Origin of the sequence: Nocardioides sp. Soil774, assembly GCF_001428125.1 — a bacterium.
GTDB lineage: Bacteria > Actinomycetota > Actinomycetes > Propionibacteriales > Nocardioidaceae > Nocardioides.
In genome coordinates this window covers 114,117-171,787 of sequence record NZ_LMSM01000005.1, presented here as the reverse complement: position 1 = coordinate 171,787, position 57,671 = coordinate 114,117, and the positions used below count along the sequence as shown (strand labels likewise).

Annotated in this window: 51 protein-coding genes and 1 pseudogene (2 of these 52 cut by a window edge); 42 read left to right on the top strand and 10 right to left on the bottom strand. The window is 72.1% G+C overall.

Annotation, left to right across the window (positions count from 1 at the left end; genetic code table 11):
- Both glpK (ASG76_RS03725) and ASG76_RS03720 read right to left on the bottom strand, forming a co-directional pair.
- Positions 1-624, bottom strand: the 5' end (the start) of a protein-coding gene (gene glpK, locus ASG76_RS03725) for a glycerol kinase GlpK (RefSeq protein ID WP_056600280.1). The gene continues 894 nt to the left of window position 1, outside the view; 624 of the gene's 1,518 nt are visible here — the first part of the coding sequence; its start codon is at positions 622-624; its stop codon lies off the left edge, out of view.
- 53 nt (positions 625-677) lie between these two features.
- On the bottom strand, positions 678-1,529 hold the full coding sequence (locus tag ASG76_RS03720; RefSeq protein WP_056600278.1) for an MIP/aquaporin family protein: 852 nt from the start codon (positions 1,527-1,529) through the stop codon (positions 678-680).
- A gap of 164 nt (positions 1,530-1,693) precedes the next feature.
- On the opposite strand from ASG76_RS03720, the gene ASG76_RS03715 reads away from it, so the two are divergent.
- From ASG76_RS03715 to ASG76_RS03605, 23 genes are all read left to right on the top strand, one after another.
- Positions 1,694-2,464 carry an IclR family transcriptional regulator gene (locus ASG76_RS03715; protein ID WP_056600275.1) on the top strand — a complete coding sequence of 257 codons (771 nt, stop codon included), beginning with the start codon at positions 1,694-1,696 and terminating at the stop codon, positions 2,462-2,464.
- Positions 2,461-4,011 (top strand): glycerol kinase GlpK, encoded by a 1,551-nt coding sequence (gene glpK / locus ASG76_RS03710; protein ID WP_056600272.1) that lies wholly within the window; start codon positions 2,461-2,463, stop codon positions 4,009-4,011. Before ASG76_RS03715 ends, glpK (ASG76_RS03710) begins: the two co-directional genes overlap by 4 nt.
- A gap of 65 nt (positions 4,012-4,076) precedes the next feature.
- A complete protein-coding gene (gene carA, locus ASG76_RS03705) occupies positions 4,077-5,219 on the top strand; it encodes a glutamine-hydrolyzing carbamoyl-phosphate synthase small subunit (protein WP_056600269.1) in 1,143 nt (380 codons plus the stop codon).
- 1 nt (position 5,220) lies between these two features.
- The gene (carB, locus tag ASG76_RS03700) at positions 5,221-8,562 is read left to right on the top strand and encodes a carbamoyl-phosphate synthase large subunit (RefSeq protein ID WP_056600266.1); all 3,342 of its coding nucleotides are present in this window, start codon (positions 5,221-5,223) and stop codon (positions 8,560-8,562) included.
- A gap of 3 nt (positions 8,563-8,565) precedes the next feature.
- Entirely contained in the window at positions 8,566-9,606 is a 1,041-nt protein-coding gene (locus tag ASG76_RS03695; protein WP_056600263.1) for a quinone-dependent dihydroorotate dehydrogenase, read from the top strand.
- Positions 9,607-9,615: 9 nt separating this feature from the next.
- The gene (locus tag ASG76_RS03690; RefSeq protein ID WP_056600260.1) at positions 9,616-10,425 is read left to right on the top strand and encodes a hypothetical protein; all 810 of its coding nucleotides are present in this window, start codon (positions 9,616-9,618) and stop codon (positions 10,423-10,425) included.
- Complete coding sequence (locus ASG76_RS03685; RefSeq protein WP_162254072.1) at positions 10,422-11,264, top strand: tRNA-dihydrouridine synthase; 843 nt, start codon at positions 10,422-10,424, stop codon at positions 11,262-11,264. The genes ASG76_RS03690 and ASG76_RS03685 overlap by 4 nt, the downstream gene beginning before the upstream one ends.
- Positions 11,261-12,085: an orotidine-5'-phosphate decarboxylase gene (gene pyrF, locus ASG76_RS03680; RefSeq protein WP_056600254.1), complete on the top strand. Its 825-nt coding sequence runs from the start codon at positions 11,261-11,263 to the stop codon at positions 12,083-12,085. Before ASG76_RS03685 ends, pyrF begins: the two co-directional genes overlap by 4 nt.
- The gene (locus tag ASG76_RS03675) at positions 12,082-12,522 is read left to right on the top strand and encodes a hypothetical protein (RefSeq protein ID WP_056600251.1); all 441 of its coding nucleotides are present in this window, start codon (positions 12,082-12,084) and stop codon (positions 12,520-12,522) included. The genes pyrF and ASG76_RS03675 overlap by 4 nt, the downstream gene beginning before the upstream one ends.
- Positions 12,523-12,627: 105 nt before the next feature.
- Positions 12,628-12,951: an integration host factor, actinobacterial type gene (mihF, locus tag ASG76_RS03670; protein ID WP_056600248.1), complete on the top strand. Its 324-nt coding sequence runs from the start codon at positions 12,628-12,630 to the stop codon at positions 12,949-12,951.
- A 62-nt stretch (positions 12,952-13,013) separates the two neighbouring features.
- Entirely contained in the window at positions 13,014-13,580 is a 567-nt protein-coding gene (gene gmk, locus ASG76_RS03665) for a guanylate kinase (protein WP_056600994.1), read from the top strand.
- A 19-nt stretch (positions 13,581-13,599) separates the two neighbouring features.
- Positions 13,600-13,911, top strand: a complete 312-nt coding sequence (gene rpoZ / locus ASG76_RS03660; RefSeq protein WP_056600245.1) for a DNA-directed RNA polymerase subunit omega — start codon at positions 13,600-13,602, stop codon at positions 13,909-13,911.
- A gap of 13 nt (positions 13,912-13,924) precedes the next feature.
- Complete coding sequence (gene coaBC / locus ASG76_RS03655) at positions 13,925-15,142, top strand: bifunctional phosphopantothenoylcysteine decarboxylase/phosphopantothenate--cysteine ligase CoaBC (protein WP_056600242.1); 1,218 nt, start codon at positions 13,925-13,927, stop codon at positions 15,140-15,142.
- Between the two features lie 70 nt (positions 15,143-15,212).
- Positions 15,213-16,415 (top strand): methionine adenosyltransferase, encoded by a 1,203-nt coding sequence (gene metK / locus ASG76_RS03650; protein ID WP_056600240.1) that lies wholly within the window; start codon positions 15,213-15,215, stop codon positions 16,413-16,415.
- 43 nt (positions 16,416-16,458) lie between these two features.
- Positions 16,459-18,468 (top strand): primosomal protein N', encoded by a 2,010-nt coding sequence (locus tag ASG76_RS03645; RefSeq protein ID WP_162254071.1) that lies wholly within the window; start codon positions 16,459-16,461, stop codon positions 18,466-18,468.
- A 102-nt stretch (positions 18,469-18,570) separates the two neighbouring features.
- Positions 18,571-19,116: a peptide deformylase gene (def, locus tag ASG76_RS03640; protein ID WP_056600237.1), complete on the top strand. Its 546-nt coding sequence runs from the start codon at positions 18,571-18,573 to the stop codon at positions 19,114-19,116.
- A gap of 13 nt (positions 19,117-19,129) precedes the next feature.
- Entirely contained in the window at positions 19,130-20,071 is a 942-nt protein-coding gene (gene fmt / locus ASG76_RS03635) for a methionyl-tRNA formyltransferase (RefSeq protein ID WP_056600234.1), read from the top strand.
- Positions 20,068-20,481 (top strand): MmcQ/YjbR family DNA-binding protein, encoded by a 414-nt coding sequence (locus ASG76_RS03630; RefSeq protein ID WP_056600231.1) that lies wholly within the window; start codon positions 20,068-20,070, stop codon positions 20,479-20,481. The genes fmt and ASG76_RS03630 overlap by 4 nt, the downstream gene beginning before the upstream one ends.
- A complete protein-coding gene (locus tag ASG76_RS03625; protein ID WP_235529396.1) occupies positions 20,474-21,799 on the top strand; it encodes an RsmB/NOP family class I SAM-dependent RNA methyltransferase in 1,326 nt (441 codons plus the stop codon). Before ASG76_RS03630 ends, ASG76_RS03625 begins: the two co-directional genes overlap by 8 nt.
- Positions 21,800-21,952: 153 nt before the next feature.
- Positions 21,953-22,957 (top strand): hypothetical protein, encoded by a 1,005-nt coding sequence (locus tag ASG76_RS03620; protein WP_157558928.1) that lies wholly within the window; start codon positions 21,953-21,955, stop codon positions 22,955-22,957.
- Between the two features lie 22 nt (positions 22,958-22,979).
- Positions 22,980-23,951 (top strand): non-homologous end-joining DNA ligase, encoded by a 972-nt coding sequence (gene ligD / locus ASG76_RS03615; protein ID WP_056600990.1) that lies wholly within the window; start codon positions 22,980-22,982, stop codon positions 23,949-23,951.
- 17 nt (positions 23,952-23,968) lie between these two features.
- Positions 23,969-24,631 (top strand): ribulose-phosphate 3-epimerase, encoded by a 663-nt coding sequence (gene rpe / locus ASG76_RS03610; protein ID WP_056600221.1) that lies wholly within the window; start codon positions 23,969-23,971, stop codon positions 24,629-24,631.
- Between the two features lie 36 nt (positions 24,632-24,667).
- A complete protein-coding gene (locus ASG76_RS03605; RefSeq protein ID WP_056600219.1) occupies positions 24,668-25,132 on the top strand; it encodes a DUF427 domain-containing protein in 465 nt (154 codons plus the stop codon).
- A 3-nt stretch (positions 25,133-25,135) separates the two neighbouring features.
- Here the strand turns inward: ASG76_RS03605 and ASG76_RS03600 are convergent, their stop codons facing one another.
- Entirely contained in the window at positions 25,136-25,363 is a 228-nt protein-coding gene (locus ASG76_RS03600; RefSeq protein ID WP_056600214.1) for a DUF5703 family protein, read from the bottom strand.
- Between the two features lie 35 nt (positions 25,364-25,398).
- Positions 25,399-26,346, bottom strand: coding sequence for an aldo/keto reductase (locus ASG76_RS03595; RefSeq protein ID WP_056600211.1), 948 nt, complete (start codon positions 26,344-26,346; stop codon positions 25,399-25,401).
- Between the two features lie 67 nt (positions 26,347-26,413).
- Between ASG76_RS03595 and ASG76_RS03590 the strand changes: the two genes are divergently transcribed.
- Positions 26,414-27,235, top strand: coding sequence for an undecaprenyl-diphosphate phosphatase (locus ASG76_RS03590; protein ID WP_056600988.1), 822 nt, complete (start codon positions 26,414-26,416; stop codon positions 27,233-27,235).
- On the opposite strand, the gene ASG76_RS03585 is transcribed toward ASG76_RS03590, so the two are convergent.
- Positions 27,201-28,451 (bottom strand): MFS transporter, encoded by a 1,251-nt coding sequence (locus ASG76_RS03585; protein WP_056600208.1) that lies wholly within the window; start codon positions 28,449-28,451, stop codon positions 27,201-27,203. The genes ASG76_RS03590 and ASG76_RS03585 overlap by 35 nt on opposite strands.
- Positions 28,442-29,443 (bottom strand): magnesium/cobalt transporter CorA, encoded by a 1,002-nt coding sequence (gene corA / locus ASG76_RS03580; RefSeq protein WP_056600205.1) that lies wholly within the window; start codon positions 29,441-29,443, stop codon positions 28,442-28,444. Before corA ends, ASG76_RS03585 begins: the two co-directional genes overlap by 10 nt.
- Positions 29,444-29,486: 43 nt before the next feature.
- Between corA and ASG76_RS03575 the strand changes: the two genes are divergently transcribed.
- The 4 genes from ASG76_RS03575 to mshC all read left to right on the top strand — a co-directional run bounded on the left by ASG76_RS03575 (position 29,487) and on the right by mshC (position 32,875).
- A complete protein-coding gene (locus tag ASG76_RS03575; protein ID WP_056600202.1) occupies positions 29,487-30,218 on the top strand; it encodes a histidine phosphatase family protein in 732 nt (243 codons plus the stop codon).
- Between the two features lie 10 nt (positions 30,219-30,228).
- Positions 30,229-30,813 (top strand): DUF3090 domain-containing protein, encoded by a 585-nt coding sequence (locus tag ASG76_RS03570; RefSeq protein ID WP_056600986.1) that lies wholly within the window; start codon positions 30,229-30,231, stop codon positions 30,811-30,813.
- Positions 30,803-31,570 carry an SCO1664 family protein gene (locus ASG76_RS03565; protein WP_321164073.1) on the top strand — a complete coding sequence of 256 codons (768 nt, stop codon included), beginning with the start codon at positions 30,803-30,805 and terminating at the stop codon, positions 31,568-31,570. The genes ASG76_RS03570 and ASG76_RS03565 overlap by 11 nt, the downstream gene beginning before the upstream one ends.
- Before the next feature lie 66 nt (positions 31,571-31,636).
- Entirely contained in the window at positions 31,637-32,875 is a 1,239-nt protein-coding gene (gene mshC / locus ASG76_RS03560; RefSeq protein ID WP_056600199.1) for a cysteine--1-D-myo-inosityl 2-amino-2-deoxy-alpha-D-glucopyranoside ligase, read from the top strand.
- A 149-nt stretch (positions 32,876-33,024) separates the two neighbouring features.
- On the opposite strand, the gene ASG76_RS03555 is transcribed toward mshC, so the two are convergent.
- A complete protein-coding gene (locus ASG76_RS03555; protein WP_056600196.1) occupies positions 33,025-33,870 on the bottom strand; it encodes a PAC2 family protein in 846 nt (281 codons plus the stop codon).
- A 199-nt stretch (positions 33,871-34,069) separates the two neighbouring features.
- On the opposite strand from ASG76_RS03555, the gene metH reads away from it, so the two are divergent.
- Entirely contained in the window at positions 34,070-37,798 is a 3,729-nt protein-coding gene (gene metH / locus ASG76_RS03550) for a methionine synthase (protein WP_157558966.1), read from the top strand.
- Positions 37,799-37,813: 15 nt separating this feature from the next.
- On the opposite strand, the gene ASG76_RS03545 is transcribed toward metH, so the two are convergent.
- Complete coding sequence (locus tag ASG76_RS03545; RefSeq protein ID WP_056600193.1) at positions 37,814-39,469, bottom strand: ABC1 kinase family protein; 1,656 nt, start codon at positions 39,467-39,469, stop codon at positions 37,814-37,816.
- A gap of 179 nt (positions 39,470-39,648) precedes the next feature.
- Here ASG76_RS03545 and ASG76_RS03540 point away from each other — a divergent pair, with 179 nt between their 5' ends.
- The 7 genes and pseudogenes from ASG76_RS03540 (at position 39,649) to ASG76_RS03510 (ending at position 48,355) form a co-directional block, all read left to right on the top strand.
- Positions 39,649-41,574, top strand: a complete 1,926-nt coding sequence (locus tag ASG76_RS03540) for a PAS domain S-box protein (protein WP_056600190.1) — start codon at positions 39,649-39,651, stop codon at positions 41,572-41,574.
- A gap of 33 nt (positions 41,575-41,607) precedes the next feature.
- Positions 41,608-42,321 (top strand): HAD family hydrolase, encoded by a 714-nt coding sequence (locus ASG76_RS03535; protein WP_056600187.1) that lies wholly within the window; start codon positions 41,608-41,610, stop codon positions 42,319-42,321.
- Positions 42,260-44,083: pseudogene (locus ASG76_RS19535) on the top strand (ABC transporter substrate-binding protein). The gene ASG76_RS03535 and the pseudogene ASG76_RS19535 overlap by 62 nt, the downstream one beginning before the upstream one ends.
- A gap of 87 nt (positions 44,084-44,170) precedes the next feature.
- Entirely contained in the window at positions 44,171-45,181 is a 1,011-nt protein-coding gene (locus tag ASG76_RS03525; protein ID WP_056600185.1) for an ABC transporter permease, read from the top strand.
- 5 nt (positions 45,182-45,186) lie between these two features.
- Positions 45,187-46,200, top strand: coding sequence for an ABC transporter permease (locus ASG76_RS03520; protein ID WP_235529395.1), 1,014 nt, complete (start codon positions 45,187-45,189; stop codon positions 46,198-46,200).
- A 5-nt stretch (positions 46,201-46,205) separates the two neighbouring features.
- Positions 46,206-47,207 (top strand): ABC transporter ATP-binding protein, encoded by a 1,002-nt coding sequence (locus ASG76_RS03515; RefSeq protein WP_235529394.1) that lies wholly within the window; start codon positions 46,206-46,208, stop codon positions 47,205-47,207.
- Complete coding sequence (locus ASG76_RS03510; RefSeq protein ID WP_157558927.1) at positions 47,204-48,355, top strand: ABC transporter ATP-binding protein; 1,152 nt, start codon at positions 47,204-47,206, stop codon at positions 48,353-48,355. Before ASG76_RS03515 ends, ASG76_RS03510 begins: the two co-directional genes overlap by 4 nt.
- Before the next feature lie 9 nt (positions 48,356-48,364).
- On the opposite strand, the gene ASG76_RS19530 is transcribed toward ASG76_RS03510, so the two are convergent.
- Positions 48,365-50,389 (bottom strand): RecB family exonuclease, encoded by a 2,025-nt coding sequence (locus ASG76_RS19530; protein ID WP_235529393.1) that lies wholly within the window; start codon positions 50,387-50,389, stop codon positions 48,365-48,367.
- An 82-nt stretch (positions 50,390-50,471) separates the two neighbouring features.
- On the opposite strand from ASG76_RS19530, the gene ASG76_RS03500 reads away from it, so the two are divergent.
- The 4 genes from ASG76_RS03500 (at position 50,472) to arc (ending at position 55,100) form a co-directional block, all read left to right on the top strand.
- On the top strand, positions 50,472-51,641 hold the full coding sequence (locus ASG76_RS03500; protein ID WP_235529392.1) for a site-2 protease family protein: 1,170 nt from the start codon (positions 50,472-50,474) through the stop codon (positions 51,639-51,641).
- 91 nt (positions 51,642-51,732) lie between these two features.
- Complete coding sequence (locus tag ASG76_RS03495) at positions 51,733-52,719, top strand: tRNA (adenine-N1)-methyltransferase (RefSeq protein WP_056600183.1); 987 nt, start codon at positions 51,733-51,735, stop codon at positions 52,717-52,719.
- The gene (locus tag ASG76_RS03490; RefSeq protein ID WP_056600180.1) at positions 52,716-53,258 is read left to right on the top strand and encodes a GrpB family protein; all 543 of its coding nucleotides are present in this window, start codon (positions 52,716-52,718) and stop codon (positions 53,256-53,258) included. The genes ASG76_RS03495 and ASG76_RS03490 overlap by 4 nt, the downstream gene beginning before the upstream one ends.
- Before the next feature lie 96 nt (positions 53,259-53,354).
- Positions 53,355-55,100, top strand: a complete 1,746-nt coding sequence (arc, locus tag ASG76_RS03485) for a proteasome ATPase (protein WP_056600177.1) — start codon at positions 53,355-53,357, stop codon at positions 55,098-55,100.
- A gap of 161 nt (positions 55,101-55,261) precedes the next feature.
- Here arc and ASG76_RS03480 read toward each other — a convergent pair whose 3' ends face one another.
- Complete coding sequence (locus ASG76_RS03480; protein ID WP_056600175.1) at positions 55,262-55,885, bottom strand: class I SAM-dependent methyltransferase; 624 nt, start codon at positions 55,883-55,885, stop codon at positions 55,262-55,264.
- Positions 55,886-55,962: 77 nt separating this feature from the next.
- Here ASG76_RS03480 and dop point away from each other — a divergent pair, with 77 nt between their 5' ends.
- Positions 55,963-57,483 carry a depupylase/deamidase Dop gene (dop, locus tag ASG76_RS03475; protein WP_082587227.1) on the top strand — a complete coding sequence of 507 codons (1,521 nt, stop codon included), beginning with the start codon at positions 55,963-55,965 and terminating at the stop codon, positions 57,481-57,483.
- A 77-nt stretch (positions 57,484-57,560) separates the two neighbouring features.
- A protein-coding gene (locus ASG76_RS03470; protein ID WP_056600169.1) for a ubiquitin-like protein Pup crosses the window boundary here: on the top strand, positions 57,561-57,671 show its 5' portion. The gene runs 87 nt beyond the window's last position; the window shows 111 of its 198 coding nt (coding positions 1-111); its start codon is at positions 57,561-57,563; the stop codon falls past the right edge of the window.

Genomic DNA, 57,671 nt, shown 5'->3' with positions numbered 1-57,671 from the left:
GAAGCCGAGCAGCTCGTCGTCCCAGTCGAGGGTCTCGAGGTCCATCAGCATCGTGCGGCTCGCGTTGGTGACGTCGGTGACGTGCACGCCGCCCTCGGTGCCGCCGGTGAGGTTCCACAGGAGCCAGCAGTCGGTCGTGCCGAAGATCGCCTCCCCGGCCTCGGCGGCCTCCCGGACCCCGTCGACGTTCTCGAGGATCCACTGGATCTTGCCGCCGGAGAAGTACGTCGCCGGCGGCAGGCCGGCCTTGCGCCGGATCACGTCGCCGCGACCGTCGCGGTCGAGCGCGCTGGCGATCCGGTCGGTGCGGGTGTCCTGCCACACGATCGCGTTGTAGTAGGGACGGCCCGTCTTCCGGTTCCACACGACCGTGGTCTCGCGCTGGTTGGTGATGCCCAGCGCAGCGAGGTCCGAGCCCTGCATCCCGGCGCGTGCGAGCGTGGTCTTGATGACCGAGCTGGTGCGCTCCCAGATCTCGAAGGGCGAGTGCTCGACCCAGCCGGCCTGCGGCATGATCTGCTCGTGCTCGAGCTGGTGACGGGCGATCTCGTTGCCGCCGTGGTCGAAGACCATGAAGCGGGTGCTGGTGGTGCCCTGGTCGATGGCGCCGACGTAGTCAGCCATGGTGGGTTCCTCCTGGGTGGGGCTGGTGTGGGGGTCGGGCTGGTGCGGGTGGGTCAGGCGTGGGCGTGGGAGTCGAGGTGCTGGTCGCGCGGGGCGTCGGTGGGGATCCTGCCGGTCTCCTGCGCCTCGTCCTCGTCGGGGAGGAATCGGCTGAGGCCACGGTAGGCCGCGGCGCCGATCAGTCCACCGATGAGCGGCGCGACGAGCGGCACCCAGAAGTAGAGCTGGCCGCGCTGGTCCTCGAAGGCCGTGTCGTAGCCGGTGAGGAAGCTGGCCAGGCGCGGGCCGAAGTCGCGGGCCGGGTTGATGGCGTAGCCCGCGTTGGTGCCCCAGGCCATGCCGATGGCCACCACGACGAGGCCGACCACGATGGGGGCGATGGTCGCCACCGGTGCGCTGTTGCGCACGTCGGTCACGGCCATGACCAGGAACAGCAGGATGGCCGTGCCGATCACCTGGTCGAGGAAGGCGGTGCTCGTGGAGATGTCGAGCGAGCCGTTGCCCGGCAGGGTGGAGAAGATCCCCTGCGTGGCGACGGTGAGGTCGGGGTCGACGAGCGCGATGGCGTCGGCGTAGATCCAGCGCACGAGCAGGGCGGCCGCGAAGGCGCCCGCGGTCTGGGCGATCGCGTAGGGCAGCACCTTGCGCCACTCGAAGTCGCCGAACGCCGCGAGGGCCAGGCTCACGGCCGGGTTGAGGTGGGCGCCGCTGATGCGCGCCGCCACGTAGACCCCGAAGGTCACGCCGAGCCCCCAGGCCCAGGCGATGGAGTCGTGGTCACCGAGGGCGCCGTCGCCGGTGACCACCTGGGCCACCACCCCGACGCCCATCAGGATGAGGATCATCGTGCCTGCGAACTCGGCGACCACCTCACCGAGCAAGGTCCTGCGTCCGAAACTGGTCATGCGTGCCAACTCCTCGAGTGTTGTCCGTCATGGGCTGCGCACACTAGGAACGAGGTGACGAGCGCCACAACGCACGGCGTTCGACATCGTCGAACGACCGTCGATTCGACATCGTCGAACGCGACCCCTGTGGTTCTGTCCAAGGTCTGGGTAACGTTCGTCACATGCCGGGACGGGTGCAGTCGGTGGAGCGGGCCGCGGCCATCCTGCAGGTCCTGGCGTCCGAGGCCCAGCCCACGCCGCTGCACCACCTGGCGTCCGCGCTCGGACTGGCGAAGGGCACCGCCCACGGCCTGCTCCAGACCCTCAAGGACGTCGGCTTCGTCGACCAGGACGAGGAGTCCGGGCTCTACGCCGTCGGGGTCGGGCTGCTGCAGCTCGCGGCGCCCGCCCTCGACCACAACGAGCTGCGCTCGCGCGCCATCAACTGGGCCGACGCCCTCGCCTCGCGCACCCACCTCGCGGTGCACGTGGGCACGCTGGAGGGCGCTGGCGTGGTCGTCGTGCACCACGTCTTCCGACCCGACAGCAGGCCGCAGACGCTGGTCACGGGCACGTCCTTCCCGTTGCACGCCAGCGCGCTCGGCAAGGTGCTCCTGGCCCACGACCCCCGGGCCATGCGGGCGGCGATGGCGTCGGGGCTGGAGAGCCACACCTACCGCACGGTGGTCGACTGGCCGGCCCTGCAGCGCCAGCTCGCCGACGTGCGCGACGTCGGGTGGGCCGCCGACGTCGAGGAGCGGGAGCCGGGAGTCGCGGCCCTGGCGGCTCCCGTGCGCGACCGCTCGGGCTACGTCGTGGCGGCGATCGGCGTCGAGGGCGCACCCGACGAGCTGTGCGACGCGCGCTCGCGACCGCTGGTCTCGGTCGCCGGCCACGTCACCGACGCGGCCCGGGCGGTCTCGCGCGAGCTCGGGCACGGGCGTCGCCCGTGAAGCGGTCCTTCGTCGCGGCCATCGACCAGGGCACGACCTCGACGCGGTGCCTGCTGTTCGACCGCAGCGGGCGGATGGTCTCGGTCGCGCAGCGCCCGCACCAGCAGCACTACCCGAGACCGGGCTGGGTCGAGCACGACGCCGCCGAGATCTGGCAGATCACCCGGGAGCTGCTGCCGCAGGCCCTCGAGGACGCCGCGGTCGACGCGAGCGAGGTGGTCTCGCTCGGCGTGACCAACCAGCGCGAGACCACGGTCGTCTGGGACCGCGCCACCGGCGCACCCGTCGGCCCGGCGATCGTGTGGCAGGACGTGCGCACCGCCGATCGCCTCGCCGAGCTCACCGACCACGCCGACCCCGACTGGCTGGCCGAGCGCACGGGTCTCCCGCTGTCCTCCTACCCGTCGGGCCCCACGCTGCGCTGGCTGCTCGACAGCGACCCCGGCCTGCGCGAGCGCGCGGAGGCGGGGGAGCTGCTCTTCGGCACCATGGACACCTGGCTCGTGTGGAACCTGACCGGCGGACTGCACGTGACCGACGTGACCAACGCCAGCCGCACGCTCCTGATGGACCTCCGGACCCTGGCGTGGGACCCCGAGCTCCTGGCGTGCATGCGGATCCCGGCCAGCATGCTCCCCGAGATCCGGCCCTCCATCGGTGTCGTCGGCACCACGCGCCACGGGGTGCCGGGCATCCCGATCGGCGCGCTCGTCGGCGACCAGCAGGCCTCGCTGCTGGGCCAGACGGCCTTCGACAAGGGTGAGGCCAAGTGCACGTTCGGGACCGGGAGCTTCCTGCTTCTCAACACCGGCACCGAGGTCGTGCGCTCCTCGTCGGGCCTCATCACGACCCTCGCCGCGAGCGCGGAGGGCGAGCCGGCGACGTACGCCCTCGAGGGCTCGGTGGCAGCGGCCGGGTCCCTGGTCGAGTGGTGCCGCACCAGCCTGGGCCTGATCCGCACCGCGCCCGAGATCGAGACCCTCGCCGCGACGGTCGAGGACAACGGTGGCTGCGTGATCGTGCCGGCGTTCTCGGGCCTCTACGCACCCCACTGGGAGCCCGACGCGCAGGGGACCGTGCTCGGGCTGACCTCCTACATCGAGAAGGGCCACCTGGCCCGGGCCGTGCTGGAGGCGGTGGCGTGGCAGACGCGCGACGTCGTGGACGCGATGACGAAGGACGCGGGCGCGGCGATGGCCTTCCTCGCCGTCGACGGGGGCATGACGGCCAACAACCTGCTCATGCAGACAGTCGCCGACGTCCTCGACGTGCCGGTGATCCGCCCGATGATGGCCGAGAGCGTCTCGCTCGGGGCGGCGTACGCCGCAGGGCTCGCGGTGGGCTACTGGCCCGACCGCAGCGTGCTGCGCTCGCACTGGCACCGTGCCGCCGAGTGGCGCTCGCAGGTGGGCGCCGCAGCCCGCGACGAGGCCCACGCCGCGTGGCGCGACGCGGTGGCGCTGTCCATCGCGTGGGGGCACCGGCAGGGGGCGCGACGCCACGGTCCACCCGGTGTCGCCGACGACGGCAGGGCACCGATCCACTGATAGGGTCGGCGTCGCTCGAACATCCTTTAACGATCCGTCCCGTGAGGCGGAGAAGGAGGTACGGCGTGGCACCGCCTGCCCGAAATCTGCCCATCCCCGCGCTCCTGGTCCTCGAGGACGGGCGCACCTTCCGCGGCGAGTCCTTCGGCGCCGAGGGCGAGACCTTCGGCGAAGCGGTCTTCTCCACCGGCATGACCGGCTACCAGGAGACGCTCACCGATCCCAGCTACCACCACCAGGTGGTCGTGATGACGGCACCGCACGTCGGCAACACCGGGATGAACGACGAGGACGAGGAGTCCTCGCGCATCTGGGTCGCCGGCTACGTCGTGCGCGACCCCGCACGGGTCCCGAGCAGCTGGCGCAGCACGCGCAGCCTCGTCGACGACCTCCGCGCACAGGGTGTCGTCGGCATCAGCGGCGTCGACACCCGCGCGCTGACCCGCCACCTGCGCGAGCGCGGGGCGATGCGGGTGGGGATCTCCACGACCGAGACCGACCCCGAGCGCCTGCTGGCGCGCGTGCTCGACTCGGGCGAGATGAGCGGCGCCAACCTCAGCGGGTCGGTGTCGACGCAGGAGGCCTACGTCGTCCCGGCCGAGGGCGACAAGCGCTTCACCGTCGCCGCCGTGGACCTCGGCATCAAGGGCAACACGCCCCGCATGATGAGCCAGCGCGGCATCGAGGTGCACGTGCTGCCCGCGACCGCGACCCTCGCCGACGTGCAGGCCGTCGCACCCGACGGGCTGTTCTTCAGCAACGGCCCCGGCGACCCGGCCGCGACCACCGACCAGGTCGAGCTCCTCCAGCAGGCGCTCGGCGCCGGCATCCCCTATTTCGGCATCTGCTTCGGCAACCAGCTCTTCGGCCGCGCACTGGGCTTCGGCACCTACAAGCTGAAGTACGGCCACCGCGGCATCAACCAGCCGGTCATGGACCGCACGACCGGCAAGGTCGAGGTCACCGCCCACAACCACGGCTTCGCGGTCGACGCCCCGCTCGAGGGCTCCACCGCCACCGAGTTCGGCGAGGTCACCGTCAGCCACGTGTGCCTCAACGACGACGTGGTCGAGGGCCTCGAGCTGCGCGACCCCGAGGGCCGGCTGCGCTCGTTCTCCGTGCAGTACCACCCCGAGGCCGCGGCCGGCCCGCACGACGCGGCGTACCTCTTCGACCGGTTCTGCGAGCTCATGGACGGGAAGGCCTGACATGCCCAAGCGCACCGACATCACGAGCGTCCTGGTCATCGGCTCCGGGCCGATCATCATCGGCCAGGCCTGCGAGTTCGACTACTCCGGCACCCAGGCGTGCCGGGTGCTGCGCGAGGAGGGCCTGCGGGTCGTCCTGGTCAACTCCAACCCGGCCACGATCATGACCGACCCCGAGTTCGCCGACGCGACCTACGTCGAGCCGATCACGCCGGAGTTCGTCGAGAAGGTCATCGCCCAGGAGCGGCCCGACGCGCTGCTCGCCACGCTCGGCGGCCAGACCGCGCTCAACTGCGCGATGGCGCTCGACAAGGCCGGGATCCTGGAGAAGTACGGCGTCGAGCTGATCGGCGCCTCGATCGACGCGATCGAGCGCGGGGAGAACCGGCAGCAGTTCAAGAAGATCGTCGAGAAGCTCGGCGGGGAGTCCGCCCGCAGCGTCATCTGCCACTCGATGGACGACCTGCTCACGGCCGCCGACGAGCTGGGCTACCCGATGGTGGTCCGTCCCTCCTTCACCATGGGCGGCACCGGGTCGGGGATGGCCTACGACGAGACCGACCTGCGCCGCATCGGTGGCGCCGGCCTGGCCGCCAGCCCGACCACCGAGGTGCTGCTCGAGGAGTCCATCCTCGGCTGGAAGGAGTACGAGCTCGAGGTCATGCGCGACCGCGCCGACAACACGGTCATCGTGTGCTCCATCGAGAACCTCGACCCCATGGGCGTGCACACCGGCGACTCGATCACCGTCGCGCCGGCCATGACGCTCACCGACCGCGAGTACCAGAAGATGCGCGACCTCGCGATCGCGATCATCCGCGAGGTCGGCGTCGACACCGGTGGCTGCAACATCCAGTACGCCGTCAACCCCGCCGACGGCCGCCTCATCGTCATCGAGATGAACCCCCGCGTCTCGCGCTCGTCGGCCCTGGCCTCCAAGGCGACCGGGTTCCCGATCGCCAAGATCGCGGCCAAGGTCGCCATCGGCTACACCCTCGACGAGATCCGCAACGACATCACCGCGCGTGAGGATGGCCAGAGCACCCCGGCGTCGTTCGAGCCCGCGCTGGACTACGTCGTGGTCAAGGTGCCGCGCTTCGCCTTCGAGAAGTTCCCCGAGGCCGACCCGACGCTGACGACGCACATGAAGTCGGTCGGCGAGGCGATGGCGATCGGGCGCAACTTCACCGAGGCGCTGCAGAAGGCGCTGCGCTCCCTGGAGAGCAAGCACGCGCCCTTCGACTGGCACAAGGAGTTCGTCGAGCTCGACAAAGACTCGCTCCTCGCGGAGGTCAGCGTCCCGCACGACGGCCGCCTCAAGAAGGTCATGGACGCGATCCGCGCCGGCGCGACGCCGGAGGAGATCTTCGAGGCCACCAAGATCGACCCGTGGTTCGTCGACCAGCTCGCGCTGATCAACGAGGTGGCGGTCGAGCTGATCGGCGCCACCGAGCTCACTCCCGAGCTGCTGCGCCTGGCCAAGCGCCACGGCTTCTCCGACGAGCAGGTCGGCAAGATCCGTGGCCTGTCCGCCGACGTGGTCCGCGGCGTGCGCCACGCGCTGGGCATCCGCCCGGTCTTCAAGACCGTCGACACCTGCGCGGCCGAGTTCGCCGCCCGCACGCCCTACCACTACTCGTCCTACGACGAGGAGACCGAGGTGGAGCCGCGCGCGGAGGGCAAGGAGGCCGTGATCATCCTGGGCTCCGGGCCGAACCGCATCGGCCAGGGCATCGAGTTCGACTACAGCTGCGTGCACGCCTCGCTCGCCCTCGCCGAGGCCGGCTACGAGACGATCATGGTCAACTGCAACCCCGAGACGGTGAGCACCGACTACGACACCTCCGACCGGCTCTACTTCGAGCCGCTCACGCTGGAGGACGTCCTCGAGATCGTCCACGCCGAGCAGCAGGCCGGGCCCGTCGCGGGCGTGGTCTGCCAGCTCGGCGGCCAGACGCCGCTGGGCCTGGCGCAGGGTCTCGCCGACGCGGGCGTGCCCATCGTCGGCACCTCCCCGGAGTCGATCCACCTCGCCGAGGAGCGCGGCGCCTTCGGCCGCGTGCTCGCCGACGCCGGCCTGCCGGCGCCCAAGCACGGCACCGCGACGTCGTACCCCCAGGCGCAGCGGATCGCCCACGAGATCGGCTACCCCGTCCTGGTGCGGCCGTCCTACGTCCTGGGCGGACGCGGCATGGAGATCGTCTACGACGACGCCGCGCTGGAGGCCTACCTCGAGAAGTACGTCGCCAACGGGCTGATCAACGAGCGCCAGCCGGTGCTGGTCGACCGGTTCCTCGACGACGCGGTCGAGATCGACGTCGACGCGATCTTCGACGGTGAGGAGCTCTTCCTCGGCGGCGTCATGGAGCACATCGAGGAGGCCGGCATCCACTCCGGCGACTCCTCGTGCGCGCTGCCGCCGATCACCCTCGGCCGTGAGGAGATCGACCGGATCCGCCGCTCCACCGAGGCGATCGCCCGCGGACTCGACGTGCGCGGCCTGCTCAACATCCAGTTCGCCCTGGCCTCCGACGTGCTCTACGTGCTCGAGGCCAACCCGCGTGCCTCCCGGACGGTGCCGTTCGTCTCCAAGGCGACCGCGACACCGCTGGCGAAGGCGGCGGCGCGGGTCATGCTGGGGGAGACGATCGCCGAGCTGCGCACCGCCGGCGTGCTGCCCGCGCGCGGCGACGGCGGGCACCTGGCCGACGGCTCGCCGATCGCGGTCAAGGAGGCGGTCATGCCCTTCGACCGCTTCAAGACCGCCGACGGCCGCACGGTCGACGCGCTGCTCGGCCCGGAGATGCGCTCGACCGGCGAGGTGATGGGCTTCGACGCCTTCTTCGGCACGGCGTTCGCCAAGGCGCAGGCCGCGGCCTACGGCTCGCTGCCGCTGTCGGGCAAGGTCTTCGTCTCCGTCGCCAACCGCGACAAGCGGCACATGATCTTCCCGGTCAAGCAGATCGCCGACATGGGCTTCGAGGTGCTCGCGACCGCCGGCACCGCCGAGGTGCTGCGCCGCAACGGCGTGCAGGCCACGGTCGTGCGCAAGCAGTCCGAGGGCGAGGGGCCCGACGGCGAGCCGACGATCGTGGGCCGCATCCTGGCCCGCGAGGTCGACCTGGTCATCAACACCCCGCACGGCGCCACCAGCGGTGGCTCGCCCCGCGCGGACGGCTACGAGATCCGCACCGCCGCGGTGCTGACCGACATCCCCTGCATCACCACGATCCAGGGTCTCGGCGCCGCGGTGCAGGGGCTGGAGGCGATGCGGCGCGGCGACATCGGCGTGCGGTCCCTGCAGGACTGGGCCCGGCTCACCGCCGAGCGCCGGGGTGCCTGAGCGGTGAAGCCCTACGACGTCCTCTTCGAGCACGCCCTGACCCGGATCGACGCCGAGCGCATCCACCACGCCGCGTTCCGCGCGATCCGCGGGGCGGAGCCGGTGACCAGCCGGGCCGTGCGGGTGCCGTCGAGGCCGGTGCACGCGATGGGTCTGACGTTCCCGCACCCCCTCGGCCTGGCGGCCGGCTTCGACAAGAACGCGGTGGGCATCGACGGCCTGGCCGCGCTCGGCTTCGGCCACGTCGAGGTCGGCACCGTCACCGGCGAGGCGCAGCCCGGCAACCCACAGCCGCGGTTGTTCCGGCTGAAGGCCGACCACGCGATCGTGAACCGCATGGGCTTCAACAACGACGGCGCCGAGGTCGTCGCCCGCCGGCTCGCCGGGTGGCGCGCCGGGGGCGGGTCGACGCTCCTCGGCGTCAACATCGGCAAGACCAAGGTCGTGCCGGAGGAGGACGCAGCCCGCGACTACGAGAAGTCGGCCGGGCTCCTGGCCCCCTACGCCGACTACCTCGTCGTCAACGTCTCCTCGCCCAACACCCCGGGCCTGCGCGACCTGCAGGCGGTCGAGAAGCTCGAGCCGCTGCTCGCCGCCGTACGCCGCCGTGCCGACGAGGTGAGCCCGGAGCGGCGGGTGCCGCTGCTGGTCAAGATCGCGCCCGACCTCAGCGACGACGACGTGCTCGCGGTCGCCGACCTCGCCCTGGCCAGCGGACTCGACGGCATCATCGCCACCAACACCACGACCAGCCGCGAGGGCCTCGCCAGCGACGCCGCGGACGTCGGGCGCATCGGTGCGGGCGGGCTGAGCGGTCGCCCGCTCACGCAGCGCTCGGAGGACGTCGTACGCCTGCTGCGCTCGCGCGTCGGGTCCGATCTCACGCTGGTCGGCGTCGGCGGCATCACGACCGTCGACGACGCGCGCCGGCGCCTCGAGGCGGGCGCCGACCTGCTGCAGGGCTACACCGCGTTCGTCTACGAGGGACCTCTCTGGCCGCGGCGCATCGTGCGCGGGCTCGAGTCGGCCGACGGTCGCCGGTGAGCGAGCGCCATGCCTGAGCCCACCGGTCCGGTCCACGTCGAGGGCGAGGTGGTCGCCACCAAGCGCGTCGGCGCCTACCGCCACCTCACGCTGACCGCGCCGGGGGTGCCCGAGCGCTTCCGCGCGGGCAACTTCGTGGCCGTGAGCGTCGCGGGCCACGTCGCCCGGCGCGCGCTGTGGATCCACCGGGTGCGGGCGTCGAGCGCGTTCGGTCCGACGCTCGACGTGGTGCTCGAGGCCCGCGGCAGCGGCACGCAGTGGCTCGCCGCGCAGCCGGTGGGCGCCCGCGTGGCGATCACCGGCCCGCTCGGTCGCCCGTTCGCGCTGCCGAAGGAGGCCGTGTCGTGCCTCCTGGTCGGCGAGGGATACGCGGCCGCGCCGCTCTTCCCGCTCGCCGAGCGCCTGCGCGAGCGCGGCTGCGCGGTGTCGCTGGTCGTCTCCGCCCCCGACGAGTCACGCCTGCTGTCCGCCCTCGAGGCACGTCGCTCCGCCCGCTCCGTCACGGTCCTGACCGCCGACGGCTCCGTCGGGCAGCGCGGGTCGGTCGCCGACCACGTCGACGACCTGGTGCGCCGCAGCGACGCGGACGTCGTCTACGCCGCCGGGCCCACCGACACGCTGCGCGCCGCGGCCGGCGCCGCCGAGCGCGCCGGTGCGTGGAGCCAGGTGGCGGTCGAGACGGCCGTGCCGTGCGGCACCGGGCTGTGCCACGGTTGCCCGCTGCCGGTCGTGGGCGAGGACGGCGTGGACCGCGTCGTCCGCGCCTGTGCCGAGGGTCCGGTCGTCCGCGGCGACCGCGTGCGATGGGACGCGGTGTGAGCGCCGCGCTCCCGGGGCCGGTGATGGTCGCCGCCGGCTGCGGCGGCACGGGTCGTGAGCTGGAGCCCTTCTGCGGGCCCGACGGGCTCGCCGGCCTCGACCTCGCCACCCGCTCGATCACCCTCGATGCCCGCGCCGGCGGCCCCGGCCCGCGCGTCGTCGAGGCGCCGGGCGGGCTGGTCAACGCCGTCGGGCTGCCCAACCCGGGGCTCGAGCACTTCCTCGCCACCGAGCTGCCGTGGCTGGTCCGGGCCGGCGCACGCGTGTTCGTCTCGATCGCCGGGGCGACGATGGGGGAGTACGCAGACCTCGCGCGCCGGCTGAGCCGCGCGCCCGGCGTCGCCGGCCTCGAGGTCAACGTCGGCGCCCCCGACGAGGTGGGCGGCGGGCTGTTCGAGGTGCGCGAGCCGTTCCACGCCGCCAGCGTCATCGCGGCCGTGCGGCGCGAGTTCCCCGCGGACCGGCCGGTCCTGGCCAAGCTGCGCCCCGACGTCTCCCGGGTCGTCGAGTCCGCGCGGGCCTGCCACGACGCCGGCGCCACCGCGGTCGTGATCGGCAACTCCGTGCCGGCCGCCTTCCCCGACGGCCGCGCCGGCGGGCTCAGCGGCCCGGCGCTGGCCCCGATCACGCTGCGCTGCGTGGGCGTCGTACGCCGCTCGGTGCCGGCGGTGCCCGTGATCGCCTGCGGCGGCGTGCACGACGTCGCCTCCGCCCGCACCTACCTGGCCGCCGGTGCCGTCGCGGTCCAGGTCGGCACCGCGCTGCTCCACGACCCGACGACGGTGGCCCGCCTGCGGGTCGCCCTCGACCCGTCCCACGACCTCCAGGAGGACGCATGACCCCCTTCGGCACCCGGCTGGCCCGCGCGATCGAGGAGCGCGGCCGCTTCTGCGTCGGCATCGACCCCCACGCCGCCCTGATGCAGGAGTGGGGGCTGTCGGACGACGTGGCGTCGCTCGAGCGCTTCGCGCTCACGGTCGTGGAGGCCGTCGCCCCGGTGGTCGGCGTGGTGAAGCCGCAGAGCGCCTTCTACGAGCGCTTCGGCAGCCGCGGGGTCGCGGTGCTCGAGCGCGTGATCGCGGAGTCGCGGGCCGCGGGCGCGCTCGTGCTGCTCGACGTCAAGCGTGGCGACATCGGCTCCACCAGCCAGGCCTACGCCGACGCCTACCTCGACCCGTCCTCGCCGCTCGGCTCCGACGCCGTCACCGCCAGCCCCTACCTCGGCTTCGGCTCCCTGGACCCGATGATCGAGGCATGCCGGCGCCACGGCGGCGGCCTGTTCGTGCTGGCGCTGACCTCCAACAAGGAGGGCCCCGAGGTCCAGCACGCCCGCAACGGCGAGGCCACCGTCGCCGGCACGGTCCTGGAGCACCTGCGCCGGCTCAACGCGGGAGCCGAGCCGGTCGGGTCCTTCGGGGCGGTGGTGGGGGCCACCATCGGCGAGACCGACGAGGACCTCGACATCGGCGGCCCCCTCCTGGTGCCCGGCTACGGCGCCCAGGGCGGCACCACCGCCGACCTGGAGCGGATCTTCGGCTCCGCCGCACGGTGGGCGCTCCCGAGCTCCTCGCGCGAGGTGCTGCGCGCCGGGCCCGACGTCGCCGCGCTGCGCGAGGCCGCGCTCCGCGGCAACGACGCGGTGCGGGGCCTGGGCGCGTGAGGCTGCCCACGCTGGTCGTCAGCGTGCTCCTCGTGACCCTCACGGCCGGCTGCTCGGGGGACCCGCAGGCGGACTACTGCGAGGCCGTCGAGTCGCACCAGGTCGCCCTGAGCGACGTCGCCGCCTCCGACGACCCGGGCGCCCTCTTCGACGCGCTCGACGCCTACGACGACCTGGCCGAGCAGGCGCCGTCCGACATCGCCGACGACTGGGCGGCGGTCGTCGGCCCGCTGCACCACCTGCAGGACGTGCTCGACGAGCACGACGTCGACGCATCGACGTACTCCGCCGAGAAGCCGCCCGCGGGCCTCGACGCCGACGCCCGCCGCGACATCGAGGCGGCGGCGCGCGAGGTGGGCTCCGAGCGCACCGTCACGGCCATGGCGGCCGTCGAGCAGCACGCGCTCGACGTGTGCGGGACACCGCTGTCGCGCTGAGGCGGCAGCACGGGGCCGCTCGATTGCCCCCCGCGTCGCGACGTGACTAGATTGATCCGCACCTCCGCCGAACCATCTTCCTCGCGACCCTGAAGGACAGCTTTCGTGGCCTTGCCCCCTCTGACGCCCGAGCAGCGCCAGGCAGCCCTGGACAAGGCTGCGGCCTCCCGACGCGAGCGTGCGGAGGTGAAGAACCGCCTGAAGAACTCCGGTGGCTCCATCCTCGACGTGCTCAAGGAGGGCCAGACCAACGAGGTCATCGGCAAGATGCGCGTCGTCGAGCTGCTCCAGTCGGTGCCGGGCCTGGGCCGGGTGCGCGCGCGCCAGGTGATGGAGCGCCTCGGCATCGCCGAGAGCCGCCGCGTGCGAGGCCTGGGCGTCAAGCAGGTCGCCGCGCTCGAGCGCGAGTTCGGCCCCGACGCCCCGTGAGCGCACGCAGCCCCGAAGCAGCCCCCGACGCAGCACCCAGCACCGCCCCCCACCGCTCGCGGCTGATCGTCCTGGCCGGCCCCACCGCCGTCGGGAAGGGCACGGTCGCGGCCGCCGTGCGCGAGACGCACCCGGAGGTGTGGATCTCGGTCTCCGCCACGACGCGTGCGCCGCGCCCGGGGGAGGAGAACGGCGTCCACTACTGGTTCGTCTCCGACGACGAGTTCGACGCCATGATCGACAAGGGCGACCTGCTCGAGTGGGCGGTCGTGCACAAGGCCGCGCGCTACGGCACCCCCCGCGGCCCCGTCGACCTCGCCCTCGCCTCCGGCCACCCGGCGATGCTCGAGATCGACCTCCAGGGCGCGCGCCAGGTGCGCGAGACGATGCCCGAGGCGCTGTTCGTCTTCCTCAAGCCGCCGTCGTGGGACGAGCTCGTACGTCGCCTCGTCGGCCGCGGCACCGAGACCGAGGCCGAGCGCGAGCGCCGCCTCGAGACCGCGCGCGAGGAGCTGGCCGCCGAGCCCGAGTTCGACGTGACCATCGTCAACCACGAAGTTCACGCTGCAGCCGACGAGTTGGTAGCCTTGATGGTTGGACCTTCGTCCGATCTCGACCCGCCCAACTGACTAGCGAGGCAACCACACCGTGGCTTCTCCCACCATCGCCGCCGAGGGCGTCACCAACCCCTCGATCGACGACCTGCTCAGCAAGACCGACAGCAAGTACAAGCTGGTCCTCTACAGCGCCCAGCGCGCTCGCCAGATCAACGCCTACTACTCCCAGCTCGGCGAGGGCCTGCTGGAGTACGTCGGCCCGCTCGTCGACACCCACGTGCAGGAGAAGCCGCTCTCGATCGCGCTCCGCGAGATCAACGACGACCTCCTGACCTGCGAGGACATCGACCCCGCCGCCGAGGCCGCTGCTGCCGAGGCCGCCGCCGGCGACGCGACGGAGTGACGCGAGCCGCACGATGACCACCAGGGTCGTGCTGGGCGTCTCCGGCGGGATCGCGGCCTACAAGGCCTGCGAGCTGCTGCGCCGGTTCACCGAGTCGGGGCACGACGTCACCGTCGTGCCCACGGCTGCGGCACTCGAGTTTGTCGGCGCCCCCACGTGGGCGGCGCTGTCGGGCAAGCCGGTCGCCACCGACGTGTGGACCGGCGTCCACGCCGTGCCGCACGTGCAGATCGGCCAGCAGGCCGACGTGGTGGTCGTGGCCCCGGCCACGGCCGACCTCCTGGCGCGCGCTGCCCACGGCCTGGCCGACGACCTGCTCACCAACACCCTGCTCACCGCACGCTGCCCGGTGGTGTTCGCACCCGCGATGCACACCGAGATGTGGGAGCACCCCGCCACCCAGGCCAACGTCGCCACGCTGCGCCAGCGGGGCGCGGTCGTGATCGAGCCCGCCGAGGGGCGCCTCACCGGCGCCGACACGGGCAAGGGCCGCCTGCCCGAGCCGGCGGAGATCTTCGAGCTCGTCCGCGGCGTGCTCGAGCGCGGCGCGCAGACGCACGCGGACCTCGCCGGCCTCAAGGTCGTCGTGTCCGCAGGGGGCACCCGTGAATACCTCGACCCGGTGCGCTTCCTCGGCAACCGCTCCTCGGGCCTCCAGGGCTACGCCCTCGCCCGGGCGGCCGCCTCGCGGGGCGCGCACGTCACGCTGGTGAGCGCCAACGTCTCGCTGCCCGACCCGGCCGGCGTCGGCGTCGTACGGGTGGAGACCACCGCGCAGCTGCGCGAGGCGGTCGTGTCGGCGACGGCCAACGCCGACGCGGTGGTCATGGCCGCCGCGCCCGCCGACTTCCGTCCGACGGCCGTCAGCGACGCCAAGATCAAGAAGGCCGACGACGGCTCCGCGCCGCCGATCGAGCTGGAGCAGAACCCCGACATCCTCGCCGAGATCTCCCACGACCGCGCCCGTCCCGGTGCCGTGGTGGTGGGCTTCGCCGCCGAGACCGGTGACCACACCGGCTCGGTGCTCGACCTCGGCCGCGCCAAGCTCGCCCGCAAGGGCTGCGACCTGCTCGTCGTCAACGACGTGAGCGGCGGCGCGGTCTTCGGCAGCGACGACAACGAGGCGGTCATCCTGGCCGCCGACGGCGCGGCCGTTGAGGTGCCCCGCGGCAGCAAGACCGTCCTCGCTCACGTCATCTGGGACGAGGTCCTCCGGCGATTCGCCGGGTGAGACGAGCGTCTTGGATGCTGTTCCACAGGTACGTTTGACCCAACCGTTCCACACGAGAATTGAGAGCACTGTGGCTGGACGCCTCTTCACCTCCGAGTCCGTGACCGAGGGTCACCCGGACAAGATCGCCGACCGGATCAGCGACTCGGTCCTCGACCACCTGATGTCCGAGGACCCCGACCGCACCAACCTGCGCGTCGCGGTGGAGACCCTCCTGACCACCGGCCTCGTGGTCGTCGCGGGCGAGGTGCGCACCACCGCCTACGCGCCGGTCGCCGACATCGTTCGCCGCGCGATCCTCGACATCGGCTACGACTCCTCCGACAAGGGCTTCGACGGGCGCACGTGTGGCGTGCAGGTCGCGATCGGCGCGCAGTCCAGCGACATCGCCGCCGGCGTCGACGCCGGCCACGAGTCGCGCGTCGGCTCGAGCGAGGACGAGCTCGACAAGCGCGGCGCCGGCGACCAGGGCCTGATGTTCGGCTACGCGTGCGACGACACCCCCGAGCTGATGCCGCTCCCGATCACGATCGCCCAGCGCCTCGCGCAGCGGCTGACCGAGGTTCGCAAGGACGGCACGCTCGACTACCTGCGTCCCGACGGCAAGACCCAGGTCACCATCGAGTACGACGAGGACGACCGCCCGGTGCGCATCGACACCGTCGTGCTCTCGACCCAGCACGACCCCGACGTCACGCACGAGCAGCTCGAGGCCGACATCAAGCAGCACGTGATCGACCCCGTGCTCGCCGGCTTCGACCTGCCCTCCGACGGCTACCGGATGCTCGTCAACCCGACCGGCACCTTCGTGATCGGCGGCCCGATGGGCGACGCCGGCCTCACCGGTCGCAAGATCATCGTCGACACCTACGGCGGGATGGCCCGCCACGGTGGCGGCGCCTTCTCGGGCAAGGACCCCTCGAAGGTCGACCGCTCGGCCGCCTACGCGATGCGCTGGGTCGCCAAGAACGTCGTGGCCGCCGGCCTCGCCCGCCGCTGCGAGGCGCAGGTGGCGTACGCCATCGGCAAGGCCGCGCCCGTGGGCGTGTTCATCGAGACCTTCGGCACCGGCGTCGTCCCGGACGAGAAGATCCAGGAGGCCGTGCTCGAGGTCTTCGACCTGCGTCCGGCCGCGATCATCCGCGACCTCGACCTGCTGCGCCCGATCTATGCCCAGACCTCGGCCTACGGGCACTTCGGGCGCGAGCTGCCCGACTTCACCTGGGAGAAGACCGACCGCGCCGACAAGCTGAAGGCCGCCGCCGGCGTCTGAGGCACCCCCGGCGCTGTCAGCGCCCGCTGACACAATCCCCCGCATGAGCACCCACGAGGCCCCGGAAGCCGACATGCTTCCGGGGCTTCGTGCTGCCGTGGACGACGCACGGGCCAAGGCTGCTGCCACCCGCAGGCGCAAGGCGGCCTCCTGGCAGCCGGCGGAGCACGACTCGGTCGCCCGGGTGCTGGTCGACATCGCGCTCGCCCACCTCGACCGACCGTTCGACTACGCCGTCCCGCAGGCGATGGCGGCGACCGCTGTGCCGGGCGCACGGGTCAAGGTCCGCTTCGCGGGCCAGGACGTGGACGGCTTCGTCGTCGAGCGGAGCAGCGAGACCGACCACACCGGCACGCTGCAGCCGCTGCGCCGCGTCGTCAGCCCCGAGCCCGTGCTCGCGCCGGAGGTCGCCGAGCTGAGCCGCGTGCTGGCCCAGCGCTACGCCGGCGCCCGCTCCGACGTGCTGCGGCTGGCGGTGCCGCCGCGCCACGCGACCGCGGAGAAGACAGCCTCCGAGCCGGCGCCGCCGCTGCCGGACGACGTCGCACCGACGCGGTGGGCGGGCGTCGAGCACGCCGAGGCGTTCCTGCGCCGTGTCGCGGCGGGGGAGTCGCCGAGGGCGGCCTGGTCGGCGGCGCCCGGCGACGACTGGCCGGCGATGCTGGCCGAGCTGGTCGCGACGACCGCGGCTGCGGGGCGCGGCGCGCTGGTGTGCGTCCCCGACAACCGCGACGTCGTACGCCTCGACGCCGCGCTGCACGAGCTGCTGGGCGAGGGGCACCACGTGTGCCTCACCGCCGAGGACGGCCCGGCTGCCCGATACCGCGACTTCCTCGCGGTCTCGCGCGGCGCCCGACGGATCGCCATCGGCACCCGCTCGGCCGCCTTCGCCCCCGTCCACGACCTCGGCCTGGTGGCGATCTGGGACGACGGCGACGATCTGTTCGCCGAGCCACGCGCCCCTTACCCCCACACCCGCGAGGTGCTCCTGGCCCGCGCCGAGCAGCAGTCGACGGCCGTCCTGCTGGCAGGCGTGGCCCGCACCCCCGAGGTGCAGCAGCTCGTCGACAACGGCTGGGCCCACGAGCTCGCGGCGCCGCGCGAGGTGCTGCGCCGACGGGCGCGCATCGCCGTCGTGCCCGCGGAGGACCGCTCGATCGGCACCCGCATCCCACGCGCCGCCTACGACGCGATCCGCCAGGGACTCACCTCCGGCCCGGTCCTGGTGCAGACGCCCCGGGCGGGCTACGCCGCGTCGCTGGCGTGCGACACCTGCCGGGCCCCGGCGCGCTGCACGGCGTGCACCGGACCGCTCGCCCAGCCCGGACCCACCGTCGCTCCCACCTGCCGCTGGTGCGGCCACGTCGAGACTGCGTGGTCGTGCCCCACGTGCGGCGGCCGCGGGCTGCGCGCGCCCGTGCGCGGCGAGGCCCGCACCGCGGAGGAGCTCGGACGCATGTTCGCCGGCACCACCGTCCGCAGCTCGAGCGGCGACCGGGTGCTCGACCGGGTCGGCGCGTCCGCCGACATCGTCGTCGCCACGGTCGGCGCGGAGCCTGTCGCGCAGGACGGCTACGCCGCCGTGCTGGTGCTCGACACCTGGCTGACCCTGGCCCGCGAGGACATGCGGGCGGGCGAGGAGGCGCTGCGGCGCTGGCTCAACGCCGCGGCCCTGGTGCGACCCGGCGGCCACGTGGTCGCGGTGGGCGACCCCGGACACCCCGCCCTCCAGGCGCTGGTGAGGTGGGACCCGGTCGGGTTCGCGCGGCGCGAGGGGGAGGAGCGCTCCCAGGCGCACCTGCCGCCGGCGGCCCGGCTGGCGACCGTCACCGGGGAGCTGGGCGCGCTCGACGACGTGCTGCACCTGATCGACCTCCCCGAGGGCGCCGAGGTGCTCGGCCCGACGCCCCACGACGACGAGCACCGCGTGCTGCTGCGCGTGCCGCGCGTCCACGGCGGTGCGCTCTCCCAGGCACTGGGCGACCTGCAACGCCTGCGTTCGGCGCGCAAGCTCGACGCCGTACGGATCCAGGTCGACCCCCTCACGCCCTAGGCGTGCCCGTCGCCGATGGGACCTCGCCCGTCCCCGTCCCTAGACTTGGCTGCCTCGTCCGAGCACGCAGCCAGGTCCCACCCAGGTCCCAGAAGGAGTTCCGTGGCCGTCCAGCCCATCCGCCTCTTCGGCGATCCCGTGCTGCGCCAGCGCGCGCTCGAGGTCGACAGCTTCGACCGGGAGCTGCGCCAGCTCGTCACCGACCTCACCGACACGATGCTCGCGGCGCCCGGCGCCGGGCTCGCGGCACCGCAGATCGGCGTGGGCCTGCGCGTGTTCACCTGGAACGTGCACGGCGAGGTCGGCCACCTGGTCAACCCGACGCTGGAGCTGTCCGACGAGACCCAGGACGGCGCCGAGGGGTGCCTGTCGCTCCCGGAGCTCACCTATGACTGCCTGCGTGCGCTCTCGGTGGTCGCGACCGGCTTCGACGTGCACGGCGAGCCCCAGCGCATCGAGGCCTCCGAGCTCCTGGCCCGCGCCATGCAGCACGAGACCGACCACCTCGACGGCATCCTGTTCATCGACAAGCTCGACACCGCCTCGCGCAAGGCGGCGATGAAGGAGATCCGCGAGTCCGACTGGTTCGGCCTCGAGAAGCCGACGGTCCGGGTCAGCCCGCACGCCACACATGGATTCGCCCGATGAGAGAGCAGAGCTGATGCGCGTCGTCTTCGCCGGTACCCCCGAGGTCGCCGTGCCCGCCCTGGAGGCCGTCGCGGCCAGCCGTCACGAGCTCGTCGGCGTCGTCACCCGACCCGATGCGCCGAGCGGCCGGGGTCGCAGGCTGGTCGCCAGCCCGGTCACGCAGCGCGCCGAGGAGCTCGGCGTCCCGGTGCTCAAGCCCGAGCACCCGCGCGACCCCGACTTCCAGGCCGCGCTGGCCGAGCTCCGGCCCGACGCCTGCCCGGTGGTCGCCTACGGCGCGCTGCTGCCCCAGTCGGCGCTCGACCTGGTGCCGCACGGCTGGATCAACCTGCACTTCTCCGTGCTGCCGTCGTGGCGCGGCGCGGCCCCGGTGCAGCACTCGCTCTGGGCGGGCGACGAGGTGACCGGCGCCACCACGTTCCGCATCGTCAAGGCACTCGATGCCGGTCCCGTCTTCGGCGTGATGACGGAGCGGATCCGGCCCACCGACACCGCCGGCGACCTGCTCGGTCGGCTCGCCGAGGGCGGCGCGGGCCTGCTCGTGCAGACCCTCGACGGCATCGAGGACGGCTCCCTCGAGGCGCGCGAGCAGCAGGCCGAGGGCGTGTCGTTCGCGCCCAAGATCACTGTCGACGACGCTCGTGTCGACTGGACCCACCCGGCGGTCGCCGTCGACCGGCAGGTGCGCGCGTGCACCCCGGCGCCCGGCGCGTGGAGCACCTTCGAGGGCGAGCGGATCAAGATCGGCGCCGTCACGCCCACCGACCGTCCGGCCCTCGCGCCCGGGGTCCTGGAGGTCACCAAGAACGCCGTCTTCGTCGGCACCGGCACCACTCCCGTCGAGCTCGGCGAGGTGAAGGCCTTCGGCAAGAAGCTCATGGGGGCCGCCGACTGGGCCCGCGGCGTACGACTCGAGTCGGGCGTGCGGTTCGGCGAGCCGGAGCAGACGGCGTGAGCCGGCCGGTGCGGCCCGAGGACGTCGACGAGATCTGCGCCGCCCTGCCCGAGACCGAGCTCGGCACCTCGTGGGGGGACCGGCCCACCTGGAAGGTCCCGCGCGGTGACAAGGGCAAGGGGTTCGTCCTCTACCGCGCACCCGGCAGGACGGCCGTCGATCCCGTCACGGGGGAGATGTACGACGACCTGGTCGTCATCCACACCCCGACCGAGGTCGAGAAGCACGCGCTCGTCGAGGACGCGTCCAACCCGTTCTTCACCATCGACCACTTCCGCGGCTACAGCGCCGTGCTCGTGCAGCTCTCGCGGCTCGGGGAGATCAGCCGCGACGAGATGGCCGAGGTGATCACCGATGCGTGGGCCGCCAAGGCGCCCAAGAAGCTGGTGCAGGAGCACCTCGGTGGCTGAGCGTCGGCGACCCGTCGACCGGCCGCGGCGAGCCGCTCTCGACGTGCTCACGGCGGTGCGTGTCGACCGCGCCTACGCCAACCTGGTGCTGCCGCAGGTGCTGCGCAAGCACCGCCTCGAGGGGCGCGACGCCGCGCTGGCGACCGAGCTGGCCTCGGGTGCGATCCGGATGCAGGGGCTCTACGACCCCATCATCGACGCGTGCCTGACCAAGCCGCGCCTCCAGCCCGAGGTGCGTGACGTCCTGCGGCTCGGGGCGCACCAGCTGCTGTCGATGCGGGTGCCCGACCACGCAGCCATCTCGACCAGCGTGGACCTCGTGCATGCCACTGTCGGGCGTGGCCCGGCCGGGCTCGTCAACGCGGTGCTGCGTGCCATCAGCAGGCGCGACCTCGCCGGATGGGTGGCAGAGGTGGCCCCCGACCGGGCGCGCGACCTCCACGGGCACCTCGCCGTCGAGCACTCCCACCCGCGGTGGGTGGTCGACGCCCTCGCCGACGCCCTCGGCGACGCCCTCGGTGGCGACGACGAGCTCGATGCGCTGCTCGCGGCCGACAACGCGGCGCCGCGGGTGACCCTGGTCGCGCGCCCGGGTCTGTGCGAGGTCGAGGAGCTCGAGGCCGCGGGTGGCACGCGCACGCCGCTGTCGCCGCACGGCGTCGTGCTCGGCGGGGGTGACCCCTCAGGGATCCCGGCCGTGGCCGAGGGCCGGGCCGGCGTGCAGGACGAGGGCTCGCAGCTCGTGGCGCTCGCGCTCGCCGACGCAGCACTCGACGGTCGCGACGAGCTGTGGCTCGACCTCTGCGCCGGACCCGGCGGGAAGGCAGCACTGCTCGCCGCGCTCGCCGCACGGCGCGGCGCCCACCTGGTCGCCCACGAGCGCCAGCCCCACCGCGCGACCCTGGTGGCCTCCGCCATGCGCGCCCTGCCCGCCGAGGCGGTGCACGTGCTCGCGGGCGATGGCGCGCGTCCGGCCTGGCTGCCGGGCACCTTCGACCGTGTGCTCGTCGACGCACCCTGCACCGGGCTGGGCGCCCTTCGGCGGCGACCCGAGTCGCGCTGGCGACGGGTGCCAGGCGACCTGGAGGTCCTCACCGGCCTGCAGCAGGTGCTTCTCGACGTCGCGCTCGAGTCGGTGCGACCCGGCGGCGTGGTCGTCTACGCCACCTGCTCACCGCTCGTCGCCGAGACCTCGGACGTCGTGGCCGCCGTCCTGGGTCGTCGTGACGACACCGACGAGGTCGACCGCTTCCAGCTCTGGCCGCACCGCGACGGCACCGACGCGATGTTCGCGGTGACCCTGCGCAAACGGCGCTGACAGCCCACCCTGACAGGTGGGGGACACCCGACTTGGGGGATTCACCTGCCCGTCACCCGTTCCCATCGGTGGTTCAGCCGACCATGATGGGGTGCACCAGCAGGCACCGGAGGGGTGCCGGCTGACACGGGGAGCAGGAACACAGGAATGCACGTGCGCACCACAGCGACGGCCACCGTGACGGGACTGGCCGCCACCTGCCTGATGACCGCCCTCAGCGCCGCGCCCGCCCAGGCCGACGGCACCCGGACCGTGGACGGGCCCGCCACCGGCGACGCCGACGTCTTCATGACCTACGTCGGGTGCGAGAGCCTCCTCGGTGCGACCACCGCGCCGCGGTCGCGGCTCAACCTGGGCCCGTACGCCGCCCCGCTGGGGCGCCGCTCCCTCGGCCTCGTGCCGTCCGGCCCCGGCACCGCCTCGGGTCCCTACACCGGCTTCGAGTCCCTCTCCGCGCTCGACACCACCCTGTCGGTCGCCGCGACCGGGGGCACCAGCGGGGTCTCCTACGTCGTGGTGGTCACACCCACCAGCCCGCCCGGCACCGCGTGGAGCGGCCGGGCGAGCACCAGCGTGCCGGCGGGGGCGTGGATGACCGTCTCCGCGGCCGACCTCACCTACGACTGGTCCCTGGTCGACCTGGCCACGCAGTCACCGCTGTCGCCCGCGGGCTCCGCGACGACCACCGCGTTCATCGCGGAGCACGGTGACGGCGCGGGCTTCGCCGTGACCGGCTTCGGCTGCGACGCCCGTGCGTTCAACCTCGACGCCGTCCGCGCCTCGGGCTCGACGTTCGACTTCGAGGGCCTCGCACTGACCACCACCGTCGCGCTCGACCGGTCGCAGGTCGCCGCCGGCGACCAGGTCACCGTCACCGGCCGCGTCACCGACGGCGCCGGGCGCCTCACCGGCGACCCGCTGGTCCTCGAGTCGCGCGCCCCGGGCGGACAGTGGGCGCCGCTCGGCACCGCGGTCCTCGCCGACGCGCAGGGCGTCGCGCGCGTCGTCGTACCCGTCACGGAGACCACCGAGCTCCGCTGGCACCGCCCCGAGGGCCAGTACGCCGACGAGGGTTGGTCGGAGCCGGTGACCGTCACCGTCGAGCAGGCGACACCCGAACCAGCGCCCACGCCGACGCCGGACGCAGCGAAGAAGTAGCCCGCGTCGCTAGGCTCGGGTGATGCCGTCACCGTTCACCGAGGTCGAGGTCGACGACCGCGTCGTCAAGGTGACCAACCCCGACCGGGTCTACTTCCCGGCGCACGCAGGTCGTCCCGAGGCGACGAAGCTCGACCTCGTCCACTACTACCTGGCGGTCGGCGACGGCATCGTCAACGCGCTGTTCGAGCGGCCGTGCATGCTGCACCGGTTCCCCAAGGGCCTGGCCGGCGACAAGGTGCACCAGAAGCGCCTGCCTGCGGGCGCCCCCGACTGGGTGGAGACCGTGCAGCTGTTCTTCCCCCGCTGGAAGCGCACGGCCGACGAGCTGTGCGTCACCGAGCTCGCCAGCGTCGTCTGGGCGGTGCAGATGTCGACCGTGGAGTTCCACCCGTGGAACAGCCGGCGCGCCGACACCGAGAAGCCCGACGAGTGGCGCATCGACCTCGACCCGGGCCCGGAGTGCGACTGGGCCACGGTGCAGCGCGTCGCCCACGTGGCGCACGAGGTGCTCGACGAGCTCGGCGCCGTCGGCTTCCCCAAGACCAGCGGCGGCTCGGGGCTGCACGTCTACGTGCGGATCCCGCCCGACCACGGCTTTGCGGACGTACGCCGTGGTGCGCTGGCGTTCGCGCGCGAGGTCGAGCGCAGGGCCGGGGGAGAGGTGACCACCGCGTGGTGGCGCAAGGACCGCGACCCGGCCCAGCTCTTCGTCGACTACAACCAGAACGCGCGCGACCACACCATCGCCGCGGCCTACTCCGTGCGCGGCGTGCCGGAGGCGCGCGTGTCCGCACCCGTGCGCTGGGACGAGATCGATGACTGCTCGCCCAACGACTTCACGATCTTCACGATGCCGGAGCGCTACGGCGAGGTCGGCGACCTGCACGCCGACATCGACGACCACCCGTTCGACATCGCGCCACTGCTGGAGTGGGCCGCGCGTGACGAGGCGGAGGGCGCGGCGACGCCGCCGGAGCCGGACGAGGCGTAGGTCCTAGGATCGCCCCCGTGGGCATCCAGATCACTCCGAGCATCCTCAACGCCGACCTCTCGCGCCTCGCCGACGAGGTCGCGCGCATCCCGAGCGCCGACTGGGTGCACGTCGACGTGATGGACAACCACTTCGTCCCCAACCTCACCCTCGGGCTGCCGGTGATCGAGGCGCTCAGCAAGCACGCCACCCAGCCGCTCGACGCGCACCTGATGATCGAGGACGCGGACCGGTGGGCACCGGCGTACGCCGAGGCGGGCTGCGGCTCGGTCACCTTCCATGCCGAGGCGGCGAAGGCCCCCGTCCGCCTGGCGCGTGAGATCCGCGCGCAGGGCGCCCGCGCGTCGATGGCCCTCAAGCCTGCGACCCCGATCGAGCCCTACGAGGCGCTGCTGCCCGAGCTCGACATGGTGCTGGTCATGACCGTCGAGCCGGGCTTCGGCGGCCAGAAGTTCCTCGACCTGTGCCTGCCGAAGATCCGCACGGCGCGCGAGCTGATGCGCAAGCACGGCGTCGAGACCTGGCTCCAGGTCGACGGCGGGGTGTCGCTGGAGACCATCGAGCGCTGCGCCGAGGCCGGCGCGGACGTCTTCGTGGCCGGCTCGGCCGTCTACTCGGCCGACGACCCCGATGCGATGGTGCGCGAGCTGAAGGCCCGTGCCGAGGCCGTCGCCGGCTGAGCCCGCGAGGTTGCGCGGCGTCCGTAGGGTCGAGCCATGACCGAGTCCGTGTGGGACTACCCCCGCCCACCCCGCGTCGAGCCGAGCAGCGAGCACGTCGTCGTGACGCACACCGGCGTCGTCGTCGCCGACACCACCGCGAGCCTGCGGGTGCTGGAGACCAGCCACCCGCCGACGTACTACCTGCCCCGCAGCGCCTTCGCCGACGGCGTGCTCCGACCCGGCGAGGGCGCGTCGTGGTGCGAGTGGAAGGGCCAGGCGGCCTACCTCGACCTCGTCGTGGGCGACGAGGTCCTGCCGGCGATCGCGTGGACCTACCCCACGCCGTCGCAGGGCTTCGAGGCGCTGGCCGACCACGTCGCGCTCTACCCCGGTCGGGTGGATCAGTGCACCGTCGACGGCGAGGTCGTGCAGCCGCAGCCGGGCAGCTTCTACGGAGGCTGGATCACCTCGCGGGTGACCGGACCGTTCAAGGGCGCGCCGGGCACGTCGGGCTGGTAGCGCTCAGCCCGCGAAGAGGGTCAGCCGCTGACGGATGATCTTGCGGCGCAGCACCACACGGCGCTTGCCGTCGTTGCCGATGCGCAACCGGTCGAGCTCCCAGCCGCCGTGCTCGGCGCGCTCGACGAGCAGGCGGGTGACGACGTTGCGCGAGAAGTCCTTGGGCAGGACGAGGGTCTCGAACTCCCACTCGATCCCGCGCCCGGGCGGGCGTCGCTGGATCCTGGCCATGTGCGGTCTCCCGTCTCTCGAGGGGCGGTCGGGTGTCAGTCTGCCGAGACGTCGTCGAGGGCTGCCACGATCTCCGGGGGGAGGGTCAGCTCCTCGATGCCCAGCGCGCCGTCGAGCTGGGCCGCGGTGCGGGCGCCGACGATGGGCGCGGTGACGCCCGGCCGGTCGCGCACCCACACGAGCGACACCTCCAGGGGCGACCAGCCCAGGCCGTCGGCGGCGCGGGCCACCGCCTCGACGATCCCGCGGCCGCGCTCGTCGAGGTAGGTGCCGACGAAGCGGGCGAAGTGCTCGGTCGCCGCGCGCGAGTCGGACGGCGTACCGGTGCGGTACTTGCCGGTCAGCACGCCGCGGCCCAACGGCGACCACGGCAGGACGCCGAGGCCGAGGGCCTGGGCAGCGGGGACGACCTCGTGCTCCACCTGGCGGTTGAGCAGGGAGTACTCCACCTGGGTGGACGCCAGGGGAGTGCGACCCGGCACGGCGCGCTGCCAGGTCGCGGCCTGCGCGGTCTGCCAGCCGGTGTAGTTGGAGATGCCGACGTAGGACGCGCGCCCGGACGACACGGCGAGCTCGAGCGCCGAGAGCGTCTCCTCGACCGGGGTCTCGTCGGTCCAGACGTGCACCTGCCACAGGTCGACGTGGTCGACGCCGAGGCGCGCCAGGGAGGCGTCGAGGGTGGACAGCAGGTGGCCGCGCGAGGTGTCGGTGACCCGCTCGCCCGTACGCCGCGAGATGCCGGCCTTGGTCGCCAGGACCACCTCGTCGCGGGCCACGACGTCGCCGATCAGGGTGCCGATCAGCTCCTCGCTGGCACCGTCGCCGTAGCCGGCCGCGGTGTCGAGGAGCGTGCCGCCCGCCTCGGCGAACGCGATCAGCTGGTCGCGGGCCTCGTGCTCGTCGGTGTCGCGGCCCCAGGTCATGGTGCCGAGGCCGAGCCGGGAGACCTTCAGGCCGGTGGCACCGACGCAACGCTGCTGCATGGAGGTGAGAGTAGCCACGGGTCCTGCGCGGACCAGCGGTGACTCGCCCGTAGGCTCCTGACCTGTGATCGATCTCCTCAAGGCCGTGGTCCTCGGTGTCATCCAGGGACTCACCGAGTTCCTGCCGATCTCCAGCAGCGCGCACCTGCGGATCTTCCCCGAGCTGTTCGGCTGGGGAGACCCGGGCGCGGCGTTCACGGCGGTCATCCAGATCGGCACCGAGCTCGCCGTGCTCATCTACTTCCGCAAGGACATCTGGCGCATCGGCAACGCGTGGGTGCGCTCGCTGTTCCGCCCGGAGTACCGCGGCACGCTCGACGCCCGGATGGGGTGGTACGTCATCGTCGGCTCGCTGCCGATCGTGGTGCTCGGGGTGCTGCTCAAGGACGTCATCGAGCGCGACTTCCGCAACCTCTGGATCATCGGCTGCACGCTCATCGTGCTGGGGGTGGTGCTCGGCATCGCCGACCGGGTCGGCCGCACCGACCGCGCGATCAGCAGGCTCACCATGAAGGACGCGGTGCTGATGGGTGCCGCCCAGGCACTCGCGCTGATCCCGGGCGTCTCACGCTCCGGCGCCACGATCTCGATGGGTCGCTTCCTCGGCTTCGACCGGGAGGCCGCGACGCGCTTCGCCTTCCTGCTGGCCATCCCTGCCGTCGTGGGCGCGGGGATCTTCGAGCTCAAGGACATCCCGGACGGCCACAACGACTTCGGCTGGGGGCCGACCCTCGTCGGCACCGTCGTGTCGTTCGTGGTGGGCTACGCCGCGATCGCCTGGCTGCTGCGCTACGTCAGCACCCGGTCCTACACGCCGTTCGTCGTCTACCGGATCGTGCTGGGTGCCGGCACGCTCATCCTGCTCGGCGCCGGAGTCCTGAGCGCCTGAACGTGTCGAGCAGCAGGAGCAGGGCCACGGCCTGCGTGATCGCCACCACGGCCACCAGCGCGGGCAGCGAGCGCTCGTAGAGCCACCCCGCGCCGACGCCGCCGACGATCGCCAGAAGGCCCTGGATCCCCGCGAAGACGCCGTACGCCGTCGCCCGCCGCGGGGCCTCCACCAGCTCGGCGACGACCGCCTTGACGGTGGAGTCCTGGACGCCCTGCGCGAAGCCCCACGCCACGACACCTGCGAGCACGGCCACGAGCGCCGAGCTGAGCGCGAGCGCCGGGACCAGGGCCACCAGCACCGGCACGACGAGCAGGACGCGGGTCCCGGTGCGGTCGTAGATCGTGCCGACGATCAGGGCCGCGACGGCCTCCACGGCCATCGCGCCGGCGTAGACGATCGGCACGGCCGCGACCGGGAGCAGCCCCTCGACGGTGAGGTGGTAGCCGATGATGCCGAAGGTCACCAGCGCGCCGGTGGTGAGCGACGCGGCCACGGCGTAGCGGAAGAAGTCGCCCGACAGGCCTGCGCCGACGGCCTCGGCCCACCAGCCCCGCGGGGCCTCGTCCGTCGGGATCGCGTGCGCCGGCTCGTCGTCGTACACGCTGGGGTCGGGCACACGTCGGCGCAGCGTCAGCAGCAGCACCATCGCGATCGCCCCCGGCACGGCCAGCACGGCCATGCCGGCCCACAGCGAGCTCGCGGCGACGACCGCGGCGACCACGAGCGGGCCGGCGAAGGCCCCCACCTGGTCGAGCGCCTTGTGGACGCCGAACCCGCGCCCGCGACCGACCGCGCTGGCCACGTGGGCGAGCAGGGCCGACTTCGACGGTGAGCGCACCGCCTTGCCGAGCCGCTCGAGGAGGATCATCGTCGCGGCGAACGCGAGGCCCGCCGTGCCGAGCCGCGGCGACAACGCGAGGAGCGGCACGCACACGGCGGTGAGGCCGTAGCCGAGGATCGTCAGCGACCAGTAGCGACCGGTGCGGTCGGCGATCGGGCCGAAGGCCAGGCGCAGCACGAGCGCCACCGCCTCCCCGGCGCCGGTGACCAGGCCGACCACGACGGCGGATGCCCCGAGGGCGGCGAGCAGAGGGCCGTAGACTGAGCGCGCACCCTCGTAGACCATGTCGGCGGAGAGGCTGACGAAGCCGAACCACCACACCACGCGCCAGGCGGTGGGCGCCCGGTCGCGGGAGGACTGCGTCACAGCCACCCCGACTTCTTGAACAGGGCGAAGAGCCCGGCGGCGACCCCCGCCATCAGCAGCAGCGCGAACGGGTATCCGTAGGTCCAGTCGAGCTCGGGCATGTGGGTGAAGTTCATGCCGTAGACACCGGCGATCAGCGTCGGCACCACCACGAGCGCGGCGCCCGCGGAGATCTTGCGCATGTCCTCGTTCTGCTGCACCGAGATCCGGGCCAGGTGGCCGTCGAACGCCGTCGAGAGCAGCACGTCGAGGCTGTCGATGACCTCCGAGACGCGCTGGAGGTGGTCGGCGACGTCGCGGAAGTACGTCGCGGTCTCGGCCGTGATCGGGATGGGGGTGCGGATCGTGGGGACGGTGTCGGAGTGCAGGGAGAACTTCCGCATCGGCTCACGCAACGGCATCACCGCGCGGCGCACCTCGGCGATCTCGCGCTTGAGGACGTAGATGCGGGTGGAGTCGTCGGTGCGGGCGGGGGAGAAGACGGACTCCTCGACCTCGTCGACGTCCTCCTCGAGGGCGGCGCCGACCTTCTCGTACTCGTCGACGACGCGGTCGCAGATGGCGTACATGACGCCCATCGGGCCGTGCTCGAGCACCTGCGCGCGCTGCTCGAGATCGCGGCGCGACTCCGCGAGGTCGATGCCCTGGCCGTGGCGGACCGTGACGACGAAGTCGCGCCCGACGAAGATGTTGATCTCGCCGGTCTCGACCGCGTCCTCCTCGTCGACGTACCAGAGCGTCTTGAGCACCAGGAACAACGTGTCCCCGTAGTGCTCGAGCTTGGGCCGCTGGTGGGAGTCGCCGGCGTCCTCCACCGCGAGGGGGTGCAGGTCGAAGGTGTCGGCGATGAGCCGGAGCTCGTCGGGGCTGGGGTCGTGGATGCCGATCCACTGGAAGTCGCCCGGGTCGCAGGGCACCCGCGCGTGTCCCAGGCTCTGGTCGCCCTCGCCGAGCGGCACCCGCTGGCCGCGGTGGTAGAGGGCGTTGTCCACGATCACCGGGTCAGGCTAGACCCTGTGGACGCCCCGCTAGTGTCGCGACATGGCAACCGTCATCCTCGTCAGGCACGGCCGCTCGACGGCCAACGCGACCGGTGTGCTGGCCGGACGCCTGCCCGGTGTCCACCTCGACGACGCGGGCGTGCAGCAGGCGGCCGCAGTCGGTGCCCGGCTCGCCGACGTACGCCTCTCCGCGGCGGTGACGAGCCCGCTGGAGCGGTGCCGCGAGACGTGCCGCGAGATCACCCGCCCGCAGGCGGGGCCGCTGCGCCCCACCACCGACAAGCAGCTCTCCGAGTGCGACTACGGCGAGTGGCAGGGACGCCCCCTCAAGGACCTGGCCAAGGAGAAGCTCTGGAAGGTGGTGCAGTCACAGCCGTCTGCTGCGACCTTCCCCGGTGGGGAGTCGATGCGCGCCATGCAGGACCGCGCGGTCGCCGCGATCCGGCGTCACGACGCCCGCGTCTCGGCCGAGCACGGCGACGACGCGGTGTGGCTGGCCGTGAGCCACGGCGACGTGATCAAGTCGATCCTCGCCGACGCCCTCGGCACCCACCTCGACCTCTTCCAGCGCATCCACGTCGACCCCGCCTCGGTCTCGGTGGTGCGCTACACCGAGACGCGACCCTTCGTGCTCGGCACCAACACCCACGCCGGCGACCTGTCGTGGCTGACCCCGCCGAAGAAGGCGCGGCGGCGGCGCAGCACGGACGCGGACGTCGGCGGAGGAGCCGGCCCGCAGGGCCGCACCGACACGCAGACAGCGACCTCCTAGGGTGAGTGACATGCCCGTCGTGCACCGCTTCGACCCGCCCGAGCGCTTCGTCGCCGGCACCGTTGGCGAGCCCGGCCAGCGCACCTTCTTCCTGCAGGCCCGCGAGGGCACCAGGCTGATCAGCGTCTCCTTGGAGAAGCAGCAGGTGCAGGCGCTCGCCGAGCGCGTCGACGAGCTGCTCGACGAGCTCATGCGCGCGGCCGGCGACGAGGTGCTGATCCCGGCCATCGCGCCGCGCGACCTCACCGACAACCGGCCTCTCGAGCAGCCGATCGAGGAGGAGTTCCGCGCCGGCACGATGACGCTGTCGTGGGACGCGGCTGACGAGCGCGTCGTCATCGAGGTCTTCCCCTTCACCGAGGCCGCAGTGGTCTCGCCCGAGCAGCTCCAGGAGGACCTGGAGGACCTGCTCGAGCCCGAGCCGGAGGAGATCTTCCTCGTCCGGATCACCGCCGCCGCAGCGCGCTCCTTCGTCGAGCGCTCGCGCACCGTCATCGGCGCGGGGCGACCCGACTGCCCGTTCTGCGGCGAACCGATCGACCCCGACGGACACCTGTGCGTGCGGGCCAACGGCTTCAAGCGCCGTGATCCCTGACGCCTTCCCGACCGGCGAGCTCACGCTCCACGGCCGGGTCCTGCCCGCCTCCAACGCCACCTTCGTCGGCGAGCTCGGCGGGGTGCGCGTGGTCTACAAGCCGATCGCGGGGGAGCGGCCCCTGTGGGACTTCCCCGACCACACGCTCGCGGCGCGCGAGGTGTCGGCGTACGCCGTCTCGGAGGCGCTCGGCTGGGACGTCGTCCCTCCGACCGTCCTCGGCGACGGGCCGCACGGACCGGGCATGGTCCAGCTGTGGCGCGACGAGGTCGGGGACGCCTCACCGGTCGACATCGTCGCCGAGGGGGAGGTGCCCGAGGGCTTCCGCCACGTCTTCGACGGCCTCGACGCCCACGACCAGCCGGTCTCGCTGGTCCACGAGGACTCCGCGCCCCTGCGCCGGATGGCGCTCTTCGACGTCGTCGCCAACAACGCCGACCGCAAGGGCGGCCACGTGCTGCCGATGCCCGACGGGCACCGCCACGGGGTCGACCACGGCCTCACCTTCCACGTCGAGCACAAGCTGCGCACCGTGCTGTGGGGCTTCGTCGGTGAGCCGATCGACGCCGACGAGCGCGCCGGCCTCGAACGGCTCGCGGCGGCGCTCGACGGCGCCCTGGGTGCGACGCTCGCCGACCTCCTCGCCGAGGAGGAGGTCGCCACGACGGTGCGCCGCGTGCAGCGGCTGCTCGCCCGCGGGGAGTTCCCCGGCCCGGCCTCGTCGTCGTACCCCGTCATCCCCTGGCCGCCCTTCTAGCGTGGCTTGCTCAACCTCCTGACCCATGCTGTGCGCTCGTTCCTCGCGCCCCGCTAGGGTCATGACATGCGTGCCTGGTCGTCCCCCGACGTTCCCCGACTGCCCGTGACCGGACCCGCCGTGCGGCTCCACGACACCTCGACCGGCAGCGTCGTCGAGACCCGGCCTGAGGGGCCCGCGCGCTTCTACGTCTGCGGCATCACCCCCTACGACGCCACCCACATGGGCCACGCCGCGACCTACGTCGGCTTCGACCTGCTGCACCGTGCCTGGCGCAACGCCGGGCACGAGGTGACCTATGTCCAGAACGTCACCGACGTCGACGACCCGCTGCTCGAGCGCGCGGACAAGGTCAAGGTCGACTGGCGCGAGCTCGCCGAGCGCGAGACCCAGCTGTTCCGCGACGACATGGAGGCGCTGCGGGTGCTGCCGCCGGCGCACTACATCGGTGCCGTCGAGTCCATCCCGCAGGTCATCGAGCTCATCCAGCGCCTCGACGAGGCGGGCGCGGTCTACCGGGTCGAGGACGACCTCTACTTCTCCGTCACCGCCGACGACGCCTTCGGCTCCGTCTCCGGCTTCGACCGCGAGACCATGCTGCAGATCTTCCCCGAGCGCGGCGGCGACCCCGACCGCGAGGGCAAGAAGGACCCGCTCGACTGCCTGCTCTGGCGCGCCGAGCGCCCGGGCGAGCCCGCCTGGGAGAGCCCGTTCGGCCCCGGGCGGCCCGGCTGGCACGTCGAGTGCACCGCGATCGCGCTCGACCACCTCGGCACCGCCTTCGACGTGCAGGGCGGCGGCAGCGACCTCGTCTTCCCCCACCACGAGATGTCGGCGGGCCACGGACAGGTTGCGCACCCCGGTGAGCGTTTCGCCCGCGTCTACGCCCACGCCGGGATGGTCGCCTACGACGGCGAGAAGATGTCGAAGTCCAAGGGCAACCTGGTCTTCGTCTCCGCGTTGCGCCTCAGCGACGTCGACCCGATGGCGATCCGCCTCGTGCTGCTGCGCCACCACTACCGCACCGACTGGGAGTGGACCGACGACCAGCTCTGGGACGCCGTCGACACCCTCGCCGCCTGGCGCCGCGCCCTCGCGCTCGGAGCCGGGGCCGACTCCGCGGCCCTGGTCGAGCGGGTGCTCGCCGCGCTCGCCGACGACCTCGACGCCCCCACCGCGGTGGCCGCGGTCCAGGAGTGGGTCGACGCCACGCTCGGCACCACGGGCCTGGCCGACACCTCCGACCGCGAGGCCGCCGCGACCGTCCACCGGCTGCTCGACGCCGCGCTCGGCCTGTCGCTCTGACGTACGCCCGGTTGGGCGGTGTGTGAGGCGACTTCTCGAGCGTCGGAGCTCGCCTCACGCACCGCCCCAGGCCGTACGCCGACGGCAGCGGTGGTCCACCCACACTCGAGCAAGCGGAAATGTGGCTGGGCCACCGGCCCAGCAGAGGCTCAGTCGGTGTCGCGGCGCTTGAGGTAGCGCTCGAACTCCCGCGCGATCGCCTCGCCGCTGGCCTCGGGGAGGTCGGCGGTGTCGCGGGTCTCCTCGAGGGCGCGGACGTAGTCGGCGACGTCCTCGTCCTCCGCGGCGAGCTCGTCGACGCCACGCTCCCAGGCCTTGGCGTCCTCGGGGAGGTCGCCCAGTGGCATCGGCGCCTGCAGCAGCTCCTCGAGCTGGCCGAGCAGGGCGAGGGTGGCCTTGGGGCACGGCGGCTGGGCGACGTAGTGGGGGACCGCGGCCCAGTAGGACACGGCGGGGATGTCGAGCTGGCCGCAGGCGTCGGTGAAGACGCCGACGATGCCGGTCGGGCCCTCATAGCTCGACTGCTCGACGTTGAGCCGGTCGACCAGCTCGGGCTCGGTGGCGGTGCCGTTGACCGGGATCGGCCGGGTGTGCGGGCTGTCGGCGAGCAACGCGCCGAGGGTGACGATGAGCTCGGCGCCGAGGTCGTCGCACGCGGCGAGCAGCTCGGCGCAGAACTGGCGCCACTTCATGTTGGGCTCGATGCCGCGCACCAGGATGACGTCGCGCTCGAGCTCGGCCGGACGGGCGACCGCGATGCGGGTCGTGGGCCACGTGAGGCGGCGGTGCCCGTTGACGTCGGTGGAGATGATGGGGCGGTTGACCTGGAAGTCGTAGAACTCCTCGGGGTCGATCGCGCCGATGACCTCGGCGTCCCACTGCTCGATCAGGTGGTCGACCAGGCCGGAGGCGGCGTCGGCCGCGTCGTTCCAGCCCTCGAAGGCGGCGATCACCACGGGGGAGACCAGGTCCTGCACGTCGTCGAACTCGATCACCACCCCAGCCTAGGGCGCGCCGCCCAGCCCGCGGCCATGATTTCGTCGGCCGTGTCGACGGGTGCCACCATGTGGGAACCCGGTCCGCCTGTCGGACCACGTTCCTAGGCTGGTCGTCCCGCACCGCTCCAGCAGGAGGAAGGCCCATCTCGTGAAGCCGCAGCACCGCCCCGACGCCACCGACGCCCTCACGGCGATCATGAGCGAGCGGATCATGGTGCTGGACGGCGCGATGGGCACCGCGATCCAGCGCGACCGCCCCGACGAGGCGGGCTACCGCGGCGAACGCTTCGCCGACCACCCGAGCGACCTGGTCGGCAACAACGACCTCCTGACGATCACGCAGCCGCACATCATCCGCACGATCCACGAGGAATACCTCCGCGCCGGCGCCGACGTCATCGAGACCAACACCTTCAACGCCAACGCGGTCTCGCTCGCCGACTACGGGCTCGAGGACCTGGCCTACGAGCTCAACCACGCGTCCGCCCGGCTCGCCCGCGAGGCCGCGGACGCCGTCGCGACCGCCGATCACCCGCGCTGGGTCGCTGGAGCCCTCGGCCCCACCACGCGTACGGCCTCGATCTCGCCCGACGTCAACGACCCGGGCGCCCGCAACGTGTCCTTCGACCAGCTCGCCGAGGCCTACCTCGTCGCCGCCCGCGGCCTCGTCGACGGCGGTGCCGACCTGCTGATGATCGAGACGATCTTCGACACCCTCAACGCCAAGGCCGCGATCTTCGCCGTCGAGACGCTGTTCGAGGAGCAGGGCCGTCGCTGGCCGGTGATCATCTCCGGCACGATCACCGACGCGTCGGGCCGCACCCTCTCCGGCCAGGTCACGGAGGCCTTCTGGGACTCCGTACGCCACGCGCGTCCGCTCGCGGTCGGCCTCAACTGCGCCCTCGGCGCGCGCGACATGCGCCCCTACGTCGCCGAGCTGTCCCGCCTCGCCGACTCGTTCGTCTCGGTCTACCCCAACGCGGGTCTGCCCAACGCCTTCGGGGAGTACGACGAGACGCCCGACCAGACGGCCGCGGTCCTCGCGGAGTTCGCCGAGGCCGGCTTCCTCAACCTGGTCGGCGGCTGCTGCGGCACCACGCCCGACCACATCGCCGCCATCGCCGGCGCCGTCGAGGGCAAGGCGCGACGCGAGCCGGTGCCGCACCAGCCGGTCATGCGGCTCTCCGGCCTCGAGCCGCTGACGATCAACGACGACAGCCTCTTCGTCAACGTCGGCGAGCGCACCAACATCACTGGCTCCGCGCGCTTCCGCAAGCTGATCAAGGACGGCGACTACGACACCGCCGTCAGCGTCGCGGCCCAGCAGGTCGAGGCGGGCGCGCAGGTCATCGACGTCAACATGGACGAGGGCATGATCGACGGGGTCGCGGCGATGGACCGCTTCCTCAAGCTCGTCGCCGCCGAGCCCGACATCAGCCGCGTGCCCGTGATGGTCGACTCCTCCAAGTGGGAGGTCATCGAGGCGGGCCTCAAGTGCGTGCAGGGCAAGGCGATCGTCAACTCGATCTCGATGAAGGAGGGCGAGCAGGCCTTCCGCGACCAGGCCAGGCTGTGCCGCAAGTACGGCGCCGCTGTCGTGGTCATGGCGTTCGACGAGGACGGCCAGGCCGACAACCTCGAGCGCCGCAAGGCGATCTGCGAGCGCGCCTACCGGATCCTGGTCGACGAGGTCGGTTTCCCGCCCGAGGACATCATCTTCGACCCCAACGTCTTCGCGGTCGCGACGGGCATCGAGGAGCACGCCTCCTACGGCCTCGACTTCATCGAGGCCACCCGCTGGATCAAGGACAACCTCCCGGGCGCCAAGGTCAGCGGCGGCATCTCCAACGTGTCGTTCTCCTTCCGCGGCAACAACCCGGTCCGCGAGGCGATCCACGCCGTCTTCCTGTTCCACGCCATCCGCGCGGGCCTCGACATGGGCATCGTCAACGCCGGCGCGCTCGTCGTCTACGACGAGGTCGACCCCGAGCTCCGGACGCGCATCGAGGACGTCGTGCTCAACCGCAGGCCCGACGCCGCGGAGCGGCTGCTCGAGATCGCCGAGGAGCACAACCGCTCGGCGGAGGCGGTCGAGGTCAGCGAGGACGAGTGGCGCGCGCTGCCGATCGAGGAGCGCATCACCCACGCCCTGGTGAAGGGGATCGACGCCCACGTCGAGGCCGACACCGAGATCCTGCGCCAGGAGATCGCCGCCCGCGGCGGCCGCCCGATCGAGGTCATCGAGGGCCCGCTGATGGACGGCATGAACGTCGTCGGCGACCTCTTCGGGGCCGGCAAGATGTTCCTGCCGCAGGTGGTCAAGAGCGCCCGCGTGATGAAGAAGGCCGTGGCCTACCTCATCCCGTTCATCGAGCAGGAGAAGCTCGACAACCCCGCGCTCGCCACCACCAAGGACACCAACGGCACCATCGTGATGGCCACGGTGAAGGGCGACGTCCACGACATCGGCAAGAACATCGTCGGCGTCGTGCTGCAGTGCAACAACTACGAGGTGATCGACCTCGGTGTGATGGTGCCCGCGCAGAAGATCCTCGACACCGCGGCCGAGGTCGGCGCCGACATCATCGGGCTGTCCGGGCTCATCACGCCCTCGCTCGACGAGATGGTCAACTTCGCCACCGAGATGCAGCGCCAGGGCCTCACCATCCCGCTGCTCGTCGGCGGCGCCACCACCTCGCGGGCCCACACCGCGGTCAAGGTCGACCCGAAGTACGACGGACCGGTGGTGTGGGTCAAGGACGCGTCGCGCTCCGTCCCGACCGCCGCCGCGCTGCTCCACGAGACCGGTCGCGCCAAGCTGATGGCCGACGTGAAGGCCGACTTCGACTCGCTGCGCACCCGCCACTCGGCCAAGAACGACCGGCCGATGATCCCGGTCGAGCACGCCCGCGCCAACGCCACGCCGATCGACTGGACCGACTACCACCCGCCGCGCCCCCGCATGCTCCTGCAGCAGGACCACGCGGTCTCGACGGTGGTCGGCACCCGCGTGTCCCAGCACGTCCGTGTGCTGCGCGACCACGACCTGACGGTGCTGCGCCGCTACATCGACTGGCAGCCGTTCTTCAACGCCTGGGAGATGAAGGGCGCGTTCCCCGACATCCTCAACAACCCCAGCTCCGGACCCGCGGCGCGCAAGCTCTACGACGACGCCCAGGAGATGCTCGACCGGATGGTCGAGGAGAAGTGGATCCGCGCCCACGGCGTGGTCGGGTTCTTCCCGGCCAGCTCGGTCGGCGACGACGTCGAGCTCTACCTCGACCACGAGCGCACCGAGGTCCACGCCCGGCTGCACCACCTGCGCCAGCAGGGCGAGCACCGCGACGGCGTGCCCAACCGCTCGCTGGCCGACTTCGTCGCGCCCAGGCACACCGGGCTGCCCGACCACGTCGGCGCCTTCGCGGTGACGGCCGGCGACGGCGTCCAGGAGCGCGTCGCCGCCTTCCGCGCCGAGCTCGACGACTACAACGCGATCCTGCTGGAGTCGCTCGCCGACCGCCTCGCCGAGGCCTTCGCCGAGCGGCTGCACGAGCAGGTGCGCAAGCAGCTGTGGGGCTACGCGCCCGACGAGCAGCTCGACAACGTCGGGCTCATCAAGGAGCAGTACGACGGCATCCGTCCCGCGCCGGGCTACCCCGCCTGCCCCGAGCACACCGAGAAGCGCACCCTGTGGGAGCTCCTCGACGTCGAGGAGCACACCGGCATCGCGCTGACCGAGTCGATGGCGATGTGGCCGGGCGCCTCGGTGAGCGGGTTCTACTACTCCCACCCGCAGTCGCAGTACTTCGTGGTGGGCCGCCTCGCGCGCGACCAGGTCGCCGACTACGCCGAGCGCAAGGGCTGGACCCTGGCCGAGGCCGAGCGGTGGCTCTCGCCCAACCTCGGCTACGACCCGGAGGACTGAGCAGCTCCTCCCGGGTCAGCCGGCGCGGTCGGTGCGGGCCACCCTGCGGTCGGTCATGAAGATCCAGGCCGCCATGGCGACCCCTGCGCAGACGGCGAAGAGGAAGAACAGGATCGCGAGTCCCGGGTAGCCGAGCATCGTCCACCTCGACGGGACCCGCATGACCATGGCGGCGCCCAGGATGGTGGCGGCGATGATGATGCCCAGCGTCAACCGGTTCGCGACCCGCTGGATCACGGTGTGGAGGCGCTCCTCGTCGAGGGCCTGGACCTGGACCCGGAACTCGCCCTCCGCGAGGGCGTCCATGATCCGGTTGGCCCGCGTGGGCAGCTGCGCCATGAAGGTCTTGGACTCCATGGCCGCTGCGATCAGACCACCGGCGGACACCTTCAGCCCGGCGGCGAAGATCTCGCTCACGTTGGTGCGGATGGCGACGGCCGGAGCGAAGTCGGGGTCGAGGTGGGACGTGGCCCTGTCCAGGTTGAGCAGCGCCTTGCCGACCATCGACATCTCCGCCGGCGGTCGCAGCCCGTGCTGTCCCGACAGCCGGCTGAGGTCCATGAGCACCGTGCCGACCGAGACGTCCGGGCCGCTCGCGAGGGCCTCGGAGACGAGGTGGGACACGTCGTCACGGAAGGCGGCGGCGTCGAAGTCGTCGAGTGGGTGGCCCATGGCCGCCAGGACCGTCGCGGTCTCCTCCCCGTCCCCGTCGCTGATCGAGAGCAGGAGCTTGATGATGTCGTTCTGGATGCGTGGCGGGACCGACGCCGTCATCCCGAGGTCCAGCAGGGCCAGCCGGCCGTCGTCGGTGAGCAGCAGGTTGCCCGGGTGCGGGTCCGCGTGCAGCACACCGGCGTCCAGGATCATGTGCAGGTAGGCGCTGAACAGCTGCTCGACGATCGGACGGGTGTCGAGGTCCACCAGCCCCAGCCGGCCGATGTCGGTGACCTTGCGGCCCTCGACGTGGTCCATCACCAGGACCTTCGAGGTCGTGTACTCCAGCACCGGCTGGGGCACGAGGAGCAGGTCGTAGGGGGCGGTGAGCCTGCCGAAGGTCACCAGGCTCCGCGCCTCGCGGCGGTAGTCGAGCTCGCCGGCCAGCGACCGCCGGAACTGGTCGAGCAGCCGGCCGAAGCCGAACGTACGACCCGCGTCGGTGCGGCTGTCCGCCAAGGACGCGAGCCGCTCGAGCACGTCCATGTCCTCGCGGGCCGTCTCGCGCACGCCGGGACGCTGCACCTTCACCACGACCTCGTGGCCGTTGCGGAGCACCGCCCGGTGGACCTGCCCGATCGAGGCCGCCGCGAGGGGCTCCTCGGCGAACTCGCTGAACCGCTCCTTGAGGGTCGCGCCCAGCTCGGCCTCGACGACCTCGCGGACGGTCTCGAAGGGGATCGGTTCGACTGAGTCCTGCAGCCGTTCCAGGGCGGTCGTGTACGCCGCCGGGAGCAGGTCGTGGCGCGTGGACAGGAGCTGGCCCAGCTTGATGAACGTCGGCCCCATGGCCTCGAGGTCCGCAGCGAAGGCGTCCGCGCGGTCGGCGTCGCCCGTGGGTGCCTCGTCGTCGATGTCGAACTCGTCGAGCCGGGCGCCGGCGAGGAGGTCGGAGCGGCCGTGGCGGCGGACGAGCCGGGCGAGGGCGACGTACCTGTTGTCCAGCAGTCCAGTCATGGCGCAAGCATGCCGGGTGCGGCTCGTCCTCGCCCGCACGAGGGCCGCGTGCCGTGCCGAGAACGCTCGTCCACGCATCGGAGGGGTCGATTCGGGGCACAGGGTCCCCAACGGACAGTGCGCCACGCTCGGCGGCTCGTCGACGACGTGTGATGACCAGGTGAGTGAGGGATGTCGAGGTGGGCACCGACAAGGTCTCGGTGGCGCTGGTCGACGACTCGACGGACGTGCGCACGCTGGTGCGGATGCGGCTCGAGGCGTCGGGGCTCTACGACGTCGTCGGCGAGGGCGCGGACGGCGAGGAAGCCATCGATCTCGTCCTGCGCCACGAGCCCGAGCTGGTGGTCCTCGACGTGTCGATGCCCGCCATGGACGGGCTGGAGACCCTGCCCGCGATCCTCGCCGTGCGACCCGGCACGGCTGTCGTGGTCTTCAGCGGGTTCGGCGGGTCGGACCTCGAGCAGCGCGTGCGCGACCTCGGCGCGGCCGACCTCGTCGAGAAGTCGATCCCGCTGGAGGACCTGCCCGACCGGCTGCTCCGCAGCGTGCGCGGTGACGGGGGCGCACCTCCGGACGACCAGCCCCGGACGCCGGACCTGCGGGTCGTCCCGGACGACGCGCCCGGCGACGTGGCGCAGCTCGAGCAGTCGATCATGGACGAGCACGTCGAGGGCTTCCGCGCCCTCTTCGACCGGGCCGCGACCGGCATGGCGACGCTGACGGTCCACGCCTCGATCGTGCGGGCCAACCACGCCCTGGCCGAGCTCATGTCGTGCGAGCCGATCGACCTCGTCGGGGTCGACTACGGCCGGCTCACCGGCGGACGGGGTGACGTCCTGGACCGCCACCTCGACACCCTGCGCTCCTCCCAGGCCGCGACCGCCACGTTCGAGCACCCGCTGCCCGCCCCGCCGGGGGCGGCGCCAGCCCGCACTGCCCAGGTCACCCTCGTGCCCATCCGCGACTCGACCGGTCAGACGCTCTACGTCTTCGCGCAGGTGCAGGACATCAGCGCCCAGCGCCACGCCGAGGACGAGCTGCGTCGCTCCGAGGCGACCTTCCGACTCCTGGTGGCCGCGGTCGAGGACTACGCGATCTTCATGCTCGACACCGACGGCCGGGTGGCCAGCTGGAACGCGGGGGCTCGCCGGATCAAGGGCTACGACACCGGCGAGATCGTCGGGCAGCACTTCCGGGTCTTCTACCCCGACGACGAGCAGCGCTCCGCCCATCCCGAGCACAACCTCGAGACAGCCGCGCGCGAGGGGTCGTACGCCGAGGAGGGCTGGCGGGTGCGCCGTGACGGCAGCCGGTTCTGGGCCAGCGTCGTCATCACCGCCGTCCACGACGACCGGGGCCGCCACATCGGGTTCGCCAAGGTCACGCGCGACCAGACCGAGCAGCGGGAGAACGCCGAGCACCGCTCCGAGGCCCTGGCCGAGCAGGTGCGCCTGCTCGCGGTCACCGCCCACGAGCTCAGGAACCCGGTCGCCGTCATCGACGGCAGCGCGCACGCACTGGAGACCTCCGCGCTCCAGATGCCGTCCCACGAGCGCGAGCAGTACGTCCGCGCGATCCGCGACAGCGCCCTCCGCCTCAAGCGCCTGGCCACGGACCTGTCCGAAGCCTCGCAGCTGCAGGGCACCGGACTCCGCTACAGCATGGGCGAGGTGCCGATCGCCGGACTGGTGGCGGACGCGACCCTGCGTCGGGCGACCGCGGGCGGCGAGGTCCACGTCGACGTCGACGTCCCGGAGGGGAGCGCGGTCCACGGGGACGGGGGGCGCCTCGGGCAGGCTCTCGACAACCTGCTCGACAACGCGGTGCGTCACGGTGCACCGCCGTTCGCGGTCGAGGCCCGGCTGCGCGACGACCAGGTCGAGCTCCGGGTCACCGATGGCGGCCCCGGGGTGCCCCAGGACGTGGCGCCGCGACTGTTCGAGCGTTTCGTCGCAGGCGGGGCCTCGCGGGGGACCGGTCTGGGCCTGCACCTCGTCCGTGAGATCGCCAGGGGCCACGGCGGCTCCCTCGCCTACGAGCCCCCGCACAGCGACAGCGCGACGGCGTTCGTGATCCGTCTCCCGTCCGGCCCCGCGAATCCGTGACCTGCGCCCGCCACCTCTAGGCTGGGCGACCTGATGAGTGGTCACCACCTGGATCCGCGCCCGCGCACCGAGCTCCCCGCCGCCGTCCTGTGGGACATGGACGGGACGCTGGTCGACACCGAGCCCTACTGGGTCGAGACCGAGTTCGCCATGGCCGAGAAGTACGGCGGCACGTGGTCGCACGAGCACGCGATGAACCTCGTCGGCAACGCACTGCTCGACTCCGGCGACTACATCCGTGAGCACATGGGCATCGACCGCACCACGACCCAGATCGTCGAGGAGCTCCTCGACGGCGTGGTGGCCCGGGTGGAGCACTCGGTCCCGTGGCGCCCCGGCGCCCGCGAGCTGCTGCACGACCTCGCCGAGCAGGGCGTGCCCTGCGCGCTGGTGACGATGTCGTGGCAACGCTTCGTCGACCCGATCCTGGCGCAGCTGCCGTCCGGGCTGTTCGCCAGCGTGGTCACGGGGGACCGGGTGACCTACGGCAAGCCGCACCCGGAGCCCTACCTCACTGCCGCCGCCGAGCTCGGCGTCGCGCCAGAGGACTGCCTGGCCATCGAGGACTCCAACACCGGTGCGACCTCCGCCGCGGCAGCCGGGTGCACGGTGCTCTGCGTGCCCAACCACGTGCCGATGCACGAGGGGGAGCGGCGCGTGTTCGCCGAGAGCCTGAGCGGGCTCGATGCGCGCGGGCTGGCACGGATCGTGTCCCTGCCCGCCGAGGAGCCGGCGCTCGAGGCGTGAGGCTCGCTGGGGTCGGAAGGATGTGGCCTGGGTCACTCCGGTGCGTCTAGGGTGCAGGCCACACCCTCTCGGATCCTCTCGGAAAGGTTCTCGGATGACCCCGAAACGCACCCTGGCGTCCATCACCGCCGCGCTCCTCGCAGCCGCCACCCTCGCGAGCTGCGCGCAGAGCCAGCGCGACGACGAGGGCGGAGGTGGCGCCGACGACGGCACCTTCGTGTTCGGCGCAGCCGGAGCCCCGGAGATGTTCGACCCCTTCTACGCCACCGACGGCGAGACGTTCCGCGTCACCCGCCAGATGTTCGAGGGCCTGGTCGGCATCAAGCCCGGCACGGCCGAGGTGGTCCCGGAGCTCGCCACCGAGTGGACGCCCAACGACGACGGCACCGAGTGGACCTTCAAGCTGCGCGACGACGTCACCTTCCACGACGGCGAGCCGTTCAACGCCGACGCGGTCTGCTACAACTTCGACCGCATGTTCGACCAGAACGAGGCCGGCCAGACCGCCGGCGAGTACTGGGGCTACGTGATGGGCTCGTTCAAGAACGACGCCGCCAACTCGCTCTACCAGGGGTGCGAGGCCACCGACGACTACGAGGCCGTCATCACGATCAGCGGCCCCACGTCCGGCTTCCCGACGATGCTGTCGCTCGAGGCACTGTCGATGCAGTCGCCGAAGGCACTCGAGGAGGGTGACGCCAACGGCATCGCCGCCGAGGGCGAGGGCTTCAGCTTCCCGGCGTACGCCGACGCGCCCGTCGGCACCGGGCCGTTCACGTTCGGCGAGTACGACGAGGCCAACGGCACGATCACGCTCGAGCGCAACGACGACTACTGGGGAGAGCCGGCGAAGGTCAGCGAGCTGGTCTTCCGCGTCATCCCCGACGAGAGCACCCGGCGCCAGGAGCTCGAGGCCGGCAGCATCAACGGCTACGACCTCCCCAACCCCGTCGACTGGGCCGGGCTCGAGGACGACGGCAACAGCGTCGAGGTCCGCGACCCGTTCAACATCCTCTACCTCGGCCTCAACCCCGAGGCCAACCCGCAGCTCAAGGACCTCAAGGTCCGCCAGGCGCTCTACCACGCGCTCAACCGCGAGCAGCTGGTGCAGACCCAGCTGCCCGAGGGGGCCGCGGTCGCGACGCAGTTCATGCCCGACACCGTCGGCGGCTACAACACCGAGCTCGAGCCCTACGCCTACGACCCCGAGGAGGCGAAGAAGCTCCTCGCCGAGGCGGGCGCCGAGGGCATGACGCTCAACTTCGCCTACCCGACCGAGGTCAGCCGTCCCTAGATGCCGGACCCGGAGAAGATCTACGAGGCGCTGCGCACCGACCTCGAGGCCGTCGGCATCAAGGTGAAGGTCTCCACCGCCTCCTGGAACGGTGGCTACCTCGACAACGTCACCGCAGGCAAGTACGACGCCTACATCCTCGGGTGGACCGGTGACTACGACTCGCCCTACAACTTCATCGGCACCTTCTTCGGCAACCTGAAGGAGAACGACTTCGGCACCGAGGCCATGCCGTGGGGCAAGCAGCTCGCCGACGACCTCAAGGCGGCCGACGCCATCGTCGACGACGGCGAGCGCGAGGCGGCGTTCGAGAAGATCAACGCCCAGATCATGGAGGACTACCTGCCGGGTCTGCCGATCAGCCACTCCCCGCCTGCCCTCGTGGTCGGTCCCGGCGTGGACGGCGTGGTCGCCAGCCCGCTCACCGCGGAGGAGTTCGACACGGTCACGGTCGAGGGAGGGAAGTGACTCCCGCCCGCTGACAGATCCATCTGCGTGCCTCCGGGGGCGGCCGAGCGGCCGTCCCCGGAGCGCGCAGGCGTGTGAGGAGCTCCCGTGATCAGATTCGTCATCCGACGACTGCTGCAGATGTGCGTGGTCGTCCTCGTCCTCTCGATGCTGGTCTTCGCCTGGCTGCGCTCGCTGCCCGGCGGGCCGGTGTCGGCGATCCTGGGCGAGCGCCAGACCCCCGAGCGTCGCGCAGCGCTCGAGGCAGCGCTCGGCCTCGACCAGCCGCTGCCGGTGCAGTACCTGAGGTTCCTCGAGCGCGCGGTGCAGGGGAACTTCGGGGTGTCCACCAGGGTCCTGCCGGGCGAGGACGCCCTCCAGGTCTTCCTCGACCGGCTGCCCGCAACCGTCGAGCTGTCGTTCCTCGCGCTCCTCCTCGCGGTGGCGCTCGGCATCCCCTTGGGCTACCTCGCCGCCCGCCGTCGCGGCTCGGCCACCGACACGGGCGCCGTCATCTTCTCCCTCGTCGGCATCGCCGTGCCGGTCTTCTTCACCGCGTTCCTGCTCAAGTACTTCTTCGCCGTCGAGTGGAACCTGCTCCCGGTGTCGGGGCGCCAGAGCACCGGCCTCGACGCCACCCGTGTGACCGGGATGTTCGTCCTCGACGGCATCCTGACCCGCGAGTGGGACGCCGCGTGGGACGCGCTCGAGCACCTGATCCTGCCGGCCGTCGCGCTGGCCACCATCCCGTTCGCGGTGATCTTCCGCATCACCCGTGCCTCGGTGCTCGACGTGCTCGACGAGGACTACGTCCGCACCGCCGAGGCCAAGGGCCTCACCACCCGCGTCATCCGCGCCCGGCACGTCCTGCGCAACGCGATGCTCCCGGTCGTCACCACCATCGGCCTGCAGGTCGGCGGCCTGCTGTCCGGCGCGGTGCTGACGGAGTCGGTCTTCTCCTTCCGCGGCGTCGGCGACGCGCTCGCCACCGCGTTCCGGGAGAAGGACTACCCCGTCCTGCAGGTGCTGATCATGGCCGCCGCCGTCATCTACGTCGTGGTCAACCTGCTGGTCGACATCGCCTACGCCGTCATCGACCCCCGGATCAGGACGAGGTGAGCCGCGTGCCCGACCCGCACCCCACCCCCGAGCACCCCAGGCCCGACCGCCCCAGCGACGCCCCGGACCACCCCACGCGGACGACGTACGGCAGCGTCCGCAAGGCCCGCATCGACTCGCTCGCCGCGGCGGGCGTCGACGACCGGCCCGGTGTCTCCCTGATCCGCGGCGCCTGGCAGCGGCTGCGCCGCAACCCGGTCTTCCTCATCGGCCTCACGATCACCGTCGCGTTCGTGATGCTGGCGATCATCGCCCCGTGGATCGCCCCCTGGGACGTCACGGCCCGACCGCTGCTCGACAAGGTCCGGCCGCAGACCAACCCCGTGCCCGGCCCTGAGGCAGGACACCTCCTGGGCGGCGACGACCGCGGACGTGACCTGTTGTCCCGGCTGATCGTCGGCAGCCGCCAGACCCTGGTGGTCGGCGTCTTCGCCACGCTGTTCGGCCTGCTCGGGGGCGTCACCCTCGGCACCATCGCGGGCGCCGTCGGCGGCTGGGTCGACTCGCTGGTCATGCGCATCGTCGACGTGATGCTCTCCATCCCGTCGCTGCTGCTGGCGTTCACGATCGCCTCGCTGGCGCGCAGCCCGAGCCAGTGGACGCTGATCGTGGCCATCGCGGTGATCCAGGTGCCCGTCTTCGCCCGGCTGCTGCGCGGCTCGATGCTCGCCCAGCGCTCCAGCGACCACGTGCTGGCCGCGCGGTCCCTCGGCGTACGCCCCAGGGCGATCGTGTTCCGGCACATGCTGCCCAACTCGCTCGGCCCCGTGATCGTGCAGGCGACGCTCTCACTCGCCGTCGCCATCATCGACGCCGCGGCGCTGTCGTTCCTGGGGCTCGGCAACCCCGACCAGAGACAACCCGAGTGGGGGCAGATGCTCGGCCTCGCCCAGAAGTACATCTCCGAGGCACCGCACCTCGCGTTCTACCCTGCCGGCTGCATCATCGTGGTCGCGCTCGGGTTCACGCTGATGGGCGAGTCGCTGCGCGAGGCCCTCGACCCGAAGTCCAGGAGGTGAGCCCGGTGCGTCGTCACCCCACGGGCACGGGCGAGCCGTTGCTCGCCGTGCAGGACCTGCGCGTCACCTTCACCCGCCACGGCGAGGAGCCCTTCCACGCCGTCGACGGCGTCAGCTTCGACGTACGCCCCGGGCAGACCGTCGGCCTGGTCGGTGAGTCCGGCTGCGGCAAGTCGGTCACCTCGCTCGCGATCATGGGCCTGCTGCCCGGCCGCGGCAACACCGTCGAGGGCCGGGCCGTCTTCGACGGCGAGGACCTGCTGGCGCTGTCGCCGTCGGCGATGCGCGACCGGCGGGGCGCGGAGATCGCGATGATCTTCCAGGACCCGCTGTCCTCGCTGAACCCCGTCGTGACGATCGGGCGCCAGGTCACCGAGGTGATGGAGCGCCACCAGGGCCTCAGCCGCAAGGAGGCGACCCCCCGGGCGGTCGAGCTCCTCGAGCGCGTCGGCATCCCCGACCCGAAGGCGCGACTGGTCAACTACCCCCACCAGCTCAGCGGCGGCATGCGCCAGCGCGCGCTCATCGCCATGGCGCTGGCCTGCGGGCCCCGGCTGCTCATCGCAGACGAGCCCACCACGGCGCTCGACGTGACCATCCAGGCCCAGATCCTCGCCCTGCTCAAGGAGCTGGTCGTCGACACCGGCACCGCGCTGGTGATGATCACCCACGACCTCGGAGTCGTGGCCGGGCTGTGCGACGAGGTCAACGTGCTCTACGCCGGCAAGGTCGTCGAGCGCGGCGCCCGCCACGGCCTCTTCCAGCAGCCGCGCCACCCCTACACCACCGGCCTGCTCAACTCGATCCCGCGGCTCGACGCACCCCGCGGGGAGAAGCTGTCGCCGGTGCCCGGTTCGGTGGCCGACAACCTGCCGTGGACCTCGGCGTGCGCGTTCGCGCCCCGCTGCTCGCGGGTGCTCGACGTCTGCACCTCCGAGACGCCGCGGTGGGAGGGCGACCACATCGTCGGCCACCGCTGCTTCAACCCGACGGGAGAACCCGCATGAGTGCCATAGACGGCGAGCCGGTCGCAGACCACGACCCCGAGGTGCTCGTCGAGGTCACGGGCCTGGAGGTGCACTTCCCGATCAAGAGCGGGATCGTCTTCGACCGCACGGTCGGTCATGTGCGTGCCGTCGACGGGGTGGACCTCACGATCCGTCGTGGTGAGACCTACGGCCTGGTGGGGGAGTCAGGCTGCGGCAAGTCCACCCTCGGCAAGGCCATCCTCAACCTCGAGCCCCCGACGGCGGGCTCGGTCGCGTTCGACGGCGTCGACATCGCCTCGCTCAAGGGGGAGGCGCTACGGCGCGAGCGCAAGCGCTTCCAGATGGTCTTCCAGGACCCCATGTCGAGCCTCGACCCGCGCCAGACCGTCGAGTCGCTCCTGCTCGAGGGCATGAGGGCCCACGGCCTCGACGCCGACAAGGCAACGACCCACACCCGGCTGCGCGAGCTGCTGTCTGCGGTGGGGCTGCCCGCGGCGGCGCTGGCCAAGTACCCCCACGAGTTCTCGGGAGGGCAGCGCCAGCGCATCGGGATCGCCCGTGCGCTGTCCGTCGAGCCCGACCTGATCGTGGCCGACGAGCCGGTGAGTGCGCTCGACGTCTCCATCCAGGCCCAGGTGATCAACCTGCTCCAGGACCTGCAGGACGACCTCGGGCTGACCTACCTCGTGGTCGCGCACGACCTCGCCGTCGTACGCCACATCAGCGACCGCATCGGCGTGATGTACCTCGGCGCGCTGGTGGAGGAGTCCGAGGCCGGCGAGCTCTACGACCTTCCCCTCCACCCCTACACGCGGGCGCTGATGTCGGCGGTGCCGGTGCCCGACCCGCGGGTGGAGGACACGCGCGAGCAGATCCTGCTCAGCGGTGACCTGCCCTCGCCGGCCAACCCGCCCTCAGGGTGCCGCTTCCACACCCGCTGCCCGTGGCGCCAGGAGACGCTCTGCGACACCGAGCGGCCGTTGCTGCGCGTCGTCGACGTGCCGGGCGCGACGCCCGGGCACCGCGTCGCGTGCCACTACGCCGAGCAGATCGCCTCGGGCGAGCTGACGCGCCACGAGGTCACGCCCGAGCTCACCACCGACGGCTTCGCGGGGCCGCAGGGGAGCGGACCGGAACCGCCGCCGGAGGCGTACGTCGGCGTCTGAGCGCCCTGCTCAGTCGTCGGACTCGTCGACCGACGCGTCTGCCGTGGCCGGCACGGGCTCGGGCAGCGGTGGCACCGTGCCGCCCTTGGTGGGGCAGTAGGCGTGGAAGGAGCACCAGTCGCACAGCCGCGACGGGCTCGGTTGCCAGTCGCCGGTCTCGCGGGCGAGCTGGATCGCGGCCCACAGGGCCTCGACCTTGCGCTCGGTCGCCAGCAGGTCGTCCTCGTCGGGCTCGTAGCGCAGGATCTCGCCGTTGCCGAGGTAGACCAGCTGGAGCACCGACGGCACGACGCCGCGCAGGCGCCACAGTACGAGCGCGTAGAACTTCATCTGGAACAGCGCCTTGGCCTCGAACCCAGCGGCCGGGCTGCGCCCCGTGTTGTGTGTGGGGATGAAGCCCTCACCGCACAGATACATCGAGTCCCGCGCGTCAACCGCCACGCACTGCGTGGGGACGGAGGCCACCGGGTCGACGCGAGCGATCACCCGCCTCCTGGAGAGACGCCGTTGCAGGGGCGTGATCGAGTCCTCACAGGCGAGGGCCTTGCGTGGCAGGGCGAAGGGGTTGAACCACGACGGGGTGAACTCGATGACGTGCCAGGTGCGGTCCTCGCGCACAGCGTTGGTGTACGGCTTCTGGAAGTGGCACGGACTGACGCCCAGGGTGTGCAACAGCTCGATGACGTCGCGGGCCAACGTGTCGTCGGTGGTGGTGAAGCCCGCCCGGCGTCGCGTGGCGTTCCACCATCCGTCCGTGTCCATCAGACCGCGCAGCAGGAAGATGCGCTGCTCCGTCCCGCTGCGCAGGAACTGCCGCGGAATGCGCTTGTTGTTGAGCAGACCCTCCTTCCTCAACAGTCCCGACAGGGGAAGGTTGACCTGGGTGGCTCCCCGATGGAGCTCCTCGTGTGCACAGCGTCTGGTCGGATGGCCAGGAGTCGGCTGACGGAACTCGTCATGCCCGAAGGTGCAGCGGTCCCGGTCCTTGGACGGCGTGATGCGAAAGGCCGACTTCTCCTCCCGGACGAGAACCGTCTTGTCCCACGCGGCCTTGACCAGGGTCAGGGTGTCTGCCAGGTCTTGCCGACCCACTGTCAGCCCACCGTTCGACGAGTCCCCGTCCCCTAGCCAGGCACCGAGCAGCCACGGTTCGATGGGAAGCTCGACGTCCGGGGTGATCATGGGGGCGGCGGCCGTCACCCAGAGGGAGCCCGAGCGGCCCTCGTCCAGGAGGGTGGCATGTTCGCGAGCCAAGGACTCGGTGCTGATCACGCTCTCCACCTGCTGCTGCCGCCGCGAGGCAACGACCCTCCAGAGGTGGACGTTGTCAGCGACGACGCGTGAACCGTCCTTGAACGAGACCACGTAGCAGGGGCGCTGGTGCACCTGCGACTTCGCCACGACGCGCGTCGCACGGCCGTCACTGCCCAGGAGGTCATCCCCCACGCGGACCTCAGCCATGGTGGTCCAACCCGTAGGAGTCGGCAGCGGGGTGTCCAGTGCAAGCCCCTTGTAGTCCACCACCCTGATCCGGCCGTCCGGCGCGACGTCGACCCGGTCGACGAAGCCGCGCAGCAGCAGTCGGGAGTCGAGGAGCGTCTCGACGTAGAGCTCGCGGTCGGCCGGCTCGAGGCGTCGGGGGTCCTCGAGGTCGAAGTAGCGCTCGAGCACCGTGCGGCACGACTCCAGCCATGCCGCGAGGTCGGGACCCTCGTCGCCGAACATCTGCGCCAGGGCCGGCTCGGCGGCGAGGATCGAGTCCCAGGTGGGCTCGAGCATCGCGCCGGCCGTCTCGGGCGTGCGGTCGGGCGCCGGGCGGTCGAAGAGGTCCTCCAGCACCTTGTGGACGACCGTGCCGCGCACCGCGTCGGGCGAGGGCTCCTCGGGCAGCCGGTCGATGGTGCGGAAGCGATACATCAGGGGGCAGCTCATGAAGTCGCCCGCCCGGCTCGGTGACAGCGCCCCGAGCACCTCGACGCCGTCGACGGGTGTCGAGATGCGCTCGGCGGGGGACTCGGGGGCAGGGATCGTCATGGCGCGGCTCACCCTAGGCGAGGCCTACGACAGCGCCTCGGGCGAGCGTGGCACCGTCGGCGCCATTGGCTAGGGTCGTCCCGTGTCCGACGCGAGTGCCCCAGAGCCCCCCGAGGGTCCGCCGCGGCGCGCGCCGCGTCCGGCCGGCACGCTGCGGATCGGCTCGATCGCCGGCATCGACGTGCTGATCACCAGCTCGTGGTTCATCGTCGCGCTGCTGATCTCGCTCACCTTCGCGCCCCGCATCGAGCAGGTGCAGCCCGGGCTGGGCTTCTGGAAGTACGTCGCCGGCCTCGTCTTCGCGGTCGTGCTCTACCTCTCCGTGCTGCTGCACGAGGCCTCGCACGCGGTCATGGCGAAGCGCCTCGGCTACGGCGTCACCTCGATCACGCTCCACTTCCTCGGCGGGATGACCGAGATCGACGGGACGTCGCGCCGGCCCCGCCACGAGTTCTGGATCGCCGTCGTCGGTCCGCTGACGTCGATCGCGGTGGGGCTCGTGGCCGCGGCGCTCGTGCTCGTCACCCCCGACGGCGTGCTCCGCGAGGCCGTCATCGGGCTCGCCGGGGCCAACCTGGTCATCGGCGTGCTCAACCTCGTGCCCGGCCTCCCGCTCGACGGCGGCCGCGTGCTGAAGGCCGCGGTGTGGGGCGCCTCGGGCAACCAGCACCGCGCCACGATCGTCGCCGGCTGGGGCGGGCGCCTGACGGCCCTCGCGCTGCTCACCTGGCCCTTGGTGCAGGAGCGGGTGATCGGCGAGCCGCCCACGATCCTCGACCTCGTCCTGGTTTTCATCCTCGGCCTGTTCCTCTGGACCGGCGCGACCGCGGCCATGGCGCACGCCCGGCTGCGCGAGCGCCTCCCGGCCCTCGTCGCGCGCCCGCTCGCGCGTCGTACGCTCACGGTGCCGGCCGAGCTGCCGCTCGCCGAGGCGGTGCGGCGGGCCCAGGAGGAGCAGGCAGGCAGCATCGTCACCGTCGGGGCCGACGGCACGCCGCTCGGGATCGTGAGCGAGGCCGCCGTGACCGCCATGCCCGCCGACCGACGGCCGTGGGTGCCCGTCTCGACCGTGGCCCGCGCCATGGAGGAGGGCCTCACCCTCCCGGCGACGATCGCGGGGGAGGACCTCATCCTCGCCATCAGCCGGCGACCGGCCGAGGAATACCTCCTCGTCGAGGACGACGGCCGGATCTACGGCGTTCTCTCGACCGCCGACGTCGACCGCGCGTTCCGCGACAACGCCTCGCGCTGAGCAGAGCCGTCGAGCCGCGCCGTCGGGCGCCGCCACCGGAGGGGCATCGCCGGATGGGTGGATCGGGCCCCGGCGCACTAGTCTGCCCGCCATGTCCGAGCCCCCCACCGCTGACCGAGCCGACGTCCCCGCCGAGGCCTGGTCCGGCGTCCACCGCGGCCCCCTGCGCGAGGGCGAGTGGGTGCGCCTGGTCGACCAGAAGGGCCGCAAGCACAACTTCGAGCTGGTCGCGGGGAAGCGCTTCTTCTCCAACAAGGGCCACCTCGACCACGACGACATGATCGGGCGCGACGAGGGCTTCACCCTCACCTCCTCGGCCGGCGGCCAGTACCTCGTGTTCCGCCCCCTGCTCAACGAGTTCGTCGTGTCGATGCCGCGCGGCGCGGCCGTGGTCTACCCCAAGGACGCCGCCCAGATCGTCGCGCTGGCCGACATCTACCCCGGCGCCCGCGTCGTGGAGGCAGGGGCGGGCTCGGGTGCCCTCACCTGCTCGCTGCTGCGCGCGGTCGGCCCGTGGGGCAAGGTGACGTCCTTCGAGCTGCGCGAGGAGTTCGCCGAGGTCGCCAAGCGCAACGTGGACCAATTCTTCAACGCCCCCGAGGGCCAGACGCACCCCGCGTGGGACCTGCGCCTCGGCGACCTCAAGGAGGGCCTTCCGCAGCTCGACGGCCAGGTCGACCGGATCATCCTCGACATGCTCGACCCGTGGAACTGCATCGACGCCGCCGCCGACGCGCTGGTGCCCGGCGGCATCGTCTGCGCCTACGTCGCCACCACCACGCAGCTGTCCCGCGTGGTGGAGACCATCCGCGTGCACGGCGGCTTCACCGAGCCGCAGCCGTGGGAGTCGCTGGTGCGCGACTGGCACGTCGAGGGCCTCGCGGTGCGCCCGGGCCACAAGATGATCGGCCACACCGCCTTCTTGGTCACCGCGCGCCGGATGGCGCCGGGGGAGCGCCCGCCCCGCAAGACACGACGGCCCGCGCCCGGGGCGTACGGCCCCGACTACACCGGCCCGCGCCCGAGCGACATCCCCCCGGTCGAGGTGGCTGGGCCCGAGGCCGACGCCGAGGCATGAGCCCGGTCGAGGTCGTCGACTGGACACCGCGCTGGGCCGAGCAGTTCGACGAGGTCGCCGGCGTGCTGCGAGCCGCCCTGGCGGACGTGGCGTCAGCACGGGTCGAGCACGTCGGCTCGACGTCGGTGCCGGGGCTGGCCGCCAAGCCGATCCTCGACATCGACGTCGTCGTCGCACCTGAGGACGTCCGGGCCGCCGTCGAGGCGCTCACCTCGATCGGCCACGTCCACCGCGGCGACCTCGGGGTGGCCGGGCGGGAGGCGTTCCACGCGCCGGGCCCGCCCCGCCGCAACGTCTACGTCTGCACCGCCGGCTCCGCCAACGTCCGCAACCACCTCGCCGTGCGCGACGTGCTGAGGTCGCGCGCCGACCTGCGCGAGGCGTACGCCGAGGTGAAGCGCTCGCTCGCGGCGCAGCCCGGCATCGACATCGACGCCTACGTCGCCGGCAAGTCCGCGGTGCTCCAGCGGGTGCTCGAGGCCTCGGGGGAGCTCACCGACGAGGAGCTCGCGGCGATCCGCCGCCTCAACGAGGCCTGAGAGCCCCGGATCGCGAAACGCTGTCCACGCCACGCGTGTGGCCCGTTGCCTCGCGCGGGCGAGTGGGTAGTGTCGCAAGCGAGGAGGAGGTGCCCCATGACCGAGCCGACACGCGAGCAGCTTGCCACCCAGGTGCGCTACCTGGAGGCCGAGGTCACTGACCTGCGACGCCGCCTCGACGACGCACCGGGCCAGACCCGGGGTCTCGAGAGCCGCCTGGCCGACGCCCAGAGGTCGCTGGCCGCTGTCTCCAGCCAGAACGAGCGCCTCGCGCAGACCCTGCGCGACGCCCGCGACCAGATCACCACGCTCAAGGAGGAGGTCGACCGGCTGGCCCAGCCGCCGGCGGGCTTCGGCACCTTCCTCGCGCGCAACGACGACGACTCGGTCGACGTCTTCACCGGCGGGCGCAAGCTGCGCGTCAGCGTCAGCCCGGCCGTCGAGCTCGACGGGCTCGTGCGCGGCCAGGAGGTCATGCTCAACGAGGCCCTCAACGTCGTCGCCGCGCTCGACTTCGAGCAGGTCGGCGAGGTGGTGATGCTCAAGGAGATCCTCGCCGACGGCGAGCGCGCCCTGGTCATCGCCAACGCCGACGAGGAGCGCGTCGTGCGCCTCGCCGAGCCGCTGCGCGCCGAGGACGTCACCATCCGCGCCGGCGACTCCCTGCTGCTCGACACCCGCGCCGGCTACGTCTACGAGGTCGTGCCGAAGTCGGAGGTCGAGGAGCTGGTGCTGGAGGAGGTGCCCGACATCGACTACACCCAGATCGGCGGCCTCACCACCCAGATCGACGCGATCCGCGACGCCGTCGAGCTGCCCTACCTGCACCCCGAGCTCTTCAAGGACCACGAGCTGAAGCCGCCGAAGGGCGTGCTCCTCTACGGACCTCCCGGCTGCGGCAAGACGCTGATCGCCAAGGCGGTCGCCAACTCGCTGGCCAAGAAGGTCGCCGAGCGCACCGGGGCGTCGGGGAAGTCCTACTTCCTCAACATCAAGGGCCCCGAGCTGCTCAACAAGTACGTCGGTGAGACCGAGCGCCACATCCGCCTGGTCTTCCAGCGCGCGCGGGAGAAGGCCTCGCTCGGCACCCCGGTGATCGTGTTCTTCGACGAGATGGACTCCCTGTTCCGCACCCGTGGCTCGGGGGTGTCCTCCGACGTGGAGAACACGATCGTCCCGCAGCTGCTCAGCGAGATCGACGGCGTCGAGGCGCTGGAGAACGTGCTCGTCATCGGCGCCTCCAACCGCGAGGACATGATCGATCCCGCCATCCTGCGACCGGGCCGCCTCGACGTGAAGATCAAGATCGAGCGTCCCGACGCCGAGTCGGCTCGCGACATCTTCTCCAAGTACCTCACCCCGACCCTGCCGCTGCACGCCGACGACCTCGCCGAGTTCGGCCAGGACCGCAGCGCGACGGTCAACGCGATGATCCGCGCGACGGTCGAGCGGATGTACACCGAGTCGGAGGAGAACCGCTTCCTCGAGGTCACCTACGCCAACGGCGACAAGGAGGTCCTCTACTTCAAGGACTTCAACTCCGGCGCGATGATCCAGAACATCGTCGACCGGGCCAAGAAGATGGCGATCAAGGACTTCCTCGACAGCGACCTCAACCCCGCCCAGCGGGGCCTGCGGGTGCAGCACATGCTCCAGGCGTGCGTCGACGAGTTCAAGGAGAACGAGGACCTGCCCAACACCACCAACCCCGACGACTGGGCGCGGATCTCGGGCAAGAAGGGCGAGCGGATCGTCTTCATCCGCACGCTCATCACCGGCAAGCAGGGCACCGAGCCGGGGCGGTCCATCGACACGGTCGCCAACACCGGCCAGTACCTCTGACGACATCGTCCACGACACCCCTGCGGAGGAGCCCTGCCAGGGCGTCGGGGGGCTAGGTTGGGCGGATGAGAGCCATCGTGATCATCGTCGTCATCGTCGTCATCGTCCTGCTCCTCGCCGGGTTCCTCCGCCGCGGCCGCTGACGACACGGCCGACTCAACTCACCCGGCCACCAGCCGGTAGCCGTAGGTCCACGGGCGTGACACGCCCGGCCCGGAGAGGTAGGCCTCCTCGGAGCTCTCGACGTGCCATCCCGCGTCCGCCACCAGCGCCGGGATGTCGCGGGTGAGGTGGCACCCTCCGGCGACTGCGCGCTGCAGCGGCTCGAGGCGGCGCTGCCAGCGTCGTACGCCCTCGTCCGGCGCCAGCCCGTGCTCGAGCACGTGCAGGCGACCTCCTGGCCGCACCACCCGGCGGGCCTCGCGCAGCGCCAGCGCAGGGTCGGGGATCGTGCACAGGCTGAAGGTGACCAGCGCACTGTCGTGGGAGTCGTCGGGGAGGTCGAGGTGCTGGCCGTCGAGGCCCCCGCGCCTGATCGGCACCGACGTCCGCGCGCGACGGTGCCCGGAGAGCTCCCAGCCGAGGTCGGACGGCTCGATCGCCGTCACCGAGTCGACCGCCGCGGGATACCACCGCACGTTGAGCCCGCTGCCGAAGCCGATCTCCAGCACCCGCCCGGTCAGCCCGGCGCAGGTCACCGCGCGCACCTCGCCGATCTCGTGGCCACGCAGGCTGAGATCGGTCAGCCGCGGCACGACGCGCTCGTCCCACACCCGTAGGCTCATTCCATGACCTCCACCCCGCAGTGTTCTTCGCTTCCCCCGCTGCGCTCCTCCATCGAACAACACGGCGGGGGCCCCGGATGAGCGTACGACGCGTGATGGGCACGGAGGTCGAGTACGGCATCTCGGTCCAGGGCCAGCCGGCGGCCAACCCGATGGTCGCCTCGTCGCAGGTCGTCAACGCCTACGCCTCGTCCACGGTCAAGGCCCGCCGCGCGCGCTGGGACTTCGAGGAGGAGTCGCCGCTGCGCGACGCACGGGGCTTCGACATGGCCCGCCAGGTCGCCGACCCGACCCAGCTGACCGACGAGGACCTCGGCCTGGCCAACGTCATCCTCACCAACGGCGCCCGGCTCTACGTCGACCACGCGCACCCGGAGTACTCCTCGCCCGAGGTGACCACGCCGCTCGACGTGGTGCGGTGGGAGAAGGCAGGGGAGCAGGTCATGCTCGACGCCTCGCGGATGGCCGCGCAGGTGCCCGGCACCGCGCCGATCCTGCTCTACAAGAACAACACCGACAACAAGGGCGTCTCCTACGGCGCGCACGAGAACTACCTCATGCGCCGCTCGACGCCGTTCGCCGAGATCGTGCGGCACCTGACGCCGTTCTTCGTCTCCCGGCAGGTCGTCACCGGCGCCGGCCGGGTCGGCATCGGCCAGGACGGGCGCGACACCACGCCCGAGCACGGGTTCCAGCTCAGCCAGCGCGCCGACTTCTTCGAGGTCGAGGTCGGCCTCGAGACGACGCTGAAGCGCCCCATCATCAACACCCGCGACGAGCCGCACGCCGACCCCGCGGTCTACCGCCGCCTGCACGTCATCCTCGGCGACGCCAACCTCGCGGAGGTCTCGATCTACCTCAAGTCGGGCACCACCGCGCTGGTCCTGGCGATGATCGAGGACGGCTTCATCGACCGTGACCTGAGCGTGGAGGGGGCCGTGAAGTCCCTGCGCGCGGTCTCCCACGACCCGACCCTGCGCCGGCTCGTGACCCTGCGCGACGGTCGGCGGCTCACCGCGGTGCAGCTGCAGATGGAATACCTCGAGCTCGCCCGCAAGTACGTCGAGGACCGCTACGGCGTCGACGCCGACGACCAGACCGTCGACGTGCTCGCGCGCTGGGAGTCGGTGCTGACCCGGCTCGAGCGCGACCCGATGGAGTGCGCCACCGAGCTCGACTGGGTCGCCAAGCTCAAGCTGCTGACGCAGTACCGCGACCGCGACGGGCTCGACTGGGACGACGCCAAGCTGCACCTCATCGACCTGCAGTACGCCGACGTACGACCCGACAAGGGCCTCTACCACCGCCTCGCCGCCGCCGGGCGGATCGAGCGGCTGCTCGACGACGCGACCATCGAGGCGGCCATGCACGACCCGCCGGTGGACACGCGTGCCTACTTCCGCGGCCGCTGCCTCGACAAGTACGCCGACTCGGTGGCCGCCGCCTCGTGGGACTCCGTCATCTTCGACCTCCCCGGTCGCGAGTCCCTGCAGCGCGTGCCCACCATCGACCCGCTGCGCGGCACCCGGGCGCACGTCGGCGAGCTGATCGACCGCAGCGCCACGGCCCGCGACCTGGTCGCCGCGATCACCCGCTGACCGGATCGCGCCAGGAATCGCCGTACGCCCACGGTGAACCTCCTTGTGGCGTCGGTGGGAGTGGATAGGGTCGAGCCATGGCCCAGGAGCAGAAGCAGCCCCGCAGGTCCTCGCAGGAGGAGACCGCGACCGAGGAGGTCGTGGAGACCGACGTCGCCGAGCGCAAGGAGATGATCGACGAGGACGTC

What these genes read in the sequence shown, in the direction of transcription:
- ASG76_RS03720 (WP_056600278.1), bottom strand. Translation starts at nt 1,529, where the DNA reads ATGACCAGTTTCGGACGCAGGACCTTGCTCGGTGAGGTGGTCGCCGAG.
- ASG76_RS03715 (WP_056600275.1), top strand. Translation starts at nt 1,694, where the DNA reads ATGCCGGGACGGGTGCAGTCGGTGGAGCGGGCCGCGGCCATCCTGCAG.
- carB (WP_056600266.1), top strand. Translation starts at nt 5,221, where the DNA reads ATGCCCAAGCGCACCGACATCACGAGCGTCCTGGTCATCGGCTCCGGG.
- ASG76_RS03690 (WP_056600260.1), top strand. Translation starts at nt 9,616, where the DNA reads ATGCCTGAGCCCACCGGTCCGGTCCACGTCGAGGGCGAGGTGGTCGCC.
- pyrF (WP_056600254.1), top strand. Translation starts at nt 11,261, where the DNA reads ATGACCCCCTTCGGCACCCGGCTGGCCCGCGCGATCGAGGAGCGCGGC.
- coaBC (WP_056600242.1), top strand. Translation starts at nt 13,925, where the DNA reads ATGACCACCAGGGTCGTGCTGGGCGTCTCCGGCGGGATCGCGGCCTAC.
- ASG76_RS03645 (WP_162254071.1), top strand. Translation starts at nt 16,459, where the DNA reads ATGAGCACCCACGAGGCCCCGGAAGCCGACATGCTTCCGGGGCTTCGT.
- fmt (WP_056600234.1), top strand. Translation starts at nt 19,130, where the DNA reads ATGCGCGTCGTCTTCGCCGGTACCCCCGAGGTCGCCGTGCCCGCCCTG.
- ligD (WP_056600990.1), top strand. Translation starts at nt 22,980, where the DNA reads ATGCCGTCACCGTTCACCGAGGTCGAGGTCGACGACCGCGTCGTCAAG.
- ASG76_RS03605 (WP_056600219.1), top strand. Translation starts at nt 24,668, where the DNA reads ATGACCGAGTCCGTGTGGGACTACCCCCGCCCACCCCGCGTCGAGCCG.
- ASG76_RS03600 (WP_056600214.1), bottom strand. Translation starts at nt 25,363, where the DNA reads ATGGCCAGGATCCAGCGACGCCCGCCCGGGCGCGGGATCGAGTGGGAG.
- ASG76_RS03595 (WP_056600211.1), bottom strand. Translation starts at nt 26,346, where the DNA reads ATGCAGCAGCGTTGCGTCGGTGCCACCGGCCTGAAGGTCTCCCGGCTC.
- ASG76_RS03575 (WP_056600202.1), top strand. Translation starts at nt 29,487, where the DNA reads ATGGCAACCGTCATCCTCGTCAGGCACGGCCGCTCGACGGCCAACGCG.
- ASG76_RS03570 (WP_056600986.1), top strand. Translation starts at nt 30,229, where the DNA reads ATGCCCGTCGTGCACCGCTTCGACCCGCCCGAGCGCTTCGTCGCCGGC.
- mshC (WP_056600199.1), top strand. Translation starts at nt 31,637, where the DNA reads ATGCGTGCCTGGTCGTCCCCCGACGTTCCCCGACTGCCCGTGACCGGA.
- metH (WP_157558966.1), top strand. Translation starts at nt 34,070, where the DNA reads ATGAGCGAGCGGATCATGGTGCTGGACGGCGCGATGGGCACCGCGATC.
- ASG76_RS03545 (WP_056600193.1), bottom strand. Translation starts at nt 39,469, where the DNA reads ATGACTGGACTGCTGGACAACAGGTACGTCGCCCTCGCCCGGCTCGTC.
- ASG76_RS03535 (WP_056600187.1), top strand. Translation starts at nt 41,608, where the DNA reads ATGAGTGGTCACCACCTGGATCCGCGCCCGCGCACCGAGCTCCCCGCC.
- ASG76_RS03510 (WP_157558927.1), top strand. Translation starts at nt 47,204, where the DNA reads ATGAGTGCCATAGACGGCGAGCCGGTCGCAGACCACGACCCCGAGGTG.
- ASG76_RS19530 (WP_235529393.1), bottom strand. Translation starts at nt 50,389, where the DNA reads ATGACGATCCCTGCCCCCGAGTCCCCCGCCGAGCGCATCTCGACACCC.
- ASG76_RS03495 (WP_056600183.1), top strand. Translation starts at nt 51,733, where the DNA reads ATGTCCGAGCCCCCCACCGCTGACCGAGCCGACGTCCCCGCCGAGGCC.
- ASG76_RS03490 (WP_056600180.1), top strand. Translation starts at nt 52,716, where the DNA reads ATGAGCCCGGTCGAGGTCGTCGACTGGACACCGCGCTGGGCCGAGCAG.
- arc (WP_056600177.1), top strand. Translation starts at nt 53,355, where the DNA reads ATGACCGAGCCGACACGCGAGCAGCTTGCCACCCAGGTGCGCTACCTG.
- ASG76_RS03480 (WP_056600175.1), bottom strand. Translation starts at nt 55,885, where the DNA reads ATGAGCCTACGGGTGTGGGACGAGCGCGTCGTGCCGCGGCTGACCGAT.
- dop (WP_082587227.1), top strand. Translation starts at nt 55,963, where the DNA reads ATGAGCGTACGACGCGTGATGGGCACGGAGGTCGAGTACGGCATCTCG.